Source organism: Methylomonas methanica, from assembly GCF_001644035.1.
In the GTDB taxonomy this organism is placed as follows: domain Bacteria; phylum Pseudomonadota; class Gammaproteobacteria; order Methylococcales; family Methylomonadaceae; genus Methylomonas; species Methylomonas methanica_A.
This window is the reverse complement of the sequence record NZ_LUUG01000065.1, coordinates 1-57671: the sequence shown is the minus strand read 5'-3', so window position 1 is coordinate 57671 and position 57671 is coordinate 1. Positions and strand designations below refer to the sequence as shown.

Below are 57671 nucleotides of genomic sequence, written 5' to 3'. Positions count from 1 at the left end.
GCGCGACAAACAAGACGACAAGCCCTGGGTGGTTTCCAAGCAAATGGAAGCCATTCAACGCGTGGAAGACCGGCAATTGCAAAACCATCTGACCAGTGTCATCGACATCAAACCCGGCTGGTTTAGATTGGCCACCTTGCGGGTCGTGCTAGCCGGTATCAATCTGGTCGCCAAACTGGTGGCTACCAAGGGCGATCTGAGCGGCATCGTCACCATTCATTTTGCCCGTTGGGTGATTCTGCCCGGCAACAAACGTTTATTGTTCATGAGCAATTACGACGGCAGCTGGGAAAACTACCTGGGCGAATTTATCGACCACGCCAGCGTCGGCTTAACCGCCGTGTGGAGCAATACTCAACTGGGCAAGGACAGAGGCTTTCCGGATACGCAATGGCTGGCCGTGCGCGGCGGCTCCCGCGACGAACAACGCTTCAAAAATTTCGCCAGAAATAGCCAGCTTGCCGAGTTGGTTTGGTATAGCGCCTACATCGATTTGTCCGTGAAAAATGTCGCCAATAATCGGGCGATTCACGAAGGCTTATTTTCCACGACCAATCTGGCTGCTTGGCTGAAATGTTTATAAAAGGACTCCAACAATGACCACCATCGATAAATTAGAAGACGTACAAGGCATCGTGTTTAGCGGCTACAGCAAGTACATGGCCAACTGCAGTTATTACCTGCTAAAAATTGACGATGCCGGCAAAACCAAGCCCTGGCTAAAAAACCTGGTCGACCAAAATCAAATCAGCCACGGCGCGTATAAACCGACCGATGAAACTGAAAACCTCCTGAACCTGGCGATCAGCTATTCCGGTTTCGAAAAACTACAAGTCAGTGAAGAAAGCCTTTACAGCTTTGAACTGTCGTTTCGGGAAGGCATGCATTCGGAACACCGTTCCGCACTGCTGGGCGACCGTGGCATCAACGATCCCAGCGTATGGGACTGGGGCAGCGGCGACAATAGCGTGGACATATTGTTTATGCTGTTTTCCAAAAACGACGCGATCCACAACGCCAGCCGTAAATACCACGAAAAAGCCTTTAAAGGTGCCGGCTTGAGCGTGGTGCAGCGTTTGGAAGCCAGCGAAAAAAAACAAAACGCCGATGGTTTTACCTTGGAACATTTCGGTTTCGCCGACGGCATTTCCGACCCTTCGGTGGACGGCTTCCCCACCACCAGCGGCACCGGCGACATTGCCACCGGCGAGTTTTTGCTGGGTTATCCGAATCAATACGACGGCAAACTCACCAAAATGCCGCAGTTGGGTGCTGCCGGCGAAACCTTTGGCAAAAACGGCACCTATTTGGTGTTTCGTCAGTTGAAGCAGGATGTCGGCGCGTTCTGGCAATTCATGGAAGAAGAAGCCGCACGCCAAGGTATCACCGCCGACTATCTGGCCGCCAAATTCGTCGGCCGCTGGAAAAGCGGTGCGGTGGTGGAGCCCAATCAAGACACCGATCCGAACAAGGTCAATAACAGCTTTAACTTCACCAAAGATCCTCATGGCACTGGCTGCCCGCTGGGCTCGCACATTCGCCGCGCCAATCCCAGAGCAGTGGGATTGGGCGCTACCGAAGCGGAAGCGCTAAAAGTCGCCAACCGTCACCGTATCCTGCGCCGCGGTCGTAGCTACGGCAACTTCCTGGAAAACCCGGCAAAAGACGACGGCAAAGAACGCGGCTTGTTGTTCATCTGCTTAAACGCGAATATCGAACGCCAGTTCGAATTTGTGCAACACACCTGGATCAACAGCGTCAAATTCGCCGGCTTATACGACGAAGACGACCCGTTGATCGGCAGCGGCGTGGCGGAGAATCGCAATTTTACGATTCAGGATGAACCGCTGCGGCGGCGGGTTTGCGGGTTTCAGCAGTTTGTGACAACGCGGGGCGGGAGTTATTTCTTTTTGCCTAGTTTGAGCGCGTTGGGGTTGCTGGGGAACTCTTGATAGGCCATATCGCGATAAACGTTTCCGAAAGTTATATGTTTGACGGAAGGGGCTTTCGGCCCCTTCAACATATGTACGCGCCGGTATTTTCTAACGATTGGTCGGTTGGATTTCATTAGTTTTGGCCAGCGAGACATAGCCGACCATCAGCAAAGTCATGGTCGTTACCCATTCTGACGGCAAAAACCTCTGGTTTGCTGCTACTGAAAACTGTAGCAATTTAAACCAGCTATTTGCATTGTAGGGTTGGAAATCAGAACGGCTCATGTTTTTTAATCGCGCCGTTTTGTGCAAGATGTGGTTTGATCGTTTAAAAATGCACTGACTTGTTATGAGCAATAGTTGGTTGGGCTGCCAATGCTCGTTACCGACCCTTTGCTGCCGCACACCCCGCATTTTCAAATGACAACTAACAACCAAATGCCGCCAGTCAATTTCAAGCCACTCCTATAAATGGCATTCATTTGGAAGCAATTTAAAAAGAGCGATTCAAAAATGAGGCGTACCGAAAACCTATAAGCCAATGTCATCTCTGGCTGGCTAGAAGCCGTAAAATTGTTGAATAAAATACTAAGCAGAAACCTTTCTAACTTTATGATATATATAAAAATAATAAATACTAGCCAAGCGTATCGTAAGGTACGGGGATCGTAAGGATTCGTACGAAAATAGGCAATAATAGCTAAGATCATGTGATTTGTGTGTCTATGGTCCGTATTCCGATCCCCAACCCGTCACCGATTACGCTACAAACCCAGCCAGATTTTGAACGCCTTGGATCGGCTAATTCCCGGCAGTTGTATTTAAATTAGGCCAAGTAACGCTAAGCCACACGTTGGCGGGGCTAATCGGTGAAGCTGTTGTGCTGTGAAACATGGGCATCAGGCGTTGTATGCAGGTATAGAAGCTGAATGCCTCTTTCTGGCAAATGTCCTGGTTAGCCGAAACTTCATCTGATACTATGCGGACGTTTGAATAGAATAATCCAAACCGAATTGAGGACGACCTCGGGTTTGCATCACAACAAAGGGACGGCCCTAAACTTCTAAGGGAGTATATAATGGCTGGCCTTCTTGCCTTCGTCTATGTACTTACGCACCATCTTTCCGACCTAACCCGATTCCTAAATGCTCGTGGGACTCAGCCATACTGCGTTAACTTAGGCACAATATGCATCCATATTACTCACGGCCTGACTAGACGGGCATATCGTGTCCAGCTGACAAGCACGCCAAGTCACATGATTCCCGTTGCAAGTGCCCACGCAAACGGGAGAGAAGAACAATGAAACAATCTGGACAGCAACAAATCATCCCACCAATTACCTGGTTCAGATTGCTTAGCTCGTGGCTGATCATGGGGCTTTTCATGCTTTTTGGCGCAGACTGGCTTGGTGTTCCACTGAGCACGGCTACGGCAACCGCTGCCTTCATTGTGCTCTTTATTACCATCCTGGCTGCGTCATTTGGCGTCGTGCGTGAAGCCGACCACCTGGCACATCAACTGGGCGAGCCCTATGGCACGCTGATTCTTACGCTTTCGATCGTCGCGGTCGAAGTGATCCTGATCGTATCAGTGCTGCTTGGCCCCGGAGAGTTTCCGACCATCGGGCGAGATTCTATTTTCGCCGCGATGATGATCATTCTGAATCTGGTGATGGGCATTTGCCTAATTGCCGGTTGGGCTTGTCATGGCGACCAAGAGTTAAATGCCCAAGGTGCGGTCGCTTACCTCTCAATGATCGTTCTTCTCACCGGTATCGCCCTTGTGCTGCCCAATTACACAAGCGTTGCAGGAAATTTCTCGGCGACACAGGCGGTTGGTATCTCGGTCCTGACCGGGCTGTTGTACGGAGTTTTCCTTTGGATGCAGATGCGCAGCCATCGGCGGTACTTCGTTCAGCCACCGCAAGGGTCGATGACGATCAAGGCCATGAATATCCTTCAGACGGAGCAGGACACCTGTATTTCCACATCCGGCTCACACGCTCCGCGCACGCTTGTGATTCGCGCCTGCGTTCTGCTGGCCCTGATTCTCCCAATCGTTCTGCTCGCTCACTACCTTGCTATCGTCATGGACTATGGCATTGCCGCTACCGGCGCGCCTATCAGGCTGGTGAAAAACTCCCGAATATTTCCCCTTACCCAAGCCTGCGGTAATTTTTTGCGTTGAAATCGGCCATCAAACCGAGTTTTAGCGAATTTGCCCTCGTTTCAAGGGCTTTTTATCCGCCTGAGGCCGTCATTGGACGGTATTCAGGCGCACTTCGCCCTAGGTGGGCGTAGCCCACCTAGGTTTCGGCGTGAACACCAGTAAGTTCAGCAGCCGCGTCAAGTTGTAGGCAGCAAAGCAAAACAAGGCTTGACCGGCCACTTTGGCTAAGCCGATATGACGGGTTTTACGCAAGCCCCCAACGGTCTTGATCCAGCCGAAGGCTTCTTCGACGATTTTGCGGCGCTTGAGGCTTTGGGCGTAGCCTTTGCCACGGGCGGTGCGGCCATCGACGGCACTGCCGGTCTTTTTACGGGCGACATGGGCTTTGACCTCTCGTGCTTTGAGTTCGGTGACGAATCCCACTTGGTCGTAGCCTTTATCGGCGCCGACGCTACCCCCTTGGGGGACGCGGCGTTTGATCATCTTTTGGGCGGCTTCGATTTCCGCCGTGCCGGTGGCCTGGGTGGTTTCGACATCGACAATCAGGCCGTTGCGGTTCTCGGACAGGGCGTGGGTGATGTAACGCAGTTTAGCGTCGGTGAATTCGCCTTTTTTGTAAAGCCGGGCTTCGGGATCGGTCGTGCTTTGATGGGTAGCGTTGCTGCGCTTTTCACCGCTGAAATCGACGTCGGGATTGCGCCCCGCCGGTTTGTCGGGGCCGCTGCCGTCTTTTTTCACAAAGCTCTTGTGTGAAGCCCAGGCTTCGATCAGGCTGCCGTCGACGCTGAAGTGTTCGTCGGACACCAGGTTTTGCCATTCGGCAATGGCCAGCACTCGGGTGAAAAATTCGCGGCTCAAGGCTTCAGACAGTAGGCGTTCGCGGTTGGCGCTAAAGACGCTGCGCTCCCACACCGTATCGTCAATACCCAGACCGACAAACCAGCGAAACAGCAGGTTGTAGTCCAACTGTTCCATCAACTGCCGTTCGCTACGGAGGGTATAGATCACTTGCAACAATAGGGCCCGCAACAGTTTCTCGGGGGCAATCGACGGACGCCCCGTGCGTGAATAACGTTCGGCAAAAACCGCATCCATTGAGGCCAAAACGCCGTCAACCAAGAGACGTAAACGACGTAACGGATGCTGTTTGGGAATGCGGTCTTCCAGGCTGACATAGCTGAACCAACTGTTCTGAATGGCATCGTGTCCGCGCATAGGAGCCTCTCCAATTTAGATGCCTTATTTTACCTGTTTGGTGAGGCCATGTGCCTTGATGACTGCGGCTTTGGGAGTTTTTCACCAGCCTGCTATCGCCGTGGGTGGGGTTTTCATAGCCATCATTGTATTTACGCCAGAGTCGATCACAGCTGTCAAGGCGGCCATGAACGATGAAATGCAGCGGGCCATCAATCTCTGTCTAGGCGCCTTCGTGTCCACCGTTGGCCTAACTGTTCCGGCGGTTCTGGTCATTGGTTTGATCACCGGGAAACAGGTGATTATGGGAATCACCAACGCAGAAATCGTGCTTTTCATCATCACCGCAGCCTTGAGCGTGCTGACTTTCAATGGGCAGCGCACGTCACTGATTCAAGGATACGTGCACCTGACGGTGTTTGCTGTGTTCGGTCTACTGCTGTTCTAACCATGATTCGTGATATGGAGGTCGTAATAGACATCCTGAAAAAAGCAAGTAGCCTCCATGGAATCGAGCATTCGAAGGCCAACATCCTTAAAAATTGCCGATGTTAGTCGACAACCTCGATTCCGCTAACGCTACATCGAGGCTACGCAAAAACCTGCCCCGGTCGTGCAATCATAAACACCATAGGCGGCTATCCATTCCACTGCGGTCACTGGGGCCGAAGCACAGCGGTCCGCTTTTGGCCGATAGGTTGAGGCCACCAACCCTTACGGATTCAAATTCGAGAGAAAGGTGCTGAGCCAATCATTCCAAGAAAGCAGAATTCGACCATTGGCAACGATGCTGTGGATTGGTGCCTCTACAAGTATCGCCACCTGGTTGAAAATGTGTTTGCAAGGCTGAAACATTTCAGAGCCATCGCGACGCGGTATGACAAACTGAAACGCAATTTTGAAAGCGTCATCGCTTTGGCTTGCGCTTTTATATGGTTGCCCATGTAAAACGGCAACAGCCCTAGTGATCGAACGAATTTTCAAGTAACCAGTTATTGCTGATTTTTCATGTTTAGGGGCAATATGGTAATCAAACTACCGCTTCAAGTAGATTCTCTCCAATTTTTTGAAGGGATTTTCGAGCTTGAAATTTCCTTTCTATCTGGATAAAAAGGGATAATCGTTAGGCCTTGAATGGTCAAGGCTAATCGAATGGGAAGGGATAGTCAGCAGGAATGTGGTGTGGAAGCCATCCTTGGCCAATCTCTCTTTAAAGAGATCTAGAAACTACGCAGATTTACGACGTTTAATTCCAATAAAACCGGCAATTGTACTACCGAAGAGCCAAACTGCGCTGGGCACTGGAACAGACGATACGCTGTACGAACCAACCCCTAACCGAAAACCACCCACGTCAGTATAAGCGGGCCCTGCCAGCATGTTTGCTAAGCTTGGGGCCACCAACAGGTCGCCAGTTAATAGCCAATTATTTGCATCACTAACGGTTGCATTTAAATTTGCTAAATCATAGGTAGCCAGAGTAAAACCAGCGTTATTATTCAAGTACCACCCTGATCTGCCATTGCTGGTTCGGGTAGAATCAAACTGAAGCGAAAAATCGCCAGTATACATTTTGCTTGGGCTGCCATTAAAGTTCGGAATATAAAAACCTTGCATACCGGTCATACCCAGCTTTTCACCGGCAACCCCAGCCAGCGTGCTTGAATCTATGCTAAAACCTGCCGTGGTTGCTTGGACATGCCGTCCGGCAAGCTGACCGACTGGATTAGTGCCGACCGGGGTAAGGTCATGAACCAAATCAGTCGCTGAAATTGGAGTTGCACCGATAGTGGAAGAGAAAGCAGCAGCTGAGACTACTGTGGGATCAGACGCTGCGGTATTGGAAAATGATGATATGTAGTAGTTGTTAGTGCCTAAAACACTGCCAAATGCATAGTTTCCTAGAGCGGCACTGTCCAGGTTAAAGGTAAAGGTTCCACCACTACTGGCTTGCAATACCGTGGCATGCGCTGATAACGGCGTGATGAAACCTATAGGCGCAAGCGATAACGCTGCCAATAGTTTAGTAAAGGAGTATTTAGAATGATTCATGCGTTATCCTTGCTATTAAGTCAAAATTGTTATTTTGTAAGATTATTTTTAATCCTGTCGCGTTTCAAGCATTAAACGCGCCAATTAAAAATCAATAAAAATTGCTATCAGATTACTTACTAGAGCAGATAAAATAATTTATTAAAACAATATCTTAATAGCTATTCGGCGTTAAATTAACGGGAAAAAATAAGGGAGCATTGTTACCAACAGAATAACTTTTTATTAAACTGTGTTATTTAGCAAAGAACCGACACTATCTAATAATATAAATAACATAGTTTAATTTAACTGGATAACTGGGGTTATATCCAAGTTAAATTCCATTTTTTCCCAGGTTAGCAATTACCCTTTTAGTCATAACTTGAGCTTATCCAAGAAACTCATTGTCAGTCAGGTAGCGTAACCCGACAGGGCCGTAGGGAAAAAAAGCGTAGCGTCATCCGCCGCCATGGGTAAGCCTCTCGATGCATGACGCTATCGCTTATGCGCTGACTATCATATGGCGGTAAACGAAGCCTTAGATGCCATTGAAATTGCTTGATCGGAGACAGCTTTTGGCCGATTGTGTTGAAAAAGGGCAGTTTTGCAAAAATGCTCTTTTTATAAAAATTATTAGTCATTAAAAACAATAGGTTAAGAATTATAACGCTGTCAAAATTGGCCTAAATTGACTGAAAACCGATTTTTTCAACAGAATCGGCCGTAACAAGACGATCAATCTCTAATCAACCAAGCCAAGAGATATCCGAAAGTCAAATTCCAACCAGTTGATCAAATTCAACGATCAAGACTGTCGGCCATAAATCCAACCTCATTCTGCAAATAGCCTTTAAACCTTTAGATTTCGCCTTATGGCAAACTCTGAGCAGTTCTTCTATGCTTAAAATCAACAATTAACGGCCCGGAGGAGTTGATGAGCATAAAGAACTGGCCTGCGGATGAACGTCCCCGCGAAAAACTGTTGCAACGCGGCGCTACCGCACTGACCGACGCCGAACTACTGGCGATTTTTCTGCGTACCGGCACGCCCGGCAAATCGGCGGTGGATATGGCCCGAGACTTGTTGAGAGAATACGGTTCCTTACAGGCATTGCTCGGCGCCGATCAACAGCGCTTTTGCCAGAGTAACGGTTTGGGTGATGCGAAATACGCCCAGTTGCAAGCGGTGCTGGAAATGGCCCGCCGCCATTTCGCCGAGATCCTGCAACGCGGCAACGCCTTGACCAGCCCGGACATCACCCGCGCTTATCTCAGCGCCCAATTACGCAGCTATAGTTTCGAAGTATTCGCCTGCCTGTTTCTGGACAATCAGCACCGGGTGATTCAATGGGAAGAATTATTCAGAGGGACCATCGACGGCGCCAGCGTCTATCCGCGCGAGGTAGCGAAACGGGCCTTGTTTCACCACGCAGCCGCCGTGATTTTCGCGCATAACCACCCTTCCGGCATCAATGAACCCAGCCAAGCGGATAGACAAATCACCGACAAACTGAAACAGGCCCTAGCCCTGTTCGATATTCGCGTGTTGGATCATTTCATCGTCGGCGACGGCCAGCCTTTTTCGTTCGCCGAACACGGCTTGCTTTAGTGTTTAACCGCTACTGGCTATCTTGACCGATGGGCGGCTTGTATTGGCTCAACACCCGCTCCGCCAAGCGCGAAAACGGCATGCTCTGGATCCACACCGAACCCGTACCTTTTAGCGTCGCTAGAAATAAGCCTTCACCTCCGAACAGCATGCTTTTCAAGCCTCCGCTCATGCCGATGTTGTAATCGATGTCGCCGCTAAACGCCACCAAACAACCGGTATCCAAACGCAAGGTTTCGTTGCGCAATTCCTTGCGAATCACCGTGCCGCCGGCGTGAATAAACGCCATACCGTCACCCCGCAGCCGTTGCAGAATAAAGCCTTCACCGCCGAAAAAGCCGCTACCCAGGCGTTTGTTGAAGGCAATGTCAACTTGAGTGCCGAATGCCGCCGCCAAAAACGCCGATTTTTGACAAATCACTTCCTCGCCCAGTTCGGCCAAATTCAAAGCCGCAATCGAGCCGGGAAACGGCGCGGCAAAAGCCACGCGCCGCTTTTGAACGCCGCTGTTGGTGAAATGGGTCAGAAACACCGATTCGCCGGTCAACATACGCTTGCCAAGACCAAACAGCTTATCCATCACCCCACCGGAACCGTCGCCCATCTTGGCTTCGAAGTCGATATCCTGCTCAAGATAGGTCATCGCCCCCGCTTCGGCAATCACCGTTTCCTTGGGATCGAGTTCAACTTCGACCATTTGAATGTCATGGCCGATAATTTGATAGTCGACTTGGTGGCAACGCATAGCAATATCCTCTTGTTTAGTTGAAAAAATTAAATACTTACAGAGCGGACTCAACCGAGCTCAAAAAATTCATAGCAGTCGCGGCCATGCTGTTTGGCAAGATACATGGCCTGATCGGCGTGACTGAGTAAACAATCCGGCGTACCCATATCCAGCGGGCATAAGGTGATACCGCTACTCACGCCAATCACCGCAGTTTGCCCGCCGACATAGTAGGGCTGGGAAATCGCCTGATGAACACGCTGTAAAGCCTGTTCGCACTGCGCTTTGGATTCGAGCCCCCCCATCAATAAAGCAAATTCGTCACCGCCCAATCGGCATACCGTGTCATCCTCACGCAGATTGGCCTTTATCCGGCTAGCCACCTCGATCAGCAATATATCGCCGGCCTCATGGCCGAACTGGTCGTTGACCTGTTTGAAACCGTCCAGGTCCATATACACCACGCCCAACAGCGTATTATCGCGTTTGCAGCGCGCCAAGGCCTGGCGAAATCTATCGTTGAACAAGATACGATTGGGCAATTGCGTCAACGGATCGTGATGCGCCATGCGCTCCAATTCCTGTTGCTGGAGCTTGGATTGGGTAATGTCTGAAAACAGGCCGACATAGTTCATGATTTCGCCGGTACGATTGCGCATCGCTGAAATCGTCAGCAGTTCCACATACAGCTCACCGCTTTTTTTGCGATTCCAGATTTCGCCTTGCCAGCAACCCTCGGTTTGCAGGGTTTGCCACAAGTCTTTATAAAATTCCGCATCATGTTTTCCCGATTGCAAAATACTATGGTTGCGGCCTATCACTTCATCGCGGGTATAGCCGGTTATCGCGCAAAAGGTCGGGTTGGCATCGATAATATTGCCGGACGCATCGGTGATGGTGATGCCTTCATGCGCATCGCTAAACACCCTGGCCGCCAATTGCAGCTTATCCTCGGCGCGCTTGCGTTCGGTAATATTGGTCAAAATGCAATGAATAACCGCCGGACGGGCTTTATCGCCCTGCAAGCGGCCGTCGAGAATCACGGTCAGCATGTGACCTAATTTTGTGACCAGCGACAATTCGCATTCCAGCAAACCGTAATGATTGAGCAGTTGCAGCTTTAGCTGAAAATCCTGCCCCGTTTCCGGCGAAATAAATTCAAACAGTTTTCGGCCTATCAGTTCATCTCTGCCATAGTCCAGCAGCGCGCACAATTGCGGATTCACGTCCAATAAACTGCCGTGTCTATCTACGGCCAGATAAGCCACCGGCGAGTTTTCGAACAAACTGCGAAACCGACTTTCACTTTGCCGCAGCGACTCGGTCAATTGCTGGGCAATCGCCGCATTTCTGCGTGCATTGATGTAAGCCCAAGTGATAAAAAACAGCAAAAAACTGATCAACACCAACACCAGCACTTCAACCCAGGGCGGTTCGAATTTGGCGGTCTTGCTGAACGCCGGCATTGCACTGTAACGCAATGTCCAAAAATGCCCGCCCAAATCCAGGCGTTGACGGCGAGTCATGGCAGTCGCTTGGGTTCTAAACGCTGCCGGCACCAAGCTGGTCTGACTATCGTAGAGCAGGCCATCGGCGCTGAGATCGTCCTGATCGAAAATCTCCAGGCGCAAGGCCAATAAGTCCTGTCCCAGGATGGCTTTCAGCAAATCGTTCATGCGGTACGGAATATACACCCAGCCCAGCAAAGCCGAGCGGCGCTGTTCAGTGGTTTGCGGGATACTGCCGTTGCGATACACCGGAAAATACGCCAACATTCCGGCTTGTAAATCAGCATTGGTTTCCTGGATTAGAACCACTTTACCGGTGTAGGCCAACTCACCGTGGTCTCGCGAGCGCTCCATCGCCCTGCGTCGAATCGGTTCGGAGTACATATCGTAACCAAAGGCGCGGAGATTGCGGCCGCTGAACGGCTCCAAATAGATGATGCTGGAATACTCGGCACGCGGCTCTAACGGATTGACTACATAGTCGGGAAAACCCTGCCGGCGAATATCAGCAATATGTTGTTCGAGCTGCCCGGCGGGAATCCGGACCGCATAGCCCACACCTTGCACCCCTGGATGGCTGCGATCCAACTCCAACATTTCGATAAAAGCGCGCCAATCCTCTCGAGTCACTTCTTGGCTAGCGGCAAATAAACCGGCGGCACTGCGGAGCGTTTGGCCGTGCAAAGCCATACGTTTGCTGATGTCGCTGGTAAGGCGCTGGGTTTCGAAATCGAAATATTCCTGCAAGCGCTGCTGATAACGCCAGTTTAGATCTTGCCAAGCCAGAAACAAGGCCGACAGCGAAACCAACAACATCAGGAGAGCCGGATAATAATGCCGGTAACGCGCCAATAATTTTTGTTGAGCAGGGCTACTAATCATGCTTTCCCCTGTTGATATTGGAATATTCCTTAGCAAACTGTCGGCCGAACTAACACCTAAATTTATCCTTAAGAGTATAGCGTGGCCGTTACGATTCGTATCCGGCGAAATTTCGGCGTCAAAACAGACGCGAGCAGCGATTGAGGATGGGCCCCAATTTTCTGCGGGACGATGTCGGTGTTTCGGCCACTTTCCGCCAATTTGGGCAAAGCATTAGCGACCGTGATGTGAGGAGCATGAAGACTCGGAGGAAGAGCAAAATCCTGAACCTTGATTCAAAAGGACGCAATCTTCCAGCCAATCTAGTGCGGGGTGTCTGGCTCCCACAGCGAGGGAGCGCCGATATTTAAGGACCTGATTCTTAAGCCAGCAGATTCACCAAAATCTGTTGGTAAATCCCGCTTAAAACATCCAGTTCGTCCAGGCCGATATGTTCGTTAACCTTATGGATGCTGGCGTTCAACGGCCCCAGCTCGATGACTTGCGCGCCGGTGGGTGCGATAAAGCGGCCATCAGAGGTGCCGCCGCCGGTGTCATCCAAGGTCTGGAAGCCGCAGACGCTTTCAATCGCCGCATGCGTGGCATCGATCAATTCGCCTTGCGAGGTCAAAAACGGATTACCCGACAAACGCCATTGCAGATCGTATTTAAAACCGTGTTTGTCCAGAATCGCCTGGGTACGAGCCTTGATGGTAGCTTCGTCCAATTCGGTACAAAAACGCAGGTTAAACTGCACTTCGACCTGGCCGGGAATGATGTTTTCCGCGCCGGTGCCGCCGTTGATATTGGAAACCTGCAAGCGGGTCGGCGGGAAGAATTGATTGCCGTGATCCCACACTTCCTCGGTCAGCTCCTTTAAGGCTGGCGCGAAAGTATGAATCGGATTTTCCGCCAACTCCGGATAAGCCACATGGCCTTGGATACCCAACACCGTCAGTTTGGCGCATAAGGAGCCACGCCGCCCCACCCGAATAACGTCGCCGATTTTCTTGTCGCTGGACGGTTCGCCCACCAAACACCAATCGATCTTTTCGCCTCGCTGTTCCAGCACATCGACCACTTTGACCACGCCGTGAGTGGCAATGCCCTCCTCGTCGCTGGTCATCATGATGGCTATCGAGCCTTTGTGTTCGGGATACTCGGCGAGGAAACGCTCGACCGCCGTGACAAACGCGGCAATGCCGCCTTTCATGTCCGCCGCACCGCGGCCATAAAGTTTGCCGTCGCGGATAGTCGGCTCGAACGGCGGCGAATCCCAAGCCGCCAGCGGCCCGGTTGGCACCACGTCGGTATGCCCTAAAAACACGAACAGCGGCGATTGCTGCCCCTTACGCAACCATTGATTTTGGGTGTCGGCAAAATTCAGACGCTCGTCAGTAAAGCCAAGCTTGGTCAAACGCTGCGCCAGCAAATCCTGGCAACCGGCGTCGTTGGGGGTAACCGATTCGCGACGAATCAGCGCTTCTAACAGGGAAAGGGTTTCGCTCATTATTCGGTTGGGTACTGATCGGGGTTAAAGCCGACGATCAGTTGCTGTCCATTATCGAGAATCGGGCGCTTGATCAAGGTCGGCACAGCCAGCATGAGTTGCACGGCTTTGTCGGGGGTTAAATCGGATTTTTGGGCGTCGTCCAATTGGCGCCAGCTGGTACTGCGCTGGTTAAGCACCGCATCCACGCCCAGCGCATCGACAAAACTTTGCAGCAAAGCCGCATCCAGTCCATCGATTCGATAGTCGTGGAAGCGGTAGGCAATGTGCCGTGCTTCCAGCCAGGTCCGCGCCTTTTTGACGCTATCGCAGTTTTTGATGCCGTAAACTACGATCATGCACTATTAGCCTTCTTCGCCGGCCAGCAATTCTTCGATGCTGGGCAACGAGTCATCGGCTTTGGCGCGCGCCTTGTAAACATCGACAAATTCCATGAAGGCTTGCTCCAAATCGTCCAGCACTTCTTCCTCGTCGGTCACTTCGTCTTCGGGAATCTCGCCGGATTCCAGATAATCTTTTTGGATAGCGATCTCGCCGTTCAGGGATAGCAGGGCGAGGATTAGGGCATTATTGGAAATATTTTCTGGCATGGTGTGTGCTCGCAGGTTAGGATTGAAGAGAAAAACGGGGCCGGCAACTGGCGGCAATTAAATCAAGTGCGCTTAGGCAGCGTATCGAAAGGGTTCGCATTCATGCTGTGTTGCCTCCTTGAAACTTATATCAACATTGTAACGCATAGCCGCTCATCCTTGCCATGCGTTAACGCGCCCTCGCCTACCGCCACGTTCCTCCGCACTATTATTTTCAGCCCCGGATTCGACGGCTTGGCATCGCAGTATTTTGATTCGCGAACGCTAGCTTACCAGCTCGATATCCAAATGCATCAGTCGGATCCGAAAACCCCTTATGGCCGACGCAACACTCACTGTGAGAGACGCCAAGCGGAGACTCAAAATATTTAAAGCCGTTTCAACTGTATCCGCGTTCTGAATGCTGGCAGCCAACTTCTGCTTGAAAAGTGCAAACAAGGCAAGTTATGCGGCGTAATAGTCACTTGCCAATGCTCATCTTGAAAAAACGTAAGTTTTAAATTTTCTTCGTCCAGCACCAACACCTCGTCTAGCCAGAAAGAGCCGTAGGGCACAGCAAACGAACGCACCGCCAACACCTTGAACTGGCTATCCAGCAAGATTATCTCCGTGGCTTCTTCAAAGGGGCAATCCCAATCGCAGATTAAGAGATAGTCATGGGCTGGCATTTGAAATTGATGTAGAAGCCGATAGCCGGGCACAAAACATGGACTCGGGAGATTATTGATCAGTAACTGCGTCTGCAACGGCCAGTCTTGATATTCGCCGGCGTGACTTTTCAAGGAAAAAATATCGATTGCTTGCATCGTTTCTACCTGGAAAAACCGAGGTTACGGATTGATTTTCTCATGGTCGATAGTCCGACAAATGGCGAAAATCTTTAGTCAATTGGGCGCATAGCTTTGCGGAAATATCGGCACGGCAAGCCGAAATCCGCCATTTTCTCAGCCCCGTTGTTTACAATACCCGCCATGGCATTTTTTTACCGAGAAAATCCGCTTAATGCAGCTCGCTTGCAAAGCATGCAGCGGCGCTCGTCCCACCTCATACCGTAAAACCATTAAAGTACAGGATACATTTTCCCCAATGAAATTCACCGACACGGGCACCCTAATCAACTGGCAGTTAGACGACATTCATATTATCCAACCCCTACACGACAAAGCAGACGGCGGCTCGCGCGGCGGCGTGTATCTGTGCATTCCCAATTTTGAAGAACTATCCCCGCCTTTTGCAATTAAACACGGCGAATACCGCATAACGCCTTGCGACAGCGATCTGCCGCATCAAAAAAACCTCACCGCGCCGGCCGATGTCAATTGGGGCACCGTCGAGGTGATCACCGATTGGCAGGAACTGACGGAACTCAACAGCAAAACTCTGACTGTCAGCACCCGCATTCGCGCGGTGTCGGAAACCGCCCTGGTTCGCCCCGGCTTTCATCCCTATTTTTCGATTTCTCCCGACAGCATTATCGATATTGCGGATACGCATATCGAGGTCGCCGGACTGCCGCACGATAGCTTAAGGGTACACCACGCAAAATCGCTAACGGCACCGGCCAAGTTGAGCACAGCGGATTACACGGTCGCCATGATTTGCGAGATTTCGCCATTGTCGGAAGATCTGGCGTTGGCATTTGGTATTTGGAGCGATAAAAAAGCCGAGTATGTCTGCATCGAGCCGATTATCGGTAAGCAACCCGGCCCGGACGGCCTGCCGACGCCGCTGACATTGCAAAAGGATGAAGAGTTGGTGATGGTGTTTACGATTCGGGCGGAGAGATTGAAATTGAAGCTTGCCGACACATTTCTAAATTCTAATTGTTGATACGGTGTGTCTGTATAGGACTGCGTAAACTAAAAAAACGAGCGGATAACCAGTAACCCAACCCCAGAAAGCAATGTCGATAGTCCGGCTATTGCCATGCTAGGCTTGAACTCTAGGCCAAGGCTTATCTTGTAGCCCAGCGCATAGGCCGCAAAAAGACCTACCAGAAAGATGAGTGATCCAACGCCAGAAAACTCAATAGTAGCCCCAACTCCGCCTAGCGTCGAAACCAACCAAAGTAGTCCCACGATGGGGAGAAACAATGAAAGGACAACTGCTTTAAAGGCTTCGCCAAAGGAAATATCATGTCCTGTCATTAATTTTGTACTAAAGCGAACGACCGTAGGTATCAGAATGATTATGGAGCCGGTCATTATCGTCACGTTTAGCGGCGCCCAGATTAGGAAAATTAAACCAACAAGCGTGAATAACAAATAAAACATGGTGATCCTTTAATTTGTCGAAATACTGTTGCCATATAAGCCGAAACGCACTTCAAGATTAATTTGGCCATCTTTAATACTAGCGCCTATTCTCCGTTCCATACAATTTTCTTTTAACTGGCATATTACGCGGCAGAGCTTCATCTACCGCGCAACACACTAACAATCAATCCCGCAACAACTCATTAATCCCGGTTTTGCTGCGGGTTTTTTCATCCACCTGCTTGATGATCACCGCGCAATACAGGCTGTGGCTGCCGTCTTTGGAGGGCAGGTTGCCAGAGACGACCACGGAGCCGGCAGGAATGCGGCCATAAGTGACTTCGCCGGTCATGCGGTTGAAAATCTTGGTGCTTTGACCGATGTAGACGCCCATCGACACGACACAGTTGTCTTCGACGATCACGCCTTCAACGATTTCGGAGCGGGCGCCGATGAAACAGTTGTCGCCGATGATGGTCGGATTGGCTTGCAGCGGTTCCAAAACGCCGCCGATGCCGACGCCGCCGGACAAATGCACATTTTTACCGATTTGCGCGCAGGAGCCGACTGTTACCCAGGTATCCACCATGGTGCCGCTATCAACGTAAGCGCCGATATTGACGTAAGACGGCATCAGGATCGCGCCGGGGGCGATGTAGGAACCGTAACGGGCAACCGCATTCGGCACCACGCGGACGCCGGCTTGAGCAAAATCGGCTTCGCTGTATTGACCGAATTTGGTCGGCACTTTGTCGTAATAGCGCACATCGCCGCTTTCGATCACCTTGTTTTCATTGATCCGAAACGACAGCAGCACGGCTTTTTTCAGCCATTGATTGGTCACCCAATCGCCGTCTTTTTTCTCGGCAACGCGGGCTTCGCCCTTGTCGAGCATATTCAAGACTTCGGCAACCGCGTTGCGGACTTCGGCTGAGACGGTGGATGGGCTGATATCGGCGCGATTTTCGAAGGCGTCGTTGATGATGGTTTCCAAATTTGACATGGTTTCTCGGGGTTAAGTTGAAATAATGTAGGCTGGGTAGGAGCGATAGCGCAAACCCAGCTTAAAGCGTTTCACGCTGGGTTTCGCTGCGCTCTACCCAGCCTACGAAAGACTATTAATGAACGTTTTTATCCGTTTCGCGGCCTCGATACATTCTTCGATAGGCGCTACCAAGGCTATCCGCACATGGTTGGCGCCGGGGTTGATGCCTCCGCTATCGCGTGACAGATAACTCCCCGGCAACACCGTAATGTTTTGCTGGGCAAACAACTCACGCGCAAACTCCGTATCCGAGATCGGCGTCTTCAGCCAGATGTAAAAGCTGGCCGGCGGGCGGCTGATGTCGCACACCTCCTGCAAAATCTCGATAAACGCGCTGAACTTGTCGCGGTACAACTGGCGGTTGTGCTTGACGTGTTCCTCGTCATTCCAGGCGGCGATGCTGGCATGCTGGGTCGGCACCGGCATGGGGCAGCCGTGGTAGGTGCGGTATTTGAAATACTGTTTCAACACCTCGGCATCGCCGGCGACAAAGCCGGAGCGCAAGCCGGGCGCGTTGGAACGTTTGGACAGGCTTTGGAAAATAACGCAGCGTTTGAAATCGGTATTGCCGGCCTGATAAGCGCTTTGCAACAAACCTTGCGGCGGATTGGCTTCGTCGTCGTAAAGCTCGGTGTAACACTCGTCGGAGGCGATGACAAAATCGTACTGGTCAGCCAGAGCGAACAATTTCAGATGATCGGCTTGTGTCAACACCGTGCCTGTCGGGTTGCCGGGCGAGCAAATAAAAATCAATTGGCAACGTTGCCAAATCGCCTCCGGCACGCTGTCAAAGTCCGGCAAGTAGCCGTCGGCCTCGACCGTATTCAGATAATACGGCTCGGCACCGGCCAGCAAGGCCGCGCCTTCGTAGATCTGATAAAACGGGTTGGGCATAATCACCACCGGCTTGTCGGCCGGATCGATTACGGCTTGCGCCAGCGAAAACAAGGCTTCGCGGGTACCGTTGACTGGCAAAACCTGGGTCTCGGCATCCACACCACCGGCCGGAATTCCGAAGCGGCGGCACGTCCAATCGGCGATGGTCTGCCGGAGTTCCAGTAAGCCTTTGGTAGTGGGGTATTGGGTTAAGCCGTGCAAATGCCGCAACAAAGCTTCCTGAATAAAATGCGGAGTAGCGTGTTTGGGTTCGCCAATCGACAAGGCAATGTGCGGCTTCCCAGCCGGCGGCGTAATGCCTTGTTTCAGCGTGGCAAGCTTTTCAAACGGGTACGGATGTAACTGGGATAAATACGGGTTCATTATTTGCTGCAACGCGGTTGTCTGCCGCCCCCCCAGGCTTGTTGCTGTAGCTGGACGGCTCTGCCCATATTTTGATTCAAATTATCGATGCGACTGGCATGCGACGGATGCGTAGACATAAACTCGATAGGCTGGCCGCCTTGCGCGGCTTTGTCCATTTTCAACCACAGATTCACGCTCTGGCGCGGATCGAAACCGGCTTTGGCCATTAAATCCAAACCGATGGTATCGGCTTCGGTTTCGTGAATCCGACTGTACGGTAGGATTACGCCGTACTGGGCGCCGACACCCAATAGACCTAACGCGGTTTGCCCCAACGCAGTTTGCGGCTGAGTTACCGCTTGCACCATGGCCAAGCCTGTGCTGACCGCCGTTTCCTGCGACAAACGCTCGTTGCTGTGTCTGGATAACACGTGGCCGATTTCATGACCGATTACCGCCGCCAGTTGGTCCTGATTATCCACCAGATTGATCAGACCGGTATGCACACCGATTTTGTTACCGGGCAAGGCAAAGGCATTCAAGGATTCGTCTTCAAACACCACCACTTCCCATTGCCCGCCGGTTTGCTGAGTAATGGCGTACGCCACGCATTGGGCGAACTGGCTGTAGCGCTGATTGCCGCTGATCGGGTTTTTGCTCTTCATACTGCTGAAGGCTTGCAAACCCATCTGATCGACCTGATTGTCCGGCATATAGATAAACTGCGAACGACCGGTAGGACTGGTGGCGCAAGCGTTTAACAACAAGGAAACAGCTGTGGAAAGAAAGAGTTTTTTCAACATGGCGACAACATCCGCAAGGAAAAGAAGCGGCATTTTAGCGTAACTTGTCGGCCGGGGTTAAAAGCTTTTTGGCGGATCCAGCCCTGCTCAAACATACGGACGCGATTGCACTCAGGCTAATGGCGAAACAGCCGATGGAAATAGTTTGATTATTATTTGTCAGCTAATTCGGTAGGAACACAAAACGCCGAGGTTAAGTGTTTTCCAGCAATTGTAAAATTTGCTGTAAACAAAACAGCGTCGCCTGTTGCCGTATCGACTGCCGGTCGCCGCTGAATTGTTTCTTCAAGCAAGCCCCGTTAGCGCCGCGTTTTTGCCAGGCGATAAATACCGTTCCGACCGGCTTTACAGGCGTGCCGCCGTCCGGCCCGGCAATGCCGGTGACAGCCAGTGCCAAATTGGCAAGGCTATGCGTCAACGTGCCCGCGACCATTTCCAAAGCAGTCTCTTCGCTAACCGCCCCTACTCTCGCCAAAGTCTCCGGTTTGACGCCCAGCATGTCGATCTTGGCATCGTTGCTGTACGTGACGAAACCGCGATCGAACCAGCCGGAACTGCCCGGTACATCGGTGATTGCCTTGGCTATGCCGCCGCCGGTGCAGGACTCAGCCAAAGCCAGACATAGATTCAGCGCGTTTAGACGATTGCCGAGCGCTTCGGCGAGTAAATAGCTTGGATCGTGCATGGCAGTCCGATTAGCTGATACGGCATCAAGCCGAGAAGAGGTTTTGTTGCAGCGGATAGGTCATCGCTGCAACAAACGGACAAACTTACTTGGGTAGCCGGGATATTTCAGAGACTTTCTCGAAATCGGCGCCCACGCTGATGATAAAGCTGGTCACTTGTTCGATGCTCATGTCCGACTTGATCACTTTCGATTCGTGGACAATCACCGCAAAACCCGAGGTAGGGTTGGGCGATGTCGGTACAAACAACACATAACGGTCTTCGGTTTTGTTGGTGACATAGGCGGGCACCCAAATGCCTTCTTTCGGATATTCGATGTAAACCACTTCTCGCGGTTCTTGCAACTGATGCCCGGCAATCATATTCACCAGTTTTTTGGTCACGCGGTAAATCGTGCTTAATAGCGGAATCCGCTCGATCAGATTTTCGAACATCGCGATGATGGAAAACCGGCCCATGCTGACCCGATGTCCCACATAGGTAATGGTGGCAAAACTGGCGCCGAACAGCAGAAATGTCACCAGATAATTGTCGGAGTAGCCGTAAACGAACTGAAACAAATCGGTTAACCGGTCTTTTACGAACAAGACGATTTGTACAATCACCATAATCGGGATAAACGCCAGAACGCCGATCAGGGTGTGATTAAGAATTTTCTTCATGATGCGCCTACCTTTATTAGTTATAGTTGTTAGGAAACTAGGTTTTAGCAGAGTTATGCCGGTTAAGGAAGTCTCGATGCATGTAGTGCTTGCGAAATGGCCACGCCCGGACTCAAGGTAACATTTTATACAGGCCGCGCGTGGCAATCGCCATAAGCGGCAGCAGTACGCCGGTCAAACACAGCAGCGCACTTAAGCTAGTTAGGCTGGCGCTGGCATCCCATATAGTCAGCGAACTATTCAAAGATATGTTGGACGGCGCCAAAAACGGAAACATGGACACACCCATGGTCAAAATCACCATCACCACCGTCACCGCACTGGCCAGCAACGCCCAATAAGCCTTATCCAGACGCGACAACACCAACGCGGCTATCCCGCACACAAAGGCCAAAGCTGGCAACGCCCATAAGGCCGGTTCATGCTCGTAATTGTCCAGCCATAAGCCGTCGCCGCGCTTCACAAATTTGGTCAAGGGATTGGAAAGGCCATTCGGCATGATGTCGGTACTAACGTGATAGCCTTCCAAATGGGTAATCCAGCCGCCCGCCAGCGCAAACAACACCAAAAACGCCAGGCCGCCGGACATTGCCAACGCTTTGCTACGCTGATAAAGCGCGTCTTGGGTATGCGTTTGCAGATAAATCGCGCCATGCACTGTCAATAACGCTACGCAGGTAGCGCCGACCAGCGACGCAAACGGACTGAACAGCCCGGAAAAACTGCCCAGAAAAGCAATGTGCATATCGCTGGCCAAATGAAACGGCACACCTTTCAATAGATTGCCGGCCATCACCCCCAACAGCGCCGCCGGCAGCAAGCCACTAATAAACAGGGCTTTATCCCATTTTTTCAGCCAGTCCTCGCGAGTCACGCTAGTTCTGAAATACCAACCCAAAGGCCGCACGAACAGCGATAAAACTGTCAACAACAGCAATGGCTGAAAACTGGCAAACGTCGCCGCATACACCGTCGGCCAGCCGGCAAACAACACACCGATGGTCACCAATAGCCAAACCTGATTGCCGGCGCTGGTTGGCGCCAATCTGGCAACCAGCCCTGCGTGCTGTGGTTCGGAAGCATTTAAAAAGGGTAACAGCATGCTGACGCCGATCTCGATACCGCTGCTCAGCACAAAACCCATGACAAACAAGCCCAACACGCCCCAACAGACCAAGCGCAGCATTTCATAATCAAGCAACATGACTTGGCTCCTGGTTAATCGGCAACGCGTCGGCGCTGCCCTGCTCGATAAATTTTAAAGTTAACATCACAGCCAAAGCCAGCAGCCCGGCATACGCCAAACCATAAGCCACTAGGCTGACTGCTACATCGGCGACAGTCAGCGTGGAAACCCCTTGCCAGGTGGGCAGCATATCGGCGACCAGCCAGGGCTGCCGGCCGAATTCCGAGATAAACCAGCCGCTGGCGCTCGCCAGCCACGGCAGAGGTAAGGCATAAACACTGGCCTTAAATAACCAGGTATGGCGCCAACCGAGGATATTGACGGCATTTGCCGCTAAAAACAGCAGCACCAGCAATGCGCCAGCCGCAATCATCAATCTATATCCCCAATACAAGGGCGCGGTAGCCGGCACGCTGGCATGCACGGCTTGTTCTATCTGCGCCGGACTGGCGTCGGTCACGCTCTCCCGCCAACGCTTCAGCAATAAGGCATAGCCCAAATCTACTTTGGCGGCGGCAAATGCCGCCAGCAATTCCGGCTCCTTTTTGTCGTCGCGCAATTCTTGCAGCAGGGCATAGGCTTTTACGCCATTGCCGATGCGCTGGCGATTTTGTTCCAGTGCCGCGTCATTGGGCAGACCGTTAATTGCCGCCAGCTTGTTGTGCTGCATAGCGCCGGCGCCGTAAACGCTGGTATCGCCTATCGCCATGGTAGCGATCACCGTCAGCAAACCAAAAGCGGCCGCGATGCGGTAAGAACACTGTGCCAACTCGGTTTCGCGCTGCTTAATTAAATAGTAAGCGCTGATAGCCAACACAAAACCGGCGGCCACCACATAACTGGCCAGCAGGCTATGTACAAATTTCGCCCAGGCCAGCGGATTGCTCAGCACCAGCGACAAATCAAGCAACTCCAGGCGCAGCGTTTGGGGATTTAATTCCCCACCCACTGGATTTTGCATCCAGCCACTGGCCAGCAGAAAACCGAACAAACTGACGTGACAGCCGATAGCAATTAGCCAAGTTACACCCAGATGCGTGCCTTTGCCCAAGCGCTGCCAGCCAAATAAAAACCAGCCCAGCCCATTGGCGGCTATGAACAAACCGGCAAAACCTAATAATAAAGGCATGGCAAACACATCGCCGACATAATGCGAAAAATACGACCAGTTGGCCCCGAATTGGCAGGCGATTGCCAGCGAAGAGGCCATGCTTAAGCCAAAACCGATGGCAAACAGCTTGCCCCAAAATTGCGTCAGCCGCTGGTAAACCTCCTGCCCGCTGATGACAAACCAGGATTCCAAGCCCGCCAACAATAGCGACAAACCCAGCGTCAACGGTACGAATAGAAAATATTGCACCGCATGCAGCGCAAACTGCGCCCGCGATAACTCAACAACCGTTTCGGAAATCATCCCCTCTCCTCGGTCTAGCTCAAAAATGCGGGCAATTATAGAGTTATCCGCTTGCTTGTCTGCGATTTTCTCGACCGCTTCGCATTAAAACCGGCAGGAAAAACTGGAGAATGCAGACTACTGATATACACTTTTCAGCTTACAAGCACACATTCCAAAACCTCATGGGCTTTACTCCGCGCAACATCGTTGGACTAAAAATAGTCGGTATAGCCCTGCTCTACGCCATGTTGGCCAAACTGGTATTGGCTTTTTTTTCCGACAACGGCAATGTCACGCTGGTTTGGTTTCCCGCCGGCCTGGGGATGGCCACCTTTCTATTGGGCGGTAAGCGCTATTGGCCGGGCGTGTTCATCGGCGCCTTTCTTGCCGGCATGCTGGTCGGCGACTCCTGGCTAATCTCCGCCAGCATCGCTACCGGCAATATCCTGGAATCCTGGCTTGGCGCCTGGCTGCTGCTCGGCAACCCAGGCTTTTCTTTATCGCTACGGCATCCTCGGGATTTTGCCTGGCTGACATTGACAGGCATCATCGCCGCCTGCTTCAGCGCCCTGATCGGCCCCATGACTTTGTTTTTAAGCAAGTATCTGCCTGCCGACGCCCTGCTGCCCAGTATGCTGCACTGGTGGATGGCCGATGTATTGGGAATCGCCTTGGTCACGCCTTTAATTCTGATATGGCGAAACTGGCCGAAAGACTGGTTCGCCCCCAAACGCGCTTTGGAAACGCTGGCATTTATTGCAACAAGTTTTCTGAGCGGCCAAGCCGTGTTTTTAAGCTGGTTCCCCAACCTGCTGAGCGTTTACGGCCAAACCTATTGGGCCTTCCTGTTTGTGGTTTGGGCGGCGGTCAGATTCGGCCGGCACGGCGTGTTGCTTTTGGTGACTATGACCGCCATTCAATCCCTGTGGGGTTTGTTGCATCAGTTGGGCTCATTCGCCACCGCACATCTGCAAAGCGGCCTGTTAAATATCTGGTTTTATTTGTTCATCCTGGCTAGCGTGGGCATACCGCTAGCCCTGACTTTATTCCATCAACAACAAATCAACCAGGCTCTAAAACAAAGCGAAGCCCGCTTGAGTTTTGCATTGGAAACCATCGATACCGGCGCCTGGGACCTGGACTTACAAGATTATTCGGTGCAACGCACAGACATACACGATCAAATCTTCGGCTACAGCCATCTGCTACCGCAATGGACATATCATACTTTTCTCGGCCATGTGGCACCGGAGCATCGCGACATGGTCAATGCCGGTTTCCAGCATGCCCTCACCACGCACAGCAATTGGGATTTCGAATGCCGCATTCGCCGCATCGACGGCGAAATCCGCTGGATTCGCGGCTCCGGTTGTCACCAACTCGGCAATAGCCCGCGCATGACCGGTATTCTGCAAGACATCACCACATACAAATTGGCCGAAGAAGATCGGCAACTAGGCATGTTGTTTTACCAAAATTGCAGCGAAGCGATGATGATCACCGAAGCGGATGCCACTATCGTCTCGATTAACCCGGCATTCAGCCGCATTACCGGTTATTCCGCCGAAGACATAATCGGCAAGAACGCCCGGATTCTGGGTTCTGGCCGGCATGACGATAGTTTTTTCCAAGCCATGTGGCAAATCATCAATACCAAAGGGAAGTGGCAGGGCGAAATCTGGAATAGACGTAAAAACGGCGAACTCTATGTCGAGCAGCTCAACATCAACACCATTTTCGACCGCAACGGTATACCGCTAAAGCGCATCGGCCTGTTTTTCGACATTACCCAGCGCAAGCTCGGTGAAGAACAACTGTGGAAACAGGTTAATTTAGATCCGCTCACCGGTATTGGCAACCGCCGCCTGTTTTACGACAGACTGGAGCAAGACATTAAGAAAGCGCAGCGCGGTGGCTGGTTTTTGGCCTTGCTGGTGGTAGACATCGAGCACTTCAAAGAGATTAACGAGCGCTTCGGTTATGCGCAAGGCGACAGCATTTTGCAGGAAGCCGCGCAACGGGTGCTGGCTAATGTCCGGGAAACCGATTTGGTAGCGCGAATGGATGGTGCGGAATTTGCGATTATCCTCACCGAGCTGGAAAAAATCGACAGCGTGGAGCGCATCGCTAAATTAATTATCGAAAAACTCGCCGAACCGTTTGCGCTGGAACACGACACAGCCCAACTCAATTGTCGTATCGGTATCGCCATCTGCCCTTATGATGCCGACAATACCGAAGCGCTGAAGCAAGCGGCCATGGATGCCGCCAAAAAATCCGCCTCGCAAACGTTCCAATTCGCTAATCCGCCGACCGCGCTTTAGCAACGATCCCGCCGCACCTCAACAAACACGCTGCCGCGGAAACACGCAGCGGAATTTACTGCCTTTACCCAGTTGGCTTTCAATGTCCAGTTTGGCATCGTGCCTGACCAGCACATGCTTGACGATGGCCAAACCCAAACCGGTGCCGGGAATTTTTTGATTGCGTTTAACTTCCGCGCGGTAAAAGCGCTCGGTAATCCTGGGAATATCCACGCTGGCGATCCCGTCTCCAAAGTCTTCCACTTCAAAATAAACGCTGCCGTCGGGCTTAGCCCGCCAACTCACTTTAACCGGCGAACTAGGCTGTGAGTATTTCATGGCATTGACCAACAGATTGCTGAAGGCGCTGCGCAATTCTTCCATATCACCACGCACATTGGCACGGCTATCCAAAACCAGTTCGACCCGGCGTTCATCTCGTTCCAGCAGATCGCTTTCCTGGCAAACCTGCCCGAGCAACTCCGGAATATTGACGCATTCGAATTTTTTGGTTTTGCTTTCCAGACGCGCCAACAGCAGCAAATCATCTATCAATGCCTGCATACGTTCGGTTTGCGCGGCCATGTTTTGAAACGAGCGGGTATAGCGGCTGGAACCGTCATCCAGTTCTTGCAGGGTTTCCAGATAGCCGCGCAGCACAGTGATCGGCGTGCGCAATTCGTGCGAGACATTGGCCACAAAGTCGGTGCGCATCCGTTCGATATTCTTCAAATGGGTCACATCCTGAGCCATCAACAGGCGCAATCCGGCCCCGTAGGGGAAGATACCGATTTGCAAAATCATGTTTTCGTTTATCGGCGACGGAATGCAGATTTTGTTTTGATAATCCTGATCTTTTAAATACTGAATAAATAGCGGATGCCGCACCAGATTAGGAATCCGCTGCCCATTGTCGGACCGTTTCAGTCCCAGAAAATCGTGGGCAACCTTATTGCTCCACTCGATCTCGCCATACGCACCCAACACTACAATCGCATCGGGCAAGGCACTGGTGGACTTGCGAAAACTCTCCAACATCTTGCCGAGCTTTTTCTTGCGGCGTTTCTGACTTTTACGGATTTTATAAAGGTGATAGTAGATATCGCCCCAGATGCCTTTAAAATCAGGGCGTTCACCGACGCCCCCCTGACTGAGCCAACGTTCCAGCTTGTTGATGCTGATGGTCTGCCTGATATAGAGAAATAGCGTAATCGCCAACAAAAAATGACTGAAGTGCCCAACAAAAAAACTCAGCAGTAAAGCCGGTATCAGTAAAGCAATAGCGATATTTATTTCCCGCTGCCAACGCTGCATGAATAATCAGTGCGCCATCGAAAAGCGATAACCGAATCCGCGTACGGTCTGGATCAGTTCCTCTCGACCGTATTCGGCCAGGATTTTGCGCAAGCGGCGAATATGCACATCCACAGTGCGTTCCTCGATATACACGCTACGGCCCCAGACCTGATCCAGCAAATGGGTGCGGCTGTAGACCTTATCGGGATTGGTCATAAAAAATTGCATCAATCTAAACTCGGTAGGACTGACTTCCAGACTGCGGCCGGCGATAGTCAGCTTATGTTGCTCGGCATCCAGGGTCAGGTCGCCGACACTAAGCAGGCCGGATTCCGACAACTTGCCGCTGCGGCGCATCACGGCCTTGATGCGGGCGATGAGTTCTTTCGGCGAAAAAGGCTTGGTCACATAATCGTCGGCACCAATTTCCAAACCGCGAATCTTGTCTTCTTCCTCGCCGCGCGCGGTGAGCAAAATGATAGGCAATTCCTTGTAGCCAGGCTCGTTTTTCAGGCGTCTGGCCAGTTCAACACCGCTAATGCCCGGCAGCATCCAGTCCAGGATAATTAGATCCACCATGTTATCGGCCAGACTCTCCCTTGCCTGCTCGGCGCTACCAACGGCGATCACAGTCAGGTTGGCCTGCTCCAACACCATGACCAGCATCTCCCTGATAGCTTCTTCGTCTTCCACGACCAGGATTTTCAAGTTCGACATAAGCATGTTTAGTCTAAAGGTCCAATGATCCTGTTAAGTTAGCAGCGTCATATTACCATTTTGTGACAGAAAACCGGCCAACCCGGCGGCTATCGACCTTTACCGGCGCCCGGTATGGGCTGCGCCGCCGTTCCGCTATCACCGACCGGTGCGGCAAAAGCATCAGAAATCAAGGCGCCGACGTTACCGCCGCTCAACGCTTCCAAAAACACTACCAGGTCGGCACTTTCCTGCTCGGACAATCCCAGCGGTTTGAGCAAGGGCGATAAATTTTCGTTGGCCGCGCCGCCTTGATTGTAAAACTTCACCACCTCTGCCAAAGTCGGCAAGGACCCGTTATGCATGTAGGGCGCGCTGAGCGCGACGTTACGCAGCGAAGGGGTTTTGTAAGCCCAGCGGTCGGCTGGATTTTGACTGATCTCGTAATAGCCCAGGTCGTTGGCTTTCTCAGTATTCAGTCCTTTCAAATTGTCGCTATTCACATCCACGAACACGCCCGGCGCGACTTGCACCCTTTGCTTTTCCGGAGACTTTTGCATGGACTCGGTATAACCAATGCCGGTGTTGTGGCGCTTTTGATCGGTAAATAAGGCAGACTTGTCGCCAATCGTATGACAAGTGCTGCAAGCGGCTTTGCCGGTAAATAAGGCAAAGCCGCGTTGGGCCGGCTCACTCAGCGCGCCTTTTTGTTTGCCGAAATACCAACGGTCGAACGGCGAATCGGCGGCATTCAGGGTCCGTTGATAACTAGCCAAGGCCTGGCCTATGGTTTCCATCGTCGGCCCTTTGTTGAAGGCTTTTTCAAACAACCCGCGATAATCGGCGCTGGCTTTTAGCTTGTCCACCACATAACCAATCGACGGATTCGCCATTTCATTATGCGCCAGCAGCGGCCCCCATGCCTGTTGCTCCAAACTGTTTTCGCGGCCGTCGTGAAACAGCAATTGCGCATAACCGACGTTATACAAAGACGGGCTGTTACGGCGCACGCTGCGCCCTTCAATCCCCACCGCCGTGGTCATTTCATTATTGCTGAAGCCTTGTTCCGGGATATGGCAGATCGCGCAGGAAAACGTATTGTTCAAGGACAAGCGCCGGTCGAAGAACAGCTTACGGCCCAGCGCTATCTTGGCTGGCGTCAGCGGATTGTCTTTGGGTACCGGCAATGTCGGCAGACCCAGCGGCGGCTGTTGCGCCAAGGCCAGCAAATTAGCCGGCTGACCGCGTCGCTGCGCCAGCGCCAACGAACGGGTTTGGTAATCGGCTTGCTGGTAATTTTGTTTATTGTCGCCGGGTTGAAACAACGCTTCGGGAGCGGTGGCGTGGACCGCAACTTGCGGCTTGGCATCGGCCAGCAAGGTTTTTACATCGTTGATCAGCGTGTCGGCATGCAGGAAATCGACGCTATAAATATTGCGGACGTTTTTGTCCTTATCGATCAAATACACCCGCAGCAAATGCGAAAAGGTGCCGGTGAACTGGCCTTTGTCGTCATAGACTTTTTGCACGTTTTGCTGGTAACCGTCGAGGATGGGCTGCAAAGCAGTTTCGTCGCGCGTGGTCAAAAACTGCCAGTCGAAATCACCGGTTTTAAAGCCATCGCCGTAATGGCGCATCATTTCCGGCGTGTCTTGCGTGGGGTTGAAGCTGAGCGTTAATAATCTAAGTTTGTCAGCCAATTCCGGCTGTTTTTGCAATTGCCGGCTGATTTTGTGCAACACCTGCGTTGCCAACGGGCAGCCGTTGACGTCGCTGCATGCGGCGTAGATGAAGCTGAGCAACACCAGTTTGTCGCCCATCAGCTCGTGGAGGTGCTTGGGTTGGTTGTTGCTGGTTAATACTTCGCCATTGGCGGCTGGATTGATAATCGGCAGGGTGTAGGTGCCGGGTTTTGCGGGTTCGAAAGGTAGGGCGGTGTAGCCGGGGGCTAGAGGTTTATTCTCTTGGGCATTTGCGTGAGTGGTAATTAATAGTATGCCGAATAGTAGTAGGAGTTTCATGTGCTTACCCTGAACAGATCACGCATCGATATTCGATGGCTTGCCCCCTCTCCTGCTGGAGAGGGCAGGGGTGAGGAGATTTAGATTTAGGTGTCGCTATCGCGACGGATTAATTAGAAGTCGGTTCTCGGACCGACAGCCGAGATACTTTCGCTACCAAAAACCATCCTTGGTTTTCGCCCTTCGGGCCAGCCTGTCGGCTGTTCAAATTCGATCCAGACGAATTTGTGCGTCGCCAAAAGAAAGTATCTCGGCAGTCGGGCCGAGACCCGACTTAAAAACATCCTTCGCGACAGCGACACCAACTATTCCCGCCCCGCACTGCCTATAAACTCTCCACCAACCAAATCATTGGTACACATCCTTGCGATGCCCAATTTTTATGACTTGGATGATTAAGCGGCTATCCAAAACCGAATAAACCACTCGGTAATCATTTACTCGAATTCGATAACTATGTTCTGTTCCTACTAACTTTTTGCACCCATTAGGCCGCGGATCGTCGGCAAGCGCTCTAATTTGCGTCACAACCTTTTCGGCAACCGCCTTAGGCAATTGCGACAACTCCTTTTGGGCGCTCCGTTTGATCTCAATGGCATAGATCGTCATAAACCTATTTCTGACAACGCCGTCTCAAATGGAATGCTGGGTTCGTCTTTTCGTTCAGCAATTGCGGCTAAATCAGCCAAGTCTTCCATGAGTTCTTGATAGTCGGCTATTGGCAGAATGACTGCCGTTTTTTCGCCATTCGCATCGGTAATAAACTGAGGTTGAGCATTCATGACTATTCTCCAAGGCACACGACCGTTACATTCCTAGTTCGCATCGTTAGATAATACTGCATACCTCATGGCCTTTATAAACAAAACGTCATAAAGGCCACGGTTGCATTCAACTGAAACGCGTTACAACTAACTTACGGCGCTTTGCCGTACAAAGCATACGCCCCAAACCGCATTTGATGCGCCCTACCCAGCTTCTCTTTATTGAAATCAATCGAGAACTGCTCGGTCAACTTGCTGCCATCCCAGCTATACGCTTTGAAAAATTGCTCGTTATCCGCACCTTTTTTGTCCCAGTTGGCTAATAGCGACGAGGTGTAATACAGGCGTTTGCCGTCCCAGCTTGAGGACACCATATTCACCTGAGCGCCGATTTTTTGTTCGAACACTTGTTTGGGGTGAAATGGATCGCTGATGTCGAAACGGCGGGTTTTGCCGTCCATGAAGGTGTTGACCCACAAGGTTTTGTCGTCACTGGAGATGGAAATGTCCACCGGCAGCGGGATTTTGGCCGGTTCGCCGATGTCCGCGACATCTTTGGCTTGCCATTCGCCTTTGTCGTCTTGATGTATCAACCAGATTTTCGAGGTCAACGCGGTGCTGGTGAAGCAGTAGTTATGATCTTCCGCCCAAGCGCAACGGATTTCTAATGGCGCACCCGGTACGTCGAAGACTTTTTTCGGCTGGCGGCTGTGTAAATCCCATTGCACCACGGTGTTGCCGAAGCGTTTCATCGCTTCCGGATCGGCCAACATTTTGCCGAAGTCCATCATGTAGTTCGACCAGCCGGTAAACGACGAGGTCAGCATCAGGTTTTTGCGCGGCAATACCCGCACGTCGTAGTTATAGCCGTCAGCGTATTTGCCGGATTTGATCGCACCTTCCAGGTTACTGTCGGTCGGCAGCCAGTAGGTGGCGATGTAGTCGCCGGCGTTGCTGTATTCCACAATCGCGGTGCGGCCGCCGTGGTCTTTGTTATTGGACAAACCGGTGATGATCATCCGGCCCGGCAAGGCGTACAAGCTATGTGGACCGACCACGCCGCCGCTCTTGGCCACGAAATCGGTGATGGTTTTGCTGAGCTTAGGTTTGGCCGGATCTGTGGACACGTCGAAGATGAAAATCTTGTTGGTATCCAGACCACCGGCCCACAGAAATTTACGGTCGTCGGTAAAGTCGGAATGGTGAGCTTCGTTGCGGCCACCCACCGACAGGCTGCCGATCACTTTGCCGTATTGTTTGGATTTGGGATTGACGTCAACGGTGACTAGTTTGTCCTGCTCGTCGCCGACGCCTTCCGCGCCTAAAGTCCAGATGTACACAAAATCTTCCTGGCCGGTAATTTTCGCCATGTACGGCGAGGCGCAGGTTTCGTCGGCGCTGGCCGACAGGCTGGCGGTGCCGAGCATCAGCGCGGCGGTAAAGGTGCTTAGTTTGAATGTCATGATTGTTATCCCCGTAAATTATCGTTGTTATCGTTCCCACGCTCCAGCGTGGGAATGCGTGTTGAACCGCTCCTGCGGTTCGGGACGCTAGAGCGTCCCTGACCCGGTTCCAACGCCGGAGCGTGGGAACCATAAGCCATCATCAATCGCCCGTGGTCGGGTCGATGATGGTGGTAATTTGTTCGATGCGATTGGCCGGAAAGCCGCCTTGCTCCGCGTGTTCGCGAATCGCTTGCTCGTTGTCGGCGATATAGATGCAATACACCTTGTCGCCGGTCACATAGCTTTGCAGCCATTGGATGCGCGGCCCCATGTCGCGCAACACACCGCAGGATTTTTGAGAAATGCCTTGCAACTCGGCTTGCGTAAGCTGGCCGGCACCGGGAATATCGCGTTCGATAATGTATTTGGGCATGATGACCTCCTAATAAATGACCGGTCGTCTAATTTGCCGGCGTTAAAAAATGCTGCCGGGTGGGCAGCGGTTATTTCGATTGGTGGCTGGGTTGAGCGAAAGCGAAACCCAGCCAGGCGTCTTCTTAATGCTCGGTTTCATTGCATTCAACCCATCCGACGCACTAAGACGCACTTCAGTAACTTCGGTAAACCTCATGACCACTCATTAATTTGAACTCCGAATTCTTCCAAAGCAGTTTGTTTTGCGTCAAACTCAGTCAAATGCCAAGAATCGCCATAGAGTCCCTGGTTAGTTGTAGAATAACAAAGCAAGTAACCTGATCCGTCGAAATATATATCGATGTCAAACAATTCTAGACGTGTAGATGAAGTATTATCGCTAGTTGTATTAGCTACAGGCCTCCACCCAGTTTTTTGATCTCCAGCAACAAAAACAAGCTTTTGAACACGACAGATGATTTTGGAAATGCTCATAGTTATTTGATCAAATTCCAGCTAACTCAATGTTGCAAAAGATGTATGCTTTTTAGCTAGGCACCCGTAAATGCTAGGTTTCATTCCATTCAACCCATCTTACGCACTAAATTCTTGATTTTTAGAAAAAATATTGTTTACTCCAACTCACCAAGGGCCTGAGGATACAAGAAGTATTTCATAAAAAGCGCTGTCTTAGCTCCGCCATGACTTGTTCGCCATCCAGCAGCAGCGCCGAATTGGCGTCTATTTCCTTGCAACGCTTTTCAATTTCTTGCCGCCACTCCTCGGAAACAGGTAAGTCCTCTTCATAATCTAGGCTTTCGATCAGTATTTCCGCAATATAAGCTCTTGCTTCCGGCTCCAGTTTTAAAGCCTGTTCGGTTATCGTTTGCGCATCCATAAATCACCTCCAATTTCGCGCCAGCATTCGATAAGGCAGAAACTCAATCAAGCCCTAAAATAATCATCCAGCAAATCCCGGCAAACCGCCTGCAAGGGCTCTACCGATTGTTCGACTTTCATTCGCAACAAGGCCCCTTGCCAGCCGTTTAGGATCAAATCCGCCATGCTTTTCGCCGAGCGGTCCAGTCTTACTGAACCTTGTTTTTGTCCGCGCTCCAGGGCAGTTTGTTGTAACGCGCTATACCTGCCGACCGCATCCAATAAGGCATCCCGGCATAAGGGACTGGTATCGCCAATCTCGCCCATCAAGTTTCCCAGCAGGCAACCGCCCTTGAAACCGGTTTGCGCCACCTCGGCTATCAATCCCAAATAGTAAGCCTTCAACGCCGCCAAGCCGTCCGTTTCCGGGTCTTGCAAATGGCCGGATAAACGCACAATAAACGGCTCGATGTAGTGATGAATTGCTTCCGCCGCGAAGCGTTCCTTGCTTTCAAAATAGGCGTAAAACGAGCCCTTGGGTATTTGCACTGTATCCAGGATCTCTTTCAAGCCGGTAGCGTGGTAGCCTTTTTCCAGCAGCAAGCTGACGCCCTGCTCCAGGAGCTTGTCTTTTTTGAGCTGTTTGGGTGCCAATTTCGCCATGGGCTGTATTATGCGACCGGTCGTCTTATTTTGTAAATAAATTTTTTCTAATTTATATAAAACTAGCCGATCTTTGTAGGTCAGGGTGCGCGGCAGCGTTCCCTGACAATTTAAGCTTGTCACGTAACCGCTTTCGCGGCAACGTGACCTACCGAGATGGTTTGTCACGCCGCCACCCAAAACAAGCAAGCGCCAGACCTCAACAAATTAGGGCCTTTCGGCAAGCCAACTAGCGATTTTTCCGCCCTAATATGCTATTTTGGACGCTCTGTTATTTTTCCCTACCCAACCAGCAACATGAGCATAAAATCAGACAAATGGATTCGCCGCATGTCCGAGCAACACGGCATGATAGAGCCGTTTCAGGCCGGGCAAGTCCGTGAATCCGCGCAAGGCCGCATCATTTCTTACGGCACCTCCAGTTACGGCTACGACGTCCGTTGCTCCAACGAATTTAAAATCTTCACCAACATCAATTCCACCATCGTCGATCCCAAAGACTTTGACGAAGGCAGCTTTGTGGATGTGAAATCCGATGTCTGCATTATTCCGCCCAACTCGTTTGCGCTGGCGCGCACCGTGGAGTTTTTCCGGATTCCGCGCGATGTGCTCGTGATCTGTCTGGGGAAATCGACCTACGCGCGCTGCGGCATTATCGTCAATGTCACCCCACTGGAACCGGAATGGGAAGGTCATGTGACGCTGGAATTTTCCAACACCACCCCACTGCCCGCAAAAATCTACGCCAGCGAAGGCGTCGCGCAAATGCTGTTTTTCGGCGGCGACGAAGTCTGCGAAACCTCTTACAAGGATCGCGGCGGCAAATACCAAGGCCAAACCGGAGTTACCTTGCCCAAGGCTTGAGTGCCCAATTCTTTAAACGCCACCTCACAATCCATTAAATACATGATGCCGACCAGTCAAACCGAGACGCTCGACCAGTATTATCAGCAAGTTCAAGACATCATCCTCAAGCGCCAGGACTGGATTAGCGGCTTGCTACCGGCCAGCACCGCCGTCACCACCCACGGCAATTACACCGATGCCTGGGTGCGCGACAATGTCTACAGCATTTTGGCGGCCTGGGGCTTGGGCTTGGCATACCGCAAGGTAGACGGCCAACAAGAACGCACCTATCTACTGGAGCAAAGCGTCGTCAAATTGATGCGCGGCCTGTTAACGGCGATGATGAGGCAAGCGGCGAAAGTCGAAAAATTCAAGCACAGCCAGGACCCGCTGGATGCGCTGCACGCCAAATACAAAACCAATAGCGGTGAAGTGGTGGTGGGCGACAGCGAATGGGGCCATTTGCAACTAGACGCCACCTCCTTGTTCCTGCTGATGCTGGCACAGATGACCGCCTCGGGCTTACGGATTGTGTTCAGCATCGACGAAGTTAATTTCGTGCAAAACCTGGTGCATTACGTCAGTCGGGCTTATCGCACGCCGGACTACGGCATCTGGGAACGCGGCAATAAAATGAATCACGGTCTGGCCGAATTGAACGCCAGTTCGATAGGCATGGCCAAGGCGGCGCTGGAAGCGATGTCCGGCTGTAATCTGTTCGGCAAGGACGGCGGCCAGACTGCGATCATCCATGTGATCAGTGACGACATCGCTCGCACCCGCATTACCCTGGAAGCCCTGCTGCCGCGTGAATCCATCTCCAAAGAAGTCGATTCGGCAGTGCTGAGCGTCACCGGTTTTCCGGCGTTCGCGGTGGACAACAAAGCGCTGCGCGAAAGAACCGAGTCGCTGATCGTCGACAAACTACAAGGCCGCTGCGGCTGCAAGCGCTTCCTGCTGGACGGTCATCAAACCGTGATCGAAGATCATCAGCGCCTGCACTACGAACCCAATGAGTTGAAACAATTCATGGATATCGAATGCGAATGGCCGCTGTTCTTCTGCTATTTATTGCTGAACAAACTGTTTGCCGGCGATACCGACGGCGTCTGCGATTATCGACGCCGCCTGGAAGATCTGCTGGTCGAGCAAAACGGCCAATGGTTGCTGCCGGAGCTTTACATCGTCCCGAACAGTGCTATCGACGCCGAAAAACGCCACCCGCACAGCCAAACCCGCGTCCCTAACGAAAACGTGCCGCTGGTCTGGGCGCAAAGCTTGTATATCCTGGGTGGCTTGCTGCAAGACGGCTTGATCAGCCTGGACGACATCGATCCGCTGGGACGCTACAAGGCCACCCGCCTGTATCCCGATTCCACCTTGCAGATTGCCCTGCTAGCCGAAGACGAACAGGTACAAGACGAGCTGCGCGGCCGCGGCATTCCTTCGCAAACCTTAACCGAGATTGCGCCTATTCAAGTCCGCGATGCCAGCGAATTGGCCGACGCCTACACCCAGGTCGGCCGCAATGACCGCATCGGCCTGAGCGGCAGACCGCTGAGGCAATTACGCACGCTGGCTACCTCCAAACTCTATGTCCTGGCAGGCGAACCCCTATTATTTCTACCGCAGTTCATGAACCAAAAGGGCTTCTACATTGCGATGGACAACCAGTTGCTGATTCAACGCCTGCGCATGGAATTGGCTTACATCAGCCGCCATTGGGACAATCCCGCTCAACCCTTGCTGGTCATCAATATCAAGCACAACATGCTGGGCAATGAAGACCGGCAAGTTTTGCTGGGTTTTATCGACCAACTGCGTGAAGGCAATGTGCAAGGCACGCCGGTAAAACTGGGGCTGTTGACCGATTTTGTGAAAACCTCCAGCCGGGAAAAAATCGGCTATCTGCACGATTTTACTTTTTCCGAAGCCTGCTGGGAGGAAGTGGAACGGCCGTTCGCCAACTTACTGGCCTTCGACGGCCAAGCCCCGCAAGCGCTGGACAGCTTCGTGTTGACGGAATGGGAAATCGGCGACGACGCGCAACTACTCGCGCAATTGCAAAACAATCCCAACCTGCATGCGCAATTGGAAGCACTGGCCTTGCTCTGCCAACGCCACGGCCTTGATCACGATACCGGCTTACGCAATGGCGACGGCTTACCTTGCTTAGTGCGGGATTTACTGGAAGAAGTTTATGTCCGCGCGGGTGACCGCCATGCCTGGTATATCGTAAGGCGTTGCGCCGGCTTAGTGGGTAAGTACGACATCAATCTGGAACAAGCCGCCACGGAAATATTGGTCCGCCAACACGGCTTGACCGTGGGCCGCGCCTACAGCGGCAAGGCTACCTTGCGCAGACCGACCGACTCCTGGCAAATCCTGGATACCATCCGCACCTTTAACCCCAACGACAGCAGCCAGCAGATCATCATCCAGGAATTAATTATCTACTTGGGGATGCTGATCAAGTTAAAGCCGGAACTGTTCGCCGATATGCACACTATTCGAGTCGGCCATATCCTGCAATTGATCATTGCTCGACAAAAACGCCTGACCAGCACCTCGCTGGACCAAGCTTTCAGCGACATTTTGTCGCTGCCACCGCATCAAGTCGCGGAGTTGCTGCAAGAAACGCTGGAAGATTACAACAACAGCGAAAACCAGCTCGGCCAGGTGGAAACCCTTAACTGCGAAGGCCCGCACCGCGATCTGACGGCGGCGCGTTTTCCCGAGTCGATGAATCCGAAAGACCGAGGCGACGCTGACGACTGGTACGCCTGGCGCGAACAGCAAGGCAGCGTCGGCCGCGAGAACGAGGTATTTTTCGCCGGCGTATGGGACTTATTGCATCATTGCAAGGGCCTGATGGTCGGCGAAAAATACAACAGTAAACGCCGGATTGATAGTGAAATCATGCTGGCGCAAATGACCGCCGGCGAGCAGAGCTTTAGGCTGCATATCAACCATATTCTGAACAAAATTCAGGCGCCGGTGTATCGGCAATTGAGCGTGGAAGCGTTGCGTGCGTTGGCGTCCATCGTCCGCGATTATCCCGACCTTTACATCGACGACACCTTGGTCACGGATATTTTAATCGGCCATGCTGTCAGAATCAGCTGGCTACAGCAGCATCCGCAATACCGCGACCATTACGAAGAATGCGTATCGCTGGCTTGGCAGGCGTTTTACCAGTTGCCGCCGCATGCACTGGCCAACGCGATACTCGATGCCTTGATTCACCTGCTCAACAACGCCACCCCAACCTCATGAGGACGCATATGATTCTAGCCGGCGACATCGGCGGAACCAAAACGGTTCTGGCCTTACTCGACAGACAAGCCGACGGCACGCTGAGCTGTTTGCAGGAACAAACCTTTGCCAGCGGCGAATTTCAGACTTTTGAGGAAATTCTGGATCTATTTCTGTGCGACAGCCCAACGGTGACATCGGCCTGTTTCGGCATCGCCGGCCCGGTCGTCAATCAACGCTGCCAAACCACCAACCTGCCGTGGCTACTGGATGGTGAGCAACTCAAAATTCGGCTCGGCACCGAACGGGTGAAATTGTTGAACGACCTGGAAGCGATGGCAATCGGCATGCTGCACTTGCAGGAACAGGACTTTATCGAACTCAATCCCAACGCCGAGCCGCAAACCGGCAATATCGCGGTAATCGCCGCCGGCACCGGTCTCGGCGAAGCGATGCTGCATTGGGACGGCGAAAAATATCATCCGATTGCCACCGAAGGCGGTCATTGCGATTTTGCACCGCAAAACCCGCAACAAGATCAACTGCTGGTTTATTTGCGCAGCCGCTATCCGGACCATGTCAGCTGTGAGCGGGTTTTATCCGGTATCGGCTTCAGCAATATCTACGATTTTCTTGCCGATATGCGCTTCGCCCCGCCCTGTCCCGCTGTACCCGCCGCCACCGAAGCCCGCGGCGTTGATCGCAATGCGCTGATTTCGCGCTTGGGCGTGGACGGCGAAGATCCCTTGTGCCGCGAAACCGTGCGCTTGTTTGCCGAGCTTTACGGCGCGGAGGCCGGCAATCTGGCCTTGAAAGCTTTTGCTACCGGCGGCGTGTTCATAGGCGGCGGCATTGGTCCGAAAATCAGATCGGTGCTGGAATCCGGGGAATTCATGCACGCTTTTGTTACCAAAGGCCGGTTTCAGCCTATGCTCGCCAAATTATCGGTCAAGTTGGCTTTGAATCCGCGCACCCCCTTGCTGGGTGCGATGTATTATTTTGCCGCGCAATAAGCATTTCGTATTGATCGACATAAAATGGGGCAGGCAGCGGCGGAATCGGCTAGGCTTATCAGGCAACCTTTTTGAATATAAGCCTTTGCTAGCATTTACGTACTAGCAGCGTAGCCGAGACATGGTCCAATCCAAGCAGAAACAAGCCAGTTTGCAAAAATCGCTATCCATACTTCAAGCCGCGCTCGACTCCAGCACCGACGCTATATTGGTAGTCGATCTGTTCGGCAAAATCGCGACCTTCAACCCCCAATTCATGCGGATTTGGGGCATCCCGGCAGGCTCTTTACAGATCGGCGACGATGAAAAATCGCTGAGCTATGCCTTGAAGCTGTTGAAAGACCCACCAGCCTTCCTCAGCCGTATCGAGGAGATTTATAAAAACCCCAAACAACGGCACGCCAGTGAACTGGAGTTTAAAGACGGCCGCTTTATTGAAAGCTATTGCCAACCGCAATATTTGGACGGCCAACCGGCTGGCCGGGTCTGGAGTTTTCGAGACATCACCGAACAAAAAACGTCCCGCAAACGTTTGGCCCAATTAAGCTTTGGTATGGACCAGATGCATGACAGCGCTTATTTGATCACTGAGAACGCTGGATTCGTCTACATCAACAACCAATCTTGCAAGGCCTTGGGCTATAGTCATCAAGAGTTGTTGCAGATGAGCGTATTCGATGTAGACCCTTGCTTTCCACGCCATGTCTGGGCCGCGCATTGGGCAGAACTGAAAATTAAGCGCTCGAACAAGCTGGAAACCATCCACAAAACTAAGGATGGCCGGCTGTTCCCGGTAGAAGTGGTTGCCAATTATTTCGAATACGCCAACGTCGGCTATAACCTGGCTATCGCTCGCGACATCAGTGAACGCAAGCGCATCGAAGAAGCTCTGCAACAGGCCGCACTGATTTATCAAAACAGCAGCGAAGCGATGTTGTTGGCAGACTCGGACGACCGCATTCTGACAATCAACGCCGCGTTCACCACCATTACCGGCTACCAATCGGATGAAGTCGTCGGTAAACACATAGGCATTTTAAACACCGGCGGCCACAGCGAAGCCATGTGGCAAGCCATTCATAGCAAGGGCAGTTGGCAGGGCGAAATCTGGGACAAACGTAAAAACGGCGAGTTGTTTGCCAAGTGGTTGACCATCAATACCATCTTCGATGCCCAGCAAACCATGCAGCGCCGGGTGGCATTGTTTTCCGACATTACCGAAAAGAAAAAAACCGAAGGCGTCATCTGGCAACAAGCTAATTTCGACCCTTTGACCCAATTGCCGAATCGGCGTATGTTTTACGACCGACTGAGTCAAGACATCAAAAAAGCCCACCGCGAACACAAACGCCTGGCCCTGTTGTTTATCGATCTGGACTTATTCAAAGAAGTGAACGACACCCTTGGTCACGACATGGGTGACGAGTTGCTGCAAATCGCCGCACACCGCATTTTAGCCAGCGTGCGCGAAACCGATACCGTGGCCCGCCTGGGCGGAGACGAGTTTACTGTGATCCTGAGCGATGTCGGCGATCCAGCCAATGCCGAGCGCATCGCCGGCAACCTTTTGCAGAAAATGACCGAATGTTTTCAGCTGGGTAACGAAATTGCTTATATCTCCACCAGTATCGGCATCGCTTTTTACCCGGACGACGCCGACAACCTGAAATCCCTGTTAAAACATGCGGACCAGGCAATGTATGCCGCCAAGCGCCAGGGCCGGAATCAATATTGTTTCTTCATCCCGACCATGCAGGAATCCGCGCAGGCGCGGCTGCGGCTAAGCAACGATTTAAGATTGGCCCTTGCCGGGCAGCAGTTTTATTTGTGTTACCAACCCATCGTCGAACTGGCCACCAATACGGTGCGTAAAGCGGAAGCGCTGATCCGCTGGCAACATCCGACGCGCGGCCTGATCAGCCCAGCGGATTTTATTCCGATTGCCGAAGAAACCGGCTTGATCAGCAGTATAGGCAATTGGATTTTTCAGGAAGCCGCCGAGCAGACCAGCCGCTGGCGTCAATCGATACACGAAAAATTCCAGATCAGTATTAATAAGTCGCCGGTACAGTTTCGGAATGAACGCGACAGTCATCGCGATTGGCTGGATCGCCTGGAAGCGCTGAGTCTATCGGGGCAAAGCGTCGTCATCGAAATTACCGAAGGCCTGCTACTGGATGCCAATAGCAGCGTAGCCGAGCAACTGCTTTCGTTCCGCGACGCCGGTATTCAGGTGTCTCTGGATGATTTCGGCACGGGTTATTCCTCGCTGTCTTATCTAAAAAAGTTCGACATCGATTATCTGAAAATAGATCAGAGCTTTGTCCGCAATCTGGCGATCGGTTCCGACGACATGGCCTTATGCGAGGCGATCATCGTGATGGCTCACAAACTGGGAATAAAAGTGATTGCCGAAGGCATAGAAACCTCAAGCCAACGCGAATTGCTTACCGCTGCTGGTTGCGATTTCGGACAAGGCTATTTGTTCGCAAAGCCGTTACCAGCTCAGGAATTTGAGAGATTGTTTGCCGACTGTAAACTTTAAAAAATCAGCAGCTGAGAGAATAACGGAAAGGATGCCAAGCAGGCATGAACATCGAAAACTATTTAGTTGGGAGCCACCGAGAAAACACGTCTTCCGGTGGCAGCCGTTAATCAATCCTGACTGGATTGACTAGATGCGTCCTTAGTGAGCGGCGCTATAAACTTTCATCATTTCTTTGTAAAGTTCCAGAGTAGCTTTCAAGCTAGCTGAGGCGTTGGCGTCGCCTTTTTCGATCTCATCGCGGGCAACTTTCAGTTTGTCACCAGCTCTTTGACGCAAACGCTCGGTTTGCTCGTAGCGGAACTCTTTTTGTGACTGACGAACATCGCCCAGCGCTTTCAAAGTGCCTTCTTTGTCGCCTTTTTCCAGCAAACTTACAGCTTCTTCTACTTTGGCAACGGTAGCTTCACCGGCTGCACGAACTTTGGCGTCGCCAGCGCTGTTTGCATTAGCTGATGTGGAAACCAATGCTGCGGCGATCACCAAAAATGAAGCCAAGGTTTTTTTTACTGTGTTCATACAAATCCTATCAATTGATATTTAAGTGTTTTTTTAAACCACATTAAAATTACAAATTTATGACTGTATATTTTAATCCGGTTGCTTGCTCAAAGCCTTTTCATACTACCATAGATTCTGAAAATAGCAGCAAAACCGGGAAAAATAACTCAATTCCCACAAACGAAAAACGGTATTGATTATTGCGCCGTCAGCTCGGCAATGTGTTTGATAAACCCCGTCTCATTGACGAAGGTAATATCGTACATTTTGGTTAACCCCAACACCTGCTCATCACTAACACCCAAGACCAGTAACAGAAAGTTTTCCTTGGCGATATCCAGTCTGCGCCGCATTTTGCAGTACTTTTCGATAAAAGAACGAAATTCTCCGGATTTACATTCTATAAATACCGGTATACGCCCGTTAATTAGAAAAAATACATCCACTTCATATTTATCTTCGTTGGCAAACTGAATATTAAAGCTTCTTAAGCAAGAGAAAAGTCCTTTACTTTCGTAGAAGTGTTTCAGCAATTTCATAAACACATACCATTCCAACCACTCGCCATTAAAAAACCCGACGATGGCCGACATACTCTGTAAAGTAAGATGGACTCTCTTTTCATTTTTATTATAAAAATACTTGGCAACAAATGAGAACTCATACAGGTTTTTACAAAAACCGGTAATGGTTTTAATTTGATTTTGACTGTAATCGTTTAAATTCAAAACTACCGATGCGTAGTTATTTCTCTGGGCTTTTCTAATTTTATCCAGCACATCCTGCAACAGCGGAAAGTTATCGCCCAACTCAACCGCCACTTCATCATAAAAACCTTGCGTATCCAAGGCATTATGATTTACTTCGACCTGAACATTCTTACGCTCGAACCAGCTGATAATAGGCTTGTATTGCATGCTGTTGCTCATCACCGCAGTATTATGCAAATCCACCTCTTCGTCTTTATGCAAGCGCATATCGGATCGCGAAATTTCCGCCACGGGATTCCCCGCCTGCTCTAACTCCCGATATTTGCCCAATAACACGCCGTATTTATCAATCAGTTTCTTCACAAAAACCACGGTATCGTGAATTGCCGATGCTTGTTCGCAAACCGGGCATTTAACCGTTTTGCCCACATGTTCATTCGGCACTTCGCGTAAATAGGCACAATTGTTACAGCGCAGAATTGCCATAAGGCGTCCTTGAATGTTTATTACGGTAATTAATTTACTTGGCTGGACAGAATAACCGCTTAATCAGCTTGCGCTAAAACAGGCGTTTAGCCCATGCCGTTTTAGGAGAAAACCGGCGCATTTCAATCGCGGCAGACATCGCCACGGCTGCAAACGGGTACCCCATCGCGTCCGTTGGAGAGCCGCATCTTGACACTAACAATCCCCCCTAAACCTAACGGGTAATGCGGGTAGCTGTGTCACAAATCACCCCATCCGTCCTGCAATTGTAGACATGCCTGCACAGACCTCAACCGGAAAATACGGTAAAAATACCTATCTAACTGATCTAAAACAAAAAAATTAGATAAGCCGGTTATTTTTGAATCTGGATCAAAATTTGCTGAGAAGTTTAAAACGGCTGCACAAGCCTTATCCCGCACTCTCGATCACAGGTGATTTATGAGCAAAATCGGCATTTTTTTCGGAACGGATACCGGCAGCACCCGGCTAGTGGCAAAAAAGATTTTCAGCTTGTTGGGCGAAGAGCTGGCCGACAAGCCCAAAAATATCAATAGAGTCAAACCAGAAGAATTATTGCAATACGACGCGCTTATTTTGGGCACTCCGAGCTACGGCATAGGCGACTTGCCCGGTCTGGGAGCCGGATGCCAGGAGCGCAGCTGGCAGGAATTCGTCCCCACCCTGGATGGCGTCGATCTTTCCGGCAAACGCATCGCGCTATTCGGCTTGGGCCATCAAGAACGCTATGCCTCGCGCTTCGCCAGCTCCCTGATCCAGCTTTACCGAGTATTTTACGGATTCGGTGCCGAGATGATCGGCCGTTGGAGCACGGAAGGCTATACCTTCGAACATTCCGACTCGGTGATCGACGATCAATTCGTCGGTCTGGTACTGGACCAACGCGGTCAACCGCATTTGACCGACGAGCGCATCAGAGTCTGGCTGGCGCAAGTCACGCCTCAGTTGCTGCCGGTCTTGGCGGAGGCCGCCTAAATGTTGGCCTCATCCATAGAGGAGCGGGACTCCCTAGATTTAACCCCGTTAGCCGACTGCTCAAACTGCGCTTACCGGGATACTTTACTGGCCACCGGCACCTGCAAACCGGGTGACCGTTGCGTGGTAGCGGAAAGCGGCCGACAAATCGACCGGTTTTTCAAAGCTCACCCGGTCTACGCGTTAAATTACACCCAAGATCCTTTCTGGGAACGGCGCGCCATTGCGGCCCAGTATTTGCCGACCAATCATTTACGCCCCTTACTAACCGACCCCGACGAAGCCGTACGCCGGGTACTGGCTTATCGTGTGCCAGTGGAATGGCTGCTGGAATTAAGCCAGGACAGTGACCGGGAAGTGAGAGTGACCGTGGCCGACCGCCTGCCGGAAAGCCAGCTCGAACTAATGGCTAACGATCCGGATTATCTAGTACGCGCTTACGTTGCTAAACGCTTGCCCAAGGGCCGCTTGTTCCGATTGGTCGCCGACCCGGATAACGAAGTAAGGCGCACCGTCGCGGAACGTATACCCAGTGTGAGCTTGGGCTTGATGGCCGACGATCAGGAAGTGAACATCCGCCGCATCGTCGCCCAGCGCATGGAGGTTGACGACCTAGCCATGATGAGCAAGGACGAAGACTGGACCGTACGCTATGAAGTGGCGCTGCGCGCCGAGCCGGAACTACTTAAACAGATGCTCGACGACGCCGACGAAGAAGTCAGCTTTACCGCTCGCGAGCGCTGGGAAGCCTTGGCGATGGAGGCCGCGCATGCCGCAGACTGAACACATCGTCGGCCTGACCTATGCGGACCGCCTGCGGATGGCGACCGAATCTCGACACCAAGCATTGAAAGAACGTCTAGGCTCCGACTTGGCCGCCCTGACCTCCTTGATGGGACCGATGAGCGACGGCCCGGAATGGCCGGCCGGGGCCGCTTGGCTGGCTGCGCGGCACGGCCAAAACGCCTGTGTGCTCTCCGACGGCCTTTCCGATCCTTGGGTGGAACGTGACAGACCGGAAACCGGCCTGGGCCTGGAAGTGTTTATCGAAAGCCCGGATTCCGGCGCCGCCGAGAATGCACCACTAGCCAAATTCGCCGACACCTGGTTATTTCCGCTGACCGCCGAAGTCAGCCATACCCTGGCCGGCTTCCCCCGTTTAAGCGAACGGTTATTGAACGGCGAACTGCTATCGATGGAATTTGCTATCGATCACATCAAGGACGGCCGCGGCCAAATTGGTGCCTTATTGGGGGCTAATAGCGAACCCGCTAAAACTTTAACGCTTGCCGGTGGGGAGATAAAGCTAATCGCCATCACCTTGCTGACCGGCAGCGAATTAAAGTATCTGCGCGGCAAAGGTGAACTAGCCCGGCACGAGCTAGCCGACAAACTGAAAACCGCCGGTGTCGGCCATCTGTCCTTACTCCACCGACCCTCGCTGGTCTAAACCCCACCCTCTCGCATGGCTATTACTCCCGAAATAGACGCCTGGTTACTGGAAAACGGCTTTCAATTGGACCTCAATCCGCACGGCAAACACCCATTGATTCTGTCCGCCCAACAAGGCCGGACCGATGTGCTGACCTATCTGTTGGAGCAAGGTGCAGATCTTTCCACGCTGGATGCGTACGGTAACAACGCGCTTTGGGCCGCATGTTTTGCCGAAGCCGGCGATTGCATAGACTTGTTGCTGGAGGCCGGTATCGATATTAACTATCAAAATCCCAGCGGTGCCAGTGCGTTGACTTATGCATCCTCCAGCGGTAAACACGCGGTGGTCAAGCAATTGCTTGAAGCCGGCGCCGATCCGCTACTGAGTACGCAGGACGATTTCAGCGCGCTGGATTTAGCCGCCAATCGCCAATGTTTGCAGTTGTTGCGTAGTGCGGTAAAAGCCTTGCAGGTATAGTGCAGCTGGAAATTATTACCGTCACTCCCGTGAAGGCGGGAGTCCAGCGGCTACAATGGATTCACTGCGTGGTCTAACGGTTCACCAATATCACCTGCGTGTATCTGGATCGAATGCACCAATAGCCCTCCGCCCCAAACAAACACAGTTTGTTTACCGCCAACCTAAACCCAGCGCCCGATAGCCCGCCTATTGCCGCAAGCCCAGCCTGGGCATAGAATGCGGCCTTTCCTAACATACTCAGAGGACGCACCATGTCAGACTCTTATTGGTTTAGAACCGGCGAAGCCACCGTATTTTCCAGCGAAGGGCAAGGCACCGACGCCATGCCGGAAATTCTGATTGGCGACGTCAAAGGCCCGGCCGGTCATGCTTTTGCCAATCTGATGGGCCAAACCGCAGGCCACACGCGCATGTTTGCGATCCGCGCCACCAACCAACAAGTGCGTCCGGCCACCATCATGGTGCCTAAGGTCACAATTAAATCCTCTGCTTACGTCAACTTGTTGGGTGGCCCGGTACAGTCCGCAGTAGCCGACGCGGTGATTGATAGCGTCGCCGACGGCATTATTCCGCGCCTGCAAGCTAACGAGTTGTGCATCATCGCCATGATCTGGATAGATCCCTCCTGCGCCACTAACCCCGAATTGGACCGCAAGGATTTGTATCGCACCAACTACGAAGCCATGAAACTGGCGATTTCCAGAGCGATGAGCAACTCGCCGAGCATCGACGAACTGATAGCCAACCGCCACAAAATCTTCCACGAAATGTACGACCCGGAGACTGGCGAGTCGCAGTGGTAAGCGTATAACTAAGCATATCGTCAGGTAGCCGCTGTCGCGGCGACCTGACCTACTGATTGAAGTGCTACATAAGCCTATCCGCAATCAAGCCAACCCTACTTAATAAACAACATCTCCTGATATGTAGGAAACGGCCACAACTCATCCGCAATTTCCCCTTCCAGCCCATCGGCATATTGACGCACCTCATCCATCAAAGGCCGGATGGTGTTAGCGCAGAACTGCATGTGTTCTTCAATCGTTGCAAAATCATGTTTGGCAAGTGCTGCACTGAGTTTATCGCTGGTCGCCATCATCGACGATAGCAGCCCGGCAATTAAAACTAGACGCTCGTTTCCCAGTTCGACACCATGGCTTTTAAGCGAGATTAATGTGGCAGAAAGATCTGCCAAGTATTTCACTGCGGCCGGATAGATACCGGTTTTGGCCATGCTGATCACCAATTTGGCTTCTACCTCAATGGCCAGCACATATTGCTCTGCGTAGATTTCGAAGCGGCTGGCGAGCTCGACAGGTGACAATACCCCCAGCGTTTCGAATAAGGCTTGCACCTCGGGTTCCTTCAACACCGGCAAGGCGTCGGCAGCGGTTTTGAGGTTGCGTAAACCGCGTTCTTCCACGGCCATTTTGTGCCATTCCGCCGAATAGCCATTACCGCCGAACACCACCGCGCCGTGGGCATCGATCAATTCTTTCAAGGTTTTCAGGATGGCCGTATCTAAATCAAGGCCTTTGCCTAATTGGCTTTCCAGGCTATCGGCTACCCAATTCAGCGAGTCGGCGAGCATGGTGTTCATCGTCACCAAGGGGCCGGCGACCGATTGGCCGGAGCCCACGGCGCGAAATTCAAAGCGGTTGCCAGTGAAGGCGAACGGCGAGGTCCGGTTTCTATCCCCTGCGTCTTTGTTAAACACCGGCAGCGTATTAATACCCAAATCCATCACCCCGGCGTTTAAGGATCCGGTGATCTCGCCATTACTGATTTGCTCGAACACGTTGTCCAACTGCGAACCCAGATATACCGACATGATCGCCGGTGGAGCTTCGTTCGCACCCAAGCGATGATCGTTACTGGCCGTGGCAATCGCGGCACGCAGCAGCGGACCGAATTTATGCACGCCGCGAATCACAGCACCGCAAAACAGCAAGAACTGAGTATTTGAATGCGGCGTATGGCCGGGATCAAGCAAGTTGCCTTGGGTGGCGTTGCCGACCGACCAATTCACGTGCTTCCCGGAACCGTTGATGCCTTTGAAGGGCTTTTCGTGCAGCAAACACACCAAGCCATGCTTTTTGGCTGTGTTTTTTAGGACAGTCATCAGCAATTGTTGATGATCGGTGGCGACGTTGGCCGATTCAAAAAACGGCGCTATCTCGAATTGTCCGGGCGCTACTTCGTTGTGGCGGGTCTTGGCCGGAATCCCCAAGCGATAAAGCTGCTCTTCCACATCCTGCATATAGACCTGAACGCGTTCGGGTATGGCACCGAAATAATGATCGTCAAACTGCTGACCTTTGGCAGCCGATGCGCCGAACAGGGTGCGCCCCGCCAACAGTAAATCCGGGCGATTGGCGACGAAATTGGCATCAACCAGAAAATACTCCTGCTCAGCCCCGCAACTGGAGTTCACCGGGGCAATGTCGGTGTGACCGAGCAACGATAACACCCGCTGCGCAGCCTTATTCATTGCCGCATTGGCACGCAACAAAGGGGTTTTCTTATCCAGCGCTTCACCGGTCCAGGAGATAAACACGGTGGGGATGCACAACGTCGCGCCATTGTCGGTGGTCATGATATAAGCCGGACTGGTCACGTCCCAAGCGGTGTAACCACGTGCTTCGAAGGTGGAACGGATGCCTCCGTTCGGGAAGGACGAGCCGTCCGGCTCGCCTTGTACCAATACTTTACCGCTGAATTCGGAAATGACTGAACCATCGCTTTGCACGGAAATAAAACCGTCGTGTTTTTCGGCGGTGGCGTTGGTCAAGGGATAGAAAACGTGGGCGTAATACAGAGCCCCTTTTGAAAGCGCCCAGTCTTTCATCGCCAACGCCACCACATCGGCAATTGAAACATCCAGCTCGGTACTGGCTTCGATGGTTTTCTTTAAGGATTTAAACACCTCTTTGGGTAAGCATTCCTTCATCTTACTCAAGGTAAAAACATCACTGGCCCATAAACTGGCCAACGGTGCCGGCATTTTGGTCGGCATGGGTTGGCGATTAGTGATAGTTTGAACAGCTTGCACGCGCGCGGTATTTCCAGTCATAGCTTGGCCTTGGTTTGAAGATTAATGTCGATCAAACAATCCGCAGCAATAATCAATCCAGTAAGCTTGGGGTGATAGCGGAGTGAGCCCGGCTCCAGGGATTGTAGGAAATTGCGGCGCTTATGAAGTAGCTAACGCGGAGCGAAGACGGAGGCCGTGAGTTGTATTAGTGCAATATAAGGAAATTGCGGCACAAACTTAGTGCGCGACAAATCAATACCGTTGAGGCGGTTCGCCGTTTATGCGCGAGACGCATCATCGTAATAGAAGGCAAATCGGCATGTCAGTTTTAAAAATGACCGGGATGGGAGGATTTTAAACCCAGCATGTCAGCCCGCCCTACACCCTAATCCCTTTGCCACCCCCAGCAAGCAGTGTTATTATCCACGCGCCGTATACGCCCGCACCGCAGCGAGCGATTCGCGTCAACGGGGACGCAAGAGGCTGGTTTTCAAGGTTATACGTTCGTCCTCCGCTTTGTTAAAATCCGTCGATTTTTTGCCCTCGCGGCCAACCCAGCTTGCTAGGGTTTACTACCAATGCCGCTTGTTCCAATTCCGCAGAGTTTGACTACATGCCAACCCAACCGCTCGAAACGCTGTTCCGCTCCGAAGTTCTTTCCATGTCGGCCTACCATGTCGCCGATGCCAGCAACTTCATCAAACTCGATGCCATGGAAAATCCTTATAACTGGCCGGAAGATATTCAAGCACGCTGGCTGGAAGCGCTGAAGACCTGCCCGATCAACCGCTATCCGGACCCGGAAGCCAAGACGCTGGCAGTCGCGTTGCGCCGGGCAAACGGCATTCCGGAGCAATCTGCCTTGCTGCTCGGCAACGGTTCCGACGAGATTATCCAAATATTGTTGATGGCTTTAAACGCCGATGCCACCGTATTGGCACCGGAACCCGGTTTCGTGATGTACAAGCAAGTGGCGCAAAGCTTGGGTTTACACTACCAAGGCGTACCTTTGCTGGCAGACAGTTTTGCGCTGGACATGCCGGCCATGCGCACAGCAATTGCCGAATCGCAACCTGCCCTGATTTTTATCGCCTATCCGAACAACCCCACCGGCAATTTGTTCGATGCCGAAGCCATCAAGGAAATACTCACCATCGCCCCTGGCTTGGTAGTGGTCGACGAAGCCTATGCGCCGTTTGCCGACGCCAGTTTTATCGGCGAACTAGGACATTATCCTAATTTACTGGTGATGCGCACCGTTTCCAAGCTGGGGCTGGCCGGCTTGCGCTTGGGTTTTCTGGCCGGCGAACCGGCTATAGTGGAGCAGTTACACAAAGTAAGATTACCTTACAATATCAATAGCCTGACTCAAATTACGGTCGGCTTTGCCTTGGATCATGGCGGGTTTCTGTTGGAGCAAACCCAAACGCTGCGCGGGGAGCGCACTTTAGTGTTCCAAGCCTTGCAGGGAATGCCGGGTGTTCAAGCTTACCCCAGCGCCGCTAACTTCATTTTGTTCCGCACCCTTAACAAAGCCGCAGACGACGTATTTGCCTCGCTAAAATCGCAAGGCGTGTTGATCAAGAATCTGTCCCCGCAAGGCGGGCTGTTGCACAATTGCCTGCGCGTCACCATCGGAAAACCGGAAGAAAATCAAGCCTTTCTGAGCGCGTTAGCAGCGGCTTTAAAGTGATAATTCGCACTATCCGCAAAGGCCTGAAACCCTTGACTAGCGCTGTCGCAAGAACAATTTCAATAATCACGGACAGTAAGGTATATTTGCTGAAAATTATAATAATCGATGTATCGCGATATACATCACATCATCAGGAGTGTTACTTATGAACCACGAAGGCGTCGATCATTCCAAACGCCAGTTTCTGACCTCGGCACTGTCGGTGGTTGGTGCAGTGGGTGCCGGCTATTTGGCCGTCCCCTTTCTCTCGCAAATGCAGCCCAGCGCCAAAGCCATGGCAGCCGGTGCTCCCGTCGATGTCGATATCAGTAAGATGGAACCCGGCCAGTTGATCAGGGTGGCTTGGCGCGGTAAACCGGTGTGGGTCTTGAATCGAACGCCGGAGGTGCTTTCGACCCTGGCTACACTGGACAGCAAACTGGCTGACCCGGTGTCCAACGAGTCACTCCAGCCGGAGAACAGCAAAAATCCGCTGCGCTCCATCAAGCCGGAAATTTTTGTCGCTGTCGGCCTGTGCACGCACTTAGGCTGCTCGCCCACGTTTCGCCCGGAAATTGCCCCTAACGATTTAGGCGCGGACTGGAAAGGCGGTTTCTTTTGCCCCTGCCACGGCTCCTGGTTCGATCTGGCCGGTCGTGTGTATCGCGGCGTTCCCGCCCCTACCAATCTTGAGATACCGCCGTATCGATATGAAACAGACACTCTGATTGTCGTTGGCGAAGAAAGCGAGGCAAACCCAGCATGAAGCAAAAAATGAATCAATGCAGCGAATGGCTGCTGGAGCGTTTTCCACTCTCCGATTTGTGGAATGAACACATGGCGCATTACTACGCGCCCAAAAACTTTAACATCTGGTATTTTTTCGGCTCGTTGGCCCTGTTAGTACTGGTCAATCAGTTCATTACCGGCATTTTGCTGACTATGAACTACAAACCCGACGCCAAACTAGCGTTCGATTCGGTCGAATACATCATGCGCGACGTCAACTGGGGCTGGCTGGTGCGTTATATGCATTCCACCGGCGCCTCGGCGTTCTTCATCGTTGTCTATCTGCACATGTTTCGCGGCCTGATCTACGGCTCGTTCAAGCAACCGCGCGAACTGATTTGGATCTTCGGCATGTTGATCTTCGTTTGCCTGATGGCGGAAGCGTTCATGGGCTACCTGCTGCCTTGGGGGCAAATGTCCTATTGGGGTGCCCAGGTCATCATCTCGCTGTTTAGCGCGATTCCGGTGATCGGCGACGAGTTGTCGCTGTGGGTGCGTGGCGACTATGTGGTTTCCGACGCCACCTTAAACCGCTTCTTCGCGTTTCACGTTATCGCCGTTCCATTGGTATTGTTGATACTGGTGTTCCTGCACATCGTTGCCTTGCACGAAGTGGGCTCCAACAACCCCGACGGCATTGAAATCAAGCAATCAAAAGACCCCTGGGGACATCCGGTCGACGGCATTCCCTTCCATCCTTACTACACCGTCAAGGACATCGTCGGCGTCGGCGTGTTCATGTTCTTCTTCGCGACGGTGATTTTCTATATGCCGGAATTGGGCGGCTACTTTCTGGAACACGCCAACTTTATCCCGGCCGATCCATTGAAAACCCCGGAACATATTGCGCCGGTCTGGTATTTCACCCCGTTCTACGCCATTTTGCGTGCGGTACCGGATAAGTTTGCCGGCGTGATTGCGATGGGCGGCGCGATAGTGGTCTTGTTCATGCTGCCTTGGCTGGACCGCAGCCCGGTTAAATCCATCCGTTATCGCGGCGGTATGTTCAAAAAAGCGCTGGCGTTGTTTGTGATCGCCTTCGTCGGCTTGGGCTATTTGGGAACCCAACCCGCCACACCAGGAGCGACGACTGTTGCCCGGGTTTTGACCGCTGTTTACTTCGGCTTTTTCCTGTTAATGCCGCTGTACACCCGCTGGGAAAAAACCAAACCGGTACCGAATCGACTGACCACGCAGCCAAGCCTGGAAGATCGCATTCCCGCTCTGCTGGCATTAGTCGATGAAGTGGTTGAGGTACACCAAGTTCCCGACAATATCGGCGGTACTATCACCAAGAAAAGGCCGAACTGGTCCGGCATATCAGCCGTATTGATTCGTTTTGCAAAAAACCTGAAAAAGAGCCTGGATTAAGCCATGAAAAAGATACTCTACACTCTTTTGTTTTTGCTGCCTTTCAACGTGTTGGCTAGCAGTGGCGTCAAACTGGATAGCGCCGATATCGACCTGAACGACACGATGGCGATGGAGCGCGGTGCAAAATACTACGTCACCTATTGCCTGGGCTGTCATTCGGCAAAACACATCCGCTACAAACGTATCGCTATTGATCTGAAGTTGGATGAAGCGGAAGTTCTGAAAGTGGTGGCGCCTTTCGGGGCCGGCATTTACGATCAAATGCATTCAGCGATGAACGCGCACGACGCGGAAAAATGGTTCGGCACCACGCCGCCCGATTTGTCGCTGATTGCCCGTTCGCGCGGCGCTGACTGGTTATATACTTATCTGCGCAGCTTCTATACAGAGCCGGGAAAATCGCCTTTGGGCGTTAACAACGTGGTGTTCCCTGATGTGGGTATGCCTAACGTGTTCTGGCAACTGCAAGGTTCGCAGTCGGCGATTAAGCAGAAAATCGACGGCCAGGACGTGATTACCGGTCTGAAACTGGATCAACCCGGGCAAATGACACCTCAGGAATTTGACAAAATGGTCAACGACCTGGTCAATTTCCTGGTTTACGTCGGCGAACCGGTGCAGCTGGAAAGACAGCAAATGGGTAAATACGTGTTGTTCTTTATCCTGATGTTTATCGCACTGGCCTATCTGTTGAAAAAAGAGTACTGGAAAGACGTACACTAAATACAGCTTGGGCTCGTAATATCAAACCGGTATCGGCTAAGCTGATACCGGTTTTTTTATGGCCGTTTGTTTAAAAACCAATCGATTTGTAAATCCGGTTAAAATCTCGATTAAACTCTCAGTAACGGAATACGCTAAGCCCGAACGCTGGAAACAACTCTATCCTTGACCGTCGAAAGCCAATATGAAAAAAACTACGCCAACATCTGAAACACCAGTCTCTAATACTGAAAAGCCTGCTCCGGCGAAAGCGACCAAAAAAACCGCTACCAAATCCGTCCCGGCTAAAGCAAAGCAAGAAACTTCAGCGTCGTCGGGCAAAACCAATGCTAAGCCCAAAGCGACTACTACGCCCAAAGCTGCTAAAACAGTTGCTGAGGCGCCGATTACCCAAGAAAGTATCGAAAATGTGCCGGAAGTGCCCCCGACTAAAGCAGCACCGAAAAAAGCCAATCCAAAGCCAAAAGCCGCAAAAGTGGAGCCTACCGTGGAATCCGCGCCAGTTACGGCAGCACCAGTCGTAATTTCCATGCACGAACGCATAGGTTTGACCGCTGGAGTTATCTGGCATCATTTGGCTGAAAACGGCGCGACACCGGTTGCCAAATTAGTCTATGTGCTTCCAGAGGAAGAGGCCATCATTCAAAGAAGTATCGGTTGGTTGGCTCAGGAGGACAAAATAACGCTGTCCGCCAGAGGGGGAGACCAAGTCGAAACGATAGTGCTGAAGGGATAGTATTTTTGATGCCGGGGAAACCGCTCACCGCGAGGCCCCTCACCTTCTACCCAGAGACCAGGCCAGACGCTGCGACGAACGGGCCGGCATAAACACTCAGTCCCGCAGCCCAGGAAATGTCTGGGCTGCGGGACTGAGTTCCCCCGATCAGTAGTTCGGGGGAACTCAGTCCTATCCTAATCACATGTCATTGATTAACCCATTCACGCTCTCGTTCAACGACAAAACATTAGAACAGGCCTTTCTGCAGACTACGTTCGAACGCACCCGCTATCAAGGCCGGATGGCCATGATCGTGGGCATGTTTGTCTACTTGCTCTGCGGCATTATTGATCAATGGTTTGCGCCGCCGGACTTGGTTGAGGATGTCTGGCAATCACGCCTTACGGCACTGTGCGTGCCAACCTTCGTGATGATGGTGACATTTACACCGTGGTTTTCGGGGTTATGTCACCTGCTATTAGCCGCCGTAGGCTTTGCGGCTGGGGTCGGCTTAATCTGCATGCAGATCCTCTTGCCTTTTGATAGCTCGCCGTACTACTACCCGATGATGGTGTTGGTGACGTTTTACACTTACAACTTTGTCGGTACGCGTTTTATCTATGCGCTTGGCGTCGACCTGATACTTCTCCTTGCCTACAACCTGCTGTTCGGCAACTATATGGCCTATCCGTCGCATATACTGGTTAGCCATGACTTTTTCATAATTTCGGCCAACCTGATCGGTGGTTCGGCCGGATACCTGGCTGAACATGGACACAGAATTTTGTTCTTGCGCGAGCGGGAGCTGGATGAGCAGCGGAAACGCCATTTAACCCGGTCGCTTCACGATGGCCTCACCGGGTTGCCGAATCGTGATCTGCTGTATGACCGTATTGCGCAGGCGATGTCCGAGGCCCAACGGAACGGCTCCACGCATTGCGGGTTCTTTCTTGATCTCGACGGCTTCAAGGCAATCAACGACACCCTCACTCATAGAGTGGGCGATTATGTGTTGCGAGAGGTGGGGCAGCGACTGATCACGGCAGTACGCGGTGCCGATACGGTTGCCAGAATCGGTGGCGACGAATTTTTTATCCTGGCGCTGAATATAGACAGCGAGGAAGCCGCCTGCCGCTTAGCCGCAAAGCTGTTGGATCATCTAGCGCAGCCGATACCAGACATTCCGGATAATATGAGTCTGGGTGTCAGCATCGGTATTTGTGTGTTTCCCTACGAAGGCATGAACGTTTCCGATCTGATTCATCGAGCCGACGCGGCTATGTATCAGGTCAAAAATAGTGGCAAAGGCTATTTTAAAATAGCCGATCAGCCAACATAGTTTCCGTGTCGATTACCCCGGCAGCCGGATACTCAAGTGCTTGCTAAACATGAAGGGATATGCAACACCATGCTTTTCGGCGTTTGCGGTGAAGCACACTCTGCCATCCAACCATAGCAAGCCTGACCAGGATATAAGGTCTAATGGATGACTGTTTGTTTCCGAGAATCCGTGGCTGGCTTACTGAGGATTAAAATGTTTGAACGTAAGAGTGAAAAACTGGCATCGCCAGCCGCTTTCGCAAAAAGAATGGCTGCGTCCGTTTTAGCGGCAGTGGGTCTTATTTGCATAGCACTGTGCGTTGGCATCCTTGGTTATCGCTACATTGCGGATTTCGGCTGGATCGATTCCATTCTTGAGGCCTCCATGATTCTGGGCGGTATGGGGCCAATCAATACGCTACCCAGCCCTGAAGCGAAACTGTTTGCGTCGGCCTATGCGCTTTTCAGTGGACTGGTATTCATTGCGATCATGGGCATCTTGCTAACGCCTGTCACGCACAGGATGCTGCATAAATTTCATATTGACGAGAATGACTTGCAGAGTTGAGACTGAACAACGGCTGGCTTGAAAATCAAACGCGGCTGTTTGCTCGTACAATACTTACAAGGGATAAAATCGTGCGTCCCCGCTTTTATTCGAACGGCTATTTACAGTAGTTTACCTCCCAACAGTACCTGACCGCCCTTCAAATTTGTTATGACTATAAAGAGTATTTTGGTGACCGACACCCTCTATGACTATATTCTTTCGACTTCGCTACGAGAGCCCGAGGTGTTGAAGCAGCTCCGCGCAGAAACAGCGCTGCATACGCACAGCGCCATGCAGATTGCACCGGAGCAGGGACAGTTCATGGCGCTGTTAGTCGAACTTACAGGGGCAAAAAAAATTCTCGAAATCGGGGTTTTCACGGGATACAGTTCCACTTGCCTAGCGTTGGCGCTGCCGCCGGAAGGCAGGATCACGGCCTGCGACATCAGCGAAGAATTCACCCATGTGGCACGCCGCTACTGGATTCAAGCCAACGTCGCCGATAAGATCGATCTGCGGCTGGGACCGGCACTGGAAACCTTGAATAGTCTGATCGCCGCCGGCCATGCAGGTAGTTACGATATGGCCTTCATCGATGCCGACAAAGCCAATTACGACAGCTACTATGAGCAATCGTTAGCGCTTTTGCGTCCTGGCGGGCTACTGGTGATAGACAACGTGCTTTGGAATGGCCGGGTTGTCGATCCAAGCATCCAGGATGCGGATACCGTGGCGATTCGAGATCTCAATCAAAAAATTCACGCCGATCCCAGGGTCACCATCAGCCTGTTACCCATAGCCGACGGCCTGACGTTGGCCTTAAAGCGCTGATGTTTTTCGGGCCGATAGACTCTCAAGCACAGTCATTGAGATTGAAGTCCGCGAAATATCCAAAATTATTTTTGTTCGCTTGATTGTTAATGCCAGCCACAACCCGGCTACTATAGAATGAACGCTTCATTAACCGATTCGGAGTATGCCAAAATGAAAAAGATTGTTTTTGCAATAGTAGCTTTATTTTTGTTAAGCCAATCTGCTTACGCGGCCGATGAAGCATGCGACGCCAAAGCTACCGAGAAAAAGCTGGCTGGCGCCGCCAAAAATAGCTTTCTCAAAAAATGCGAGAAAGACGCCAAGATCACTGCCGCTAAAGCCGGTTGCGATGCAAAAGCTGCCGAGAAAAACTTGAAAGGCGCGGCCAAAAATAGCTTCACCAAGAAATGCGTCACTGACGCAAGCAAATAACTCTTCGATAAAATCACTAGGGGGCTGTTGCCATTTTGGATCGATAACCTTGAAATTGAACTGCTCTGCCTCATTGATTG

55 protein-coding genes and 1 pseudogene (1 of these 56 running past the window's edge) are annotated in these 57671 nt (G+C 51.9%); 25 read left to right on the top strand and 31 right to left on the bottom strand.

What is annotated here, in order from left to right; genetic code table 11:
- Both A1332_RS10625 and A1332_RS10620 read left to right on the top strand, forming a co-directional pair.
- On the top strand, positions 1-583 hold the final stretch of the coding sequence (locus A1332_RS10625; protein ID WP_064008463.1) for a hypothetical protein. It extends 722 nt beyond the left edge of the window; 583 of the gene's 1305 nt are visible here — the last part of the coding sequence; the start codon falls outside the window, past its left edge; its stop codon occupies positions 581-583.
- A 13-nt stretch (positions 584-596) separates the two neighbouring features.
- Positions 597-1952, top strand: a complete 1356-nt coding sequence (locus tag A1332_RS10620) for a Dyp-type peroxidase (protein WP_064008462.1) — start codon at positions 597-599, stop codon at positions 1950-1952.
- A gap of 90 nt (positions 1953-2042) precedes the next feature.
- On the opposite strand, the gene A1332_RS25290 is transcribed toward A1332_RS10620, so the two are convergent.
- Positions 2043-2219 carry a hypothetical protein gene (locus A1332_RS25290; protein ID WP_157203991.1) on the bottom strand — a complete coding sequence of 59 codons (177 nt, stop codon included), beginning with the start codon at positions 2217-2219 and terminating at the stop codon, positions 2043-2045.
- A 1017-nt stretch (positions 2220-3236) separates the two neighbouring features.
- Between A1332_RS25290 and A1332_RS10605 the strand changes: the two genes are divergently transcribed.
- Positions 3237-4124: a calcium:proton antiporter gene (locus tag A1332_RS10605; protein WP_197491439.1), complete on the top strand. Its 888-nt coding sequence runs from the start codon at positions 3237-3239 to the stop codon at positions 4122-4124.
- Positions 4125-4223: 99 nt separating this feature from the next.
- Here the strand turns inward: A1332_RS10605 and A1332_RS10600 are convergent, their stop codons facing one another.
- The gene (locus tag A1332_RS10600; RefSeq protein ID WP_064008459.1) at positions 4224-5321 is read right to left on the bottom strand and encodes an IS5 family transposase; all 1098 of its coding nucleotides are present in this window, start codon (positions 5319-5321) and stop codon (positions 4224-4226) included.
- Between the two features lie 58 nt (positions 5322-5379).
- Here A1332_RS10600 and A1332_RS10595 point away from each other — a divergent pair, with 58 nt between their 5' ends.
- Together A1332_RS10595 and A1332_RS24765 are read left to right on the top strand one after the other, a co-directional pair.
- The gene (locus A1332_RS10595) at positions 5380-5748 is read left to right on the top strand and encodes a hypothetical protein (protein ID WP_064008458.1); all 369 of its coding nucleotides are present in this window, start codon (positions 5380-5382) and stop codon (positions 5746-5748) included.
- 260 nt (positions 5749-6008) lie between these two features.
- Positions 6009-6248 (top strand): annotated as a pseudogene (locus tag A1332_RS24765) (transposase); the annotation flags it as partial.
- A gap of 279 nt (positions 6249-6527) precedes the next feature.
- Here the strand turns inward: A1332_RS24765 and A1332_RS10590 are convergent.
- Positions 6528-7352, bottom strand: coding sequence for a PEP-CTERM sorting domain-containing protein (locus A1332_RS10590; RefSeq protein WP_064008457.1), 825 nt, complete (start codon positions 7350-7352; stop codon positions 6528-6530).
- Positions 7353-8268: 916 nt separating this feature from the next.
- Between A1332_RS10590 and radC the strand changes: the two genes are divergently transcribed.
- A complete protein-coding gene (gene radC / locus A1332_RS10585; protein WP_064008456.1) occupies positions 8269-8943 on the top strand; it encodes a RadC family protein in 675 nt (224 codons plus the stop codon).
- Between the two features lie 10 nt (positions 8944-8953).
- Here the strand turns inward: radC and A1332_RS10580 are convergent, their stop codons facing one another.
- The 6 genes from A1332_RS10580 to A1332_RS10550 form a co-directional block, all read right to left on the bottom strand.
- Entirely contained in the window at positions 8954-9688 is a 735-nt protein-coding gene (locus tag A1332_RS10580; RefSeq protein WP_157203990.1) for a TIGR00266 family protein, read from the bottom strand.
- A 50-nt stretch (positions 9689-9738) separates the two neighbouring features.
- Positions 9739-12060: a CHASE domain-containing protein gene (locus A1332_RS10575; RefSeq protein ID WP_064008455.1), complete on the bottom strand. Its 2322-nt coding sequence runs from the start codon at positions 12058-12060 to the stop codon at positions 9739-9741.
- A 361-nt stretch (positions 12061-12421) separates the two neighbouring features.
- Positions 12422-13549, bottom strand: coding sequence for a succinyl-diaminopimelate desuccinylase (gene dapE, locus A1332_RS10565; protein ID WP_064008453.1), 1128 nt, complete (start codon positions 13547-13549; stop codon positions 12422-12424).
- Positions 13549-13887: an ArsC family reductase gene (locus A1332_RS10560; RefSeq protein ID WP_064008452.1), complete on the bottom strand. Its 339-nt coding sequence runs from the start codon at positions 13885-13887 to the stop codon at positions 13549-13551. Before A1332_RS10560 ends, dapE begins: the two co-directional genes overlap by 1 nt.
- A 6-nt stretch (positions 13888-13893) precedes the next feature.
- Positions 13894-14139 carry a hypothetical protein gene (locus tag A1332_RS10555; RefSeq protein WP_020484624.1) on the bottom strand — a complete coding sequence of 82 codons (246 nt, stop codon included), beginning with the start codon at positions 14137-14139 and terminating at the stop codon, positions 13894-13896.
- A gap of 368 nt (positions 14140-14507) precedes the next feature.
- On the bottom strand, positions 14508-14945 hold the full coding sequence (locus tag A1332_RS10550) for a hypothetical protein (protein WP_064008451.1): 438 nt from the start codon (positions 14943-14945) through the stop codon (positions 14508-14510).
- Positions 14946-15225: 280 nt separating this feature from the next.
- Here A1332_RS10550 and A1332_RS10545 point away from each other — a divergent pair, with 280 nt between their 5' ends.
- Positions 15226-15969, top strand: coding sequence for a hypothetical protein (locus A1332_RS10545; protein ID WP_064008450.1), 744 nt, complete (start codon positions 15226-15228; stop codon positions 15967-15969).
- Positions 15970-15998: 29 nt separating this feature from the next.
- On the opposite strand, the gene A1332_RS10540 is transcribed toward A1332_RS10545, so the two are convergent.
- The 8 genes from A1332_RS10540 to A1332_RS10505 form a co-directional block, all read right to left on the bottom strand.
- Positions 15999-16412, bottom strand: coding sequence for a hypothetical protein (locus A1332_RS10540; protein ID WP_064008449.1), 414 nt, complete (start codon positions 16410-16412; stop codon positions 15999-16001).
- A 166-nt stretch (positions 16413-16578) separates the two neighbouring features.
- Positions 16579-17397 (bottom strand): 2,3,4,5-tetrahydropyridine-2,6-dicarboxylate N-succinyltransferase, encoded by an 819-nt coding sequence (gene dapD / locus A1332_RS10535; protein ID WP_064008448.1) that lies wholly within the window; start codon positions 17395-17397, stop codon positions 16579-16581.
- A gap of 102 nt (positions 17398-17499) precedes the next feature.
- Positions 17500-18699 (bottom strand): succinyldiaminopimelate transaminase, encoded by a 1200-nt coding sequence (dapC, locus tag A1332_RS10530; protein ID WP_064008447.1) that lies wholly within the window; start codon positions 18697-18699, stop codon positions 17500-17502.
- Positions 18699-19484: a M48 family metallopeptidase gene (locus tag A1332_RS10525; RefSeq protein ID WP_064008446.1), complete on the bottom strand. Its 786-nt coding sequence runs from the start codon at positions 19482-19484 to the stop codon at positions 18699-18701. Before A1332_RS10525 ends, dapC begins: the two co-directional genes overlap by 1 nt.
- Before the next feature lie 193 nt (positions 19485-19677).
- Positions 19678-20169, bottom strand: a complete 492-nt coding sequence (locus A1332_RS10520) for a CinA family protein (RefSeq protein WP_064008445.1) — start codon at positions 20167-20169, stop codon at positions 19678-19680.
- An 85-nt stretch (positions 20170-20254) separates the two neighbouring features.
- Positions 20255-20833, bottom strand: a complete 579-nt coding sequence (locus A1332_RS10515; RefSeq protein ID WP_064008444.1) for a DUF502 domain-containing protein — start codon at positions 20831-20833, stop codon at positions 20255-20257.
- 112 nt (positions 20834-20945) lie between these two features.
- Positions 20946-22037 carry a cytochrome d ubiquinol oxidase subunit II gene (gene cydB, locus A1332_RS10510; protein WP_064008443.1) on the bottom strand — a complete coding sequence of 364 codons (1092 nt, stop codon included), beginning with the start codon at positions 22035-22037 and terminating at the stop codon, positions 20946-20948.
- Positions 22027-23433, bottom strand: a complete 1407-nt coding sequence (locus A1332_RS10505; RefSeq protein ID WP_064008442.1) for a cytochrome ubiquinol oxidase subunit I — start codon at positions 23431-23433, stop codon at positions 22027-22029. The genes cydB and A1332_RS10505 overlap by 11 nt, the downstream gene beginning before the upstream one ends.
- A 110-nt stretch (positions 23434-23543) precedes the next feature.
- On the opposite strand from A1332_RS10505, the gene A1332_RS10500 reads away from it, so the two are divergent.
- Complete coding sequence (locus A1332_RS10500; RefSeq protein ID WP_082879637.1) at positions 23544-25739, top strand: sensor domain-containing diguanylate cyclase; 2196 nt, start codon at positions 23544-23546, stop codon at positions 25737-25739.
- 18 nt (positions 25740-25757) lie between these two features.
- On the opposite strand, the gene phoR is transcribed toward A1332_RS10500, so the two are convergent.
- The 10 genes from phoR to A1332_RS10460 all read right to left on the bottom strand — a co-directional run bounded on the left by phoR (position 25758) and on the right by A1332_RS10460 (position 33896).
- On the bottom strand, positions 25758-27032 hold the full coding sequence (gene phoR / locus A1332_RS10495) for a phosphate regulon sensor histidine kinase PhoR (protein WP_064008440.1): 1275 nt from the start codon (positions 27030-27032) through the stop codon (positions 25758-25760).
- 6 nt (positions 27033-27038) lie between these two features.
- A complete protein-coding gene (gene phoB / locus A1332_RS10490; protein ID WP_064008439.1) occupies positions 27039-27731 on the bottom strand; it encodes a phosphate regulon transcriptional regulator PhoB in 693 nt (230 codons plus the stop codon).
- Positions 27732-27820: 89 nt separating this feature from the next.
- Entirely contained in the window at positions 27821-29731 is a 1911-nt protein-coding gene (locus A1332_RS10485; RefSeq protein ID WP_064008438.1) for a cytochrome c peroxidase, read from the bottom strand.
- Between the two features lie 348 nt (positions 29732-30079).
- Entirely contained in the window at positions 30080-30340 is a 261-nt protein-coding gene (locus A1332_RS10480; RefSeq protein ID WP_064008437.1) for a type II toxin-antitoxin system RelE family toxin, read from the bottom strand.
- The gene (locus A1332_RS25285; RefSeq protein WP_020484606.1) at positions 30337-30513 is read right to left on the bottom strand and encodes a hypothetical protein; all 177 of its coding nucleotides are present in this window, start codon (positions 30511-30513) and stop codon (positions 30337-30339) included. The genes A1332_RS10480 and A1332_RS25285 overlap by 4 nt, the downstream gene beginning before the upstream one ends.
- 134 nt (positions 30514-30647) lie before the next feature.
- On the bottom strand, positions 30648-31958 hold the full coding sequence (locus A1332_RS10475; protein WP_064008436.1) for a selenium-binding protein SBP56-related protein: 1311 nt from the start codon (positions 31956-31958) through the stop codon (positions 30648-30650).
- Between the two features lie 142 nt (positions 31959-32100).
- Entirely contained in the window at positions 32101-32373 is a 273-nt protein-coding gene (locus tag A1332_RS10470; protein ID WP_064008435.1) for a DUF4242 domain-containing protein, read from the bottom strand.
- 194 nt (positions 32374-32567) lie between these two features.
- Positions 32568-32849, bottom strand: coding sequence for a hypothetical protein (locus A1332_RS25280; RefSeq protein WP_157203989.1), 282 nt, complete (start codon positions 32847-32849; stop codon positions 32568-32570).
- A gap of 178 nt (positions 32850-33027) precedes the next feature.
- The gene (locus A1332_RS10465) at positions 33028-33252 is read right to left on the bottom strand and encodes an addiction module protein (RefSeq protein WP_033155872.1); all 225 of its coding nucleotides are present in this window, start codon (positions 33250-33252) and stop codon (positions 33028-33030) included.
- Between the two features lie 47 nt (positions 33253-33299).
- The gene (locus A1332_RS10460; protein ID WP_064008484.1) at positions 33300-33896 is read right to left on the bottom strand and encodes a TetR/AcrR family transcriptional regulator; all 597 of its coding nucleotides are present in this window, start codon (positions 33894-33896) and stop codon (positions 33300-33302) included.
- A 297-nt stretch (positions 33897-34193) separates the two neighbouring features.
- Here A1332_RS10460 and dcd point away from each other — a divergent pair, with 297 nt between their 5' ends.
- The 4 genes from dcd (at position 34194) to A1332_RS10440 (ending at position 41555) form a co-directional block, all read left to right on the top strand.
- A complete protein-coding gene (gene dcd, locus A1332_RS10455) occupies positions 34194-34760 on the top strand; it encodes a dCTP deaminase (protein ID WP_064008483.1) in 567 nt (188 codons plus the stop codon).
- Positions 34761-38018 (top strand): glycoside hydrolase family 15 protein, encoded by a 3258-nt coding sequence (locus A1332_RS10450; protein ID WP_231890266.1) that lies wholly within the window; start codon positions 34761-34763, stop codon positions 38016-38018.
- A gap of 8 nt (positions 38019-38026) precedes the next feature.
- Positions 38027-39010: a glucokinase gene (glk, locus tag A1332_RS10445; protein WP_064008434.1), complete on the top strand. Its 984-nt coding sequence runs from the start codon at positions 38027-38029 to the stop codon at positions 39008-39010.
- Between the two features lie 121 nt (positions 39011-39131).
- Positions 39132-41555: an EAL and GGDEF domain-containing protein gene (locus tag A1332_RS10440; protein WP_064008433.1), complete on the top strand. Its 2424-nt coding sequence runs from the start codon at positions 39132-39134 to the stop codon at positions 41553-41555.
- A 141-nt stretch (positions 41556-41696) separates the two neighbouring features.
- Here the strand turns inward: A1332_RS10440 and A1332_RS10435 are convergent, their stop codons facing one another.
- Together A1332_RS10435 and A1332_RS10430 are read right to left on the bottom strand one after the other, a co-directional pair.
- Positions 41697-42074 (bottom strand): hypothetical protein, encoded by a 378-nt coding sequence (locus A1332_RS10435; protein ID WP_020484595.1) that lies wholly within the window; start codon positions 42072-42074, stop codon positions 41697-41699.
- A gap of 179 nt (positions 42075-42253) precedes the next feature.
- Positions 42254-43129 (bottom strand): hypothetical protein, encoded by an 876-nt coding sequence (locus A1332_RS10430; RefSeq protein ID WP_231890265.1) that lies wholly within the window; start codon positions 43127-43129, stop codon positions 42254-42256.
- Positions 43130-43693: 564 nt separating this feature from the next.
- Here A1332_RS10430 and A1332_RS10425 point away from each other — a divergent pair.
- The 5 genes from A1332_RS10425 to fae all read left to right on the top strand — a co-directional run bounded on the left by A1332_RS10425 (position 43694) and on the right by fae (position 46966).
- On the top strand, positions 43694-44248 hold the full coding sequence (locus A1332_RS10425) for a flavodoxin (RefSeq protein WP_064008431.1): 555 nt from the start codon (positions 43694-43696) through the stop codon (positions 44246-44248).
- The gene (locus tag A1332_RS10420; protein ID WP_064008430.1) at positions 44249-45031 is read left to right on the top strand and encodes a 4Fe4S-binding leucine-rich repeat protein; all 783 of its coding nucleotides are present in this window, start codon (positions 44249-44251) and stop codon (positions 45029-45031) included.
- On the top strand, positions 45018-45698 hold the full coding sequence (locus A1332_RS10415; protein WP_064008429.1) for a hypothetical protein: 681 nt from the start codon (positions 45018-45020) through the stop codon (positions 45696-45698). Before A1332_RS10420 ends, A1332_RS10415 begins: the two co-directional genes overlap by 14 nt.
- 15 nt (positions 45699-45713) lie before the next feature.
- Entirely contained in the window at positions 45714-46160 is a 447-nt protein-coding gene (locus A1332_RS10410) for an ankyrin repeat domain-containing protein (RefSeq protein WP_064008428.1), read from the top strand.
- A gap of 254 nt (positions 46161-46414) precedes the next feature.
- Positions 46415-46966: a formaldehyde-activating enzyme gene (fae, locus tag A1332_RS10400; protein ID WP_064008426.1), complete on the top strand. Its 552-nt coding sequence runs from the start codon at positions 46415-46417 to the stop codon at positions 46964-46966.
- A 95-nt stretch (positions 46967-47061) separates the two neighbouring features.
- Here the strand turns inward: fae and A1332_RS10395 are convergent, their stop codons facing one another.
- The gene (locus A1332_RS10395; RefSeq protein ID WP_064008425.1) at positions 47062-49236 is read right to left on the bottom strand and encodes a glutamine synthetase III; all 2175 of its coding nucleotides are present in this window, start codon (positions 49234-49236) and stop codon (positions 47062-47064) included.
- 574 nt (positions 49237-49810) lie between these two features.
- Here A1332_RS10395 and hisC point away from each other — a divergent pair.
- The 8 genes from hisC (at position 49811) to A1332_RS10355 (ending at position 57177) form a co-directional block, all read left to right on the top strand.
- Complete coding sequence (gene hisC / locus A1332_RS10390; protein WP_064008424.1) at positions 49811-50890, top strand: histidinol-phosphate transaminase; 1080 nt, start codon at positions 49811-49813, stop codon at positions 50888-50890.
- A gap of 148 nt (positions 50891-51038) precedes the next feature.
- Positions 51039-51638: a ubiquinol-cytochrome c reductase iron-sulfur subunit gene (petA, locus tag A1332_RS10385; protein ID WP_064008423.1), complete on the top strand. Its 600-nt coding sequence runs from the start codon at positions 51039-51041 to the stop codon at positions 51636-51638.
- On the top strand, positions 51635-53032 hold the full coding sequence (locus A1332_RS10380; RefSeq protein ID WP_064008422.1) for a cytochrome b: 1398 nt from the start codon (positions 51635-51637) through the stop codon (positions 53030-53032). The genes petA and A1332_RS10380 overlap by 4 nt, the downstream gene beginning before the upstream one ends.
- Before the next feature lie 3 nt (positions 53033-53035).
- On the top strand, positions 53036-53758 hold the full coding sequence (locus A1332_RS10375; protein ID WP_064008421.1) for a cytochrome c1: 723 nt from the start codon (positions 53036-53038) through the stop codon (positions 53756-53758).
- A gap of 184 nt (positions 53759-53942) precedes the next feature.
- Entirely contained in the window at positions 53943-54494 is a 552-nt protein-coding gene (locus tag A1332_RS10370; RefSeq protein WP_064008420.1) for a winged helix-turn-helix domain-containing protein, read from the top strand.
- A gap of 184 nt (positions 54495-54678) precedes the next feature.
- Positions 54679-55815, top strand: a complete 1137-nt coding sequence (locus tag A1332_RS26300; RefSeq protein WP_064008419.1) for a GGDEF domain-containing protein — start codon at positions 54679-54681, stop codon at positions 55813-55815.
- 195 nt (positions 55816-56010) lie between these two features.
- Positions 56011-56364, top strand: coding sequence for a hypothetical protein (locus tag A1332_RS10360; protein WP_064008418.1), 354 nt, complete (start codon positions 56011-56013; stop codon positions 56362-56364).
- A 150-nt stretch (positions 56365-56514) separates the two neighbouring features.
- Positions 56515-57177: a class I SAM-dependent methyltransferase gene (locus A1332_RS10355; RefSeq protein WP_064008417.1), complete on the top strand. Its 663-nt coding sequence runs from the start codon at positions 56515-56517 to the stop codon at positions 57175-57177.
- A 192-nt stretch (positions 57178-57369) separates the two neighbouring features.
- On the opposite strand, the gene A1332_RS25635 is transcribed toward A1332_RS10355, so the two are convergent.
- The coding region (locus tag A1332_RS25635; protein WP_197491438.1) for a hypothetical protein at positions 57370-57671 on the bottom strand (302 nt) is incomplete at its 5' end.

What these genes read in the sequence shown, in the direction of transcription:
- A1332_RS10540 (WP_064008449.1), bottom strand. Translation starts at nt 16,412, where the DNA reads ATGTTTTATTTGTTATTCACGCTTGTTGGTTTAATTTTCCTAATCTGG.
- A1332_RS10620 (WP_064008462.1), top strand. Translation starts at nt 597, where the DNA reads ATGACCACCATCGATAAATTAGAAGACGTACAAGGCATCGTGTTTAGC.
- A1332_RS10590 (WP_064008457.1), bottom strand. Translation starts at nt 7,352, where the DNA reads ATGAATCATTCTAAATACTCCTTTACTAAACTATTGGCAGCGTTATCG.
- A1332_RS10520 (WP_064008445.1), bottom strand. Translation starts at nt 20,169, where the DNA reads ATGCACGATCCAAGCTATTTACTCGCCGAAGCGCTCGGCAATCGTCTA.
- A1332_RS10435 (WP_020484595.1), bottom strand. Translation starts at nt 42,074, where the DNA reads ATGAACACAGTAAAAAAAACCTTGGCTTCATTTTTGGTGATCGCCGCA.
- A1332_RS10500 (WP_082879637.1), top strand. Translation starts at nt 23,544, where the DNA reads ATGCAGACTACTGATATACACTTTTCAGCTTACAAGCACACATTCCAA.
- A1332_RS10480 (WP_064008437.1), bottom strand. Translation starts at nt 30,340, where the DNA reads ATGACGATCTATGCCATTGAGATCAAACGGAGCGCCCAAAAGGAGTTG.
- A1332_RS10545 (WP_064008450.1), top strand. Translation starts at nt 15,226, where the DNA reads ATGAAATTCACCGACACGGGCACCCTAATCAACTGGCAGTTAGACGAC.
- A1332_RS10600 (WP_064008459.1), bottom strand. Translation starts at nt 5,321, where the DNA reads ATGCGCGGACACGATGCCATTCAGAACAGTTGGTTCAGCTATGTCAGC.
- A1332_RS10375 (WP_064008421.1), top strand. Translation starts at nt 53,036, where the DNA reads ATGAAAAAGATACTCTACACTCTTTTGTTTTTGCTGCCTTTCAACGTG.
- A1332_RS10440 (WP_064008433.1), top strand. Translation starts at nt 39,132, where the DNA reads ATGGTCCAATCCAAGCAGAAACAAGCCAGTTTGCAAAAATCGCTATCC.
- A1332_RS10370 (WP_064008420.1), top strand. Translation starts at nt 53,943, where the DNA reads ATGAAAAAAACTACGCCAACATCTGAAACACCAGTCTCTAATACTGAA.
- cydB (WP_064008443.1), bottom strand. Translation starts at nt 22,037, where the DNA reads ATGTTGCTTGATTATGAAATGCTGCGCTTGGTCTGTTGGGGCGTGTTG.
- A1332_RS10420 (WP_064008430.1), top strand. Translation starts at nt 44,249, where the DNA reads ATGTTGGCCTCATCCATAGAGGAGCGGGACTCCCTAGATTTAACCCCG.
- glk (WP_064008434.1), top strand. Translation starts at nt 38,027, where the DNA reads ATGATTCTAGCCGGCGACATCGGCGGAACCAAAACGGTTCTGGCCTTA.
- A1332_RS10485 (WP_064008438.1), bottom strand. Translation starts at nt 29,731, where the DNA reads ATGAAACTCCTACTACTATTCGGCATACTATTAATTACCACTCACGCA.
- A1332_RS10460 (WP_064008484.1), bottom strand. Translation starts at nt 33,896, where the DNA reads ATGGCGAAATTGGCACCCAAACAGCTCAAAAAAGACAAGCTCCTGGAG.
- dapC (WP_064008447.1), bottom strand. Translation starts at nt 18,699, where the DNA reads ATGAACCCGTATTTATCCCAGTTACATCCGTACCCGTTTGAAAAGCTT.
- A1332_RS10475 (WP_064008436.1), bottom strand. Translation starts at nt 31,958, where the DNA reads ATGACATTCAAACTAAGCACCTTTACCGCCGCGCTGATGCTCGGCACC.
- A1332_RS10580 (WP_157203990.1), bottom strand. Translation starts at nt 9,688, where the DNA reads ATGCGTTGCCACCAAGTCGACTATCAAATTATCGGCCATGACATTCAA.
- A1332_RS10515 (WP_064008444.1), bottom strand. Translation starts at nt 20,833, where the DNA reads ATGAAGAAAATTCTTAATCACACCCTGATCGGCGTTCTGGCGTTTATC.
- dapE (WP_064008453.1), bottom strand. Translation starts at nt 13,549, where the DNA reads ATGAGCGAAACCCTTTCCCTGTTAGAAGCGCTGATTCGTCGCGAATCG.
- A1332_RS10550 (WP_064008451.1), bottom strand. Translation starts at nt 14,945, where the DNA reads ATGCAAGCAATCGATATTTTTTCCTTGAAAAGTCACGCCGGCGAATAT.
- A1332_RS25290 (WP_157203991.1), bottom strand. Translation starts at nt 2,219, where the DNA reads ATGAGCCGTTCTGATTTCCAACCCTACAATGCAAATAGCTGGTTTAAA.
- A1332_RS10575 (WP_064008455.1), bottom strand. Translation starts at nt 12,060, where the DNA reads ATGATTAGTAGCCCTGCTCAACAAAAATTATTGGCGCGTTACCGGCAT.
- hisC (WP_064008424.1), top strand. Translation starts at nt 49,811, where the DNA reads ATGCCAACCCAACCGCTCGAAACGCTGTTCCGCTCCGAAGTTCTTTCC.
- A1332_RS10605 (WP_197491439.1), top strand. Translation starts at nt 3,237, where the DNA reads ATGAAACAATCTGGACAGCAACAAATCATCCCACCAATTACCTGGTTC.
- A1332_RS10595 (WP_064008458.1), top strand. Translation starts at nt 5,380, where the DNA reads ATGACTGCGGCTTTGGGAGTTTTTCACCAGCCTGCTATCGCCGTGGGT.
- phoB (WP_064008439.1), bottom strand. Translation starts at nt 27,731, where the DNA reads ATGTCGAACTTGAAAATCCTGGTCGTGGAAGACGAAGAAGCTATCAGG.
- A1332_RS10380 (WP_064008422.1), top strand. Translation starts at nt 51,635, where the DNA reads ATGAAGCAAAAAATGAATCAATGCAGCGAATGGCTGCTGGAGCGTTTT.
- A1332_RS10360 (WP_064008418.1), top strand. Translation starts at nt 56,011, where the DNA reads ATGTTTGAACGTAAGAGTGAAAAACTGGCATCGCCAGCCGCTTTCGCA.
- A1332_RS10555 (WP_020484624.1), bottom strand. Translation starts at nt 14,139, where the DNA reads ATGCCAGAAAATATTTCCAATAATGCCCTAATCCTCGCCCTGCTATCC.
- A1332_RS10410 (WP_064008428.1), top strand. Translation starts at nt 45,714, where the DNA reads ATGGCTATTACTCCCGAAATAGACGCCTGGTTACTGGAAAACGGCTTT.
- A1332_RS26300 (WP_064008419.1), top strand. Translation starts at nt 54,679, where the DNA reads ATGTCATTGATTAACCCATTCACGCTCTCGTTCAACGACAAAACATTA.
- A1332_RS25280 (WP_157203989.1), bottom strand. Translation starts at nt 32,849, where the DNA reads ATGAGCATTTCCAAAATCATCTGTCGTGTTCAAAAGCTTGTTTTTGTT.
- A1332_RS10505 (WP_064008442.1), bottom strand. Translation starts at nt 23,433, where the DNA reads ATGATTTCCGAAACGGTTGTTGAGTTATCGCGGGCGCAGTTTGCGCTG.
- A1332_RS10415 (WP_064008429.1), top strand. Translation starts at nt 45,018, where the DNA reads ATGCCGCAGACTGAACACATCGTCGGCCTGACCTATGCGGACCGCCTG.
- phoR (WP_064008440.1), bottom strand. Translation starts at nt 27,032, where the DNA reads ATGCAGCGTTGGCAGCGGGAAATAAATATCGCTATTGCTTTACTGATA.
- petA (WP_064008423.1), top strand. Translation starts at nt 51,039, where the DNA reads ATGAACCACGAAGGCGTCGATCATTCCAAACGCCAGTTTCTGACCTCG.
- dapD (WP_064008448.1), bottom strand. Translation starts at nt 17,397, where the DNA reads ATGTCAAATTTGGAAACCATCATCAACGACGCCTTCGAAAATCGCGCC.
- fae (WP_064008426.1), top strand. Translation starts at nt 46,415, where the DNA reads ATGTCAGACTCTTATTGGTTTAGAACCGGCGAAGCCACCGTATTTTCC.
- A1332_RS10395 (WP_064008425.1), bottom strand. Translation starts at nt 49,236, where the DNA reads ATGACTGGAAATACCGCGCGCGTGCAAGCTGTTCAAACTATCACTAAT.
- A1332_RS10355 (WP_064008417.1), top strand. Translation starts at nt 56,515, where the DNA reads ATGACTATAAAGAGTATTTTGGTGACCGACACCCTCTATGACTATATT.
- A1332_RS10470 (WP_064008435.1), bottom strand. Translation starts at nt 32,373, where the DNA reads ATGCCCAAATACATTATCGAACGCGATATTCCCGGTGCCGGCCAGCTT.
- A1332_RS10465 (WP_033155872.1), bottom strand. Translation starts at nt 33,252, where the DNA reads ATGGATGCGCAAACGATAACCGAACAGGCTTTAAAACTGGAGCCGGAA.
- A1332_RS10560 (WP_064008452.1), bottom strand. Translation starts at nt 13,887, where the DNA reads ATGATCGTAGTTTACGGCATCAAAAACTGCGATAGCGTCAAAAAGGCG.
- dcd (WP_064008483.1), top strand. Translation starts at nt 34,194, where the DNA reads ATGAGCATAAAATCAGACAAATGGATTCGCCGCATGTCCGAGCAACAC.
- A1332_RS10425 (WP_064008431.1), top strand. Translation starts at nt 43,694, where the DNA reads ATGAGCAAAATCGGCATTTTTTTCGGAACGGATACCGGCAGCACCCGG.
- radC (WP_064008456.1), top strand. Translation starts at nt 8,269, where the DNA reads ATGAGCATAAAGAACTGGCCTGCGGATGAACGTCCCCGCGAAAAACTG.
- A1332_RS25285 (WP_020484606.1), bottom strand. Translation starts at nt 30,513, where the DNA reads ATGAATGCTCAACCTCAGTTTATTACCGATGCGAATGGCGAAAAAACG.
- A1332_RS10525 (WP_064008446.1), bottom strand. Translation starts at nt 19,484, where the DNA reads ATGTTGAAAAAACTCTTTCTTTCCACAGCTGTTTCCTTGTTGTTAAAC.